At 68.3% G+C, this 56,275-nt stretch carries 57 protein-coding genes and 2 riboswitches (2 of these 59 running past the window's edge); of the genes, 44 read left to right on the top strand and 13 right to left on the bottom strand.

Annotated elements, in window-relative coordinates; genetic code table 11:
• Positions 1–1,178, bottom strand: the 5' end (the start) of a protein-coding gene (locus DAA40_RS06435; RefSeq protein ID WP_106848808.1) for an RNA helicase. The gene continues 1,408 nt to the left of window position 1, outside the view; the window shows 1,178 of its 2,586 coding nt (coding positions 1–1,178); the start codon lies at positions 1,176–1,178; the stop codon falls past the left edge of the window.
• 130 nt (positions 1,179–1,308) lie between these two features.
• Between DAA40_RS06435 and DAA40_RS06430 the strand changes: the two genes are divergently transcribed.
• A complete protein-coding gene (locus DAA40_RS06430) occupies positions 1,309–3,060 on the top strand; it encodes an alkaline phosphatase D family protein (protein ID WP_199849545.1) in 1,752 nt (583 codons plus the stop codon).
• Positions 3,061–3,130: 70 nt separating this feature from the next.
• Positions 3,131–5,083: a M13 family metallopeptidase gene (locus tag DAA40_RS06425; protein WP_106848806.1), complete on the top strand. Its 1,953-nt coding sequence runs from the start codon at positions 3,131–3,133 to the stop codon at positions 5,081–5,083.
• Positions 5,084–5,148: 65 nt separating this feature from the next.
• Here the strand turns inward: DAA40_RS06425 and DAA40_RS06420 are convergent, their stop codons facing one another.
• Positions 5,149–5,538 carry a DUF1801 domain-containing protein gene (locus tag DAA40_RS06420; RefSeq protein WP_199849544.1) on the bottom strand — a complete coding sequence of 130 codons (390 nt, stop codon included), beginning with the start codon at positions 5,536–5,538 and terminating at the stop codon, positions 5,149–5,151.
• 1 nt (position 5,539) lies between these two features.
• Between DAA40_RS06420 and DAA40_RS06415 the strand changes: the two genes are divergently transcribed.
• Both DAA40_RS06415 and DAA40_RS16135 read left to right on the top strand, forming a co-directional pair.
• Positions 5,540–6,325 (top strand): MerR family transcriptional regulator, encoded by a 786-nt coding sequence (locus DAA40_RS06415; RefSeq protein WP_158716277.1) that lies wholly within the window; start codon positions 5,540–5,542, stop codon positions 6,323–6,325.
• Positions 6,322–7,059 carry a hypothetical protein gene (locus DAA40_RS16135; RefSeq protein WP_158716276.1) on the top strand — a complete coding sequence of 246 codons (738 nt, stop codon included), beginning with the start codon at positions 6,322–6,324 and terminating at the stop codon, positions 7,057–7,059. Before DAA40_RS06415 ends, DAA40_RS16135 begins: the two co-directional genes overlap by 4 nt.
• On the opposite strand, the gene DAA40_RS06410 is transcribed toward DAA40_RS16135, so the two are convergent.
• Both DAA40_RS06410 and DAA40_RS06405 read right to left on the bottom strand, forming a co-directional pair.
• Positions 6,960–7,367 (bottom strand): type II toxin-antitoxin system VapC family toxin, encoded by a 408-nt coding sequence (locus DAA40_RS06410; protein WP_199849543.1) that lies wholly within the window; start codon positions 7,365–7,367, stop codon positions 6,960–6,962. The two genes, DAA40_RS16135 and DAA40_RS06410, sit on opposite strands and share 100 nt — an antisense overlap.
• Positions 7,364–7,612 (bottom strand): type II toxin-antitoxin system VapB family antitoxin, encoded by a 249-nt coding sequence (locus tag DAA40_RS06405; RefSeq protein WP_106848803.1) that lies wholly within the window; start codon positions 7,610–7,612, stop codon positions 7,364–7,366. The genes DAA40_RS06410 and DAA40_RS06405 overlap by 4 nt, the downstream gene beginning before the upstream one ends.
• A gap of 224 nt (positions 7,613–7,836) precedes the next feature.
• On the opposite strand from DAA40_RS06405, the gene clpB reads away from it, so the two are divergent.
• A complete protein-coding gene (gene clpB / locus DAA40_RS06400; RefSeq protein WP_106848802.1) occupies positions 7,837–10,416 on the top strand; it encodes an ATP-dependent chaperone ClpB in 2,580 nt (859 codons plus the stop codon).
• Positions 10,417–10,604: 188 nt separating this feature from the next.
• Here clpB and DAA40_RS06395 read toward each other — a convergent pair whose 3' ends face one another.
• A complete protein-coding gene (locus DAA40_RS06395; RefSeq protein WP_106848801.1) occupies positions 10,605–12,413 on the bottom strand; it encodes a sigma-54-dependent Fis family transcriptional regulator in 1,809 nt (602 codons plus the stop codon).
• A 257-nt stretch (positions 12,414–12,670) separates the two neighbouring features.
• Here DAA40_RS06395 and DAA40_RS06390 point away from each other — a divergent pair, with 257 nt between their 5' ends.
• The gene (locus DAA40_RS06390) at positions 12,671–13,570 is read left to right on the top strand and encodes an SMP-30/gluconolactonase/LRE family protein (RefSeq protein WP_106848800.1); all 900 of its coding nucleotides are present in this window, start codon (positions 12,671–12,673) and stop codon (positions 13,568–13,570) included.
• A gap of 60 nt (positions 13,571–13,630) precedes the next feature.
• Here DAA40_RS06390 and DAA40_RS06385 read toward each other — a convergent pair whose 3' ends face one another.
• Complete coding sequence (locus DAA40_RS06385) at positions 13,631–15,244, bottom strand: NAD(P)/FAD-dependent oxidoreductase (RefSeq protein ID WP_199849542.1); 1,614 nt, start codon at positions 15,242–15,244, stop codon at positions 13,631–13,633.
• 313 nt (positions 15,245–15,557) lie between these two features.
• Here DAA40_RS06385 and DAA40_RS16360 point away from each other — a divergent pair, with 313 nt between their 5' ends.
• The 27 genes from DAA40_RS16360 to DAA40_RS06255 all read left to right on the top strand — a co-directional run bounded on the left by DAA40_RS16360 (position 15,558) and on the right by DAA40_RS06255 (position 39,490).
• A complete protein-coding gene (locus tag DAA40_RS16360) occupies positions 15,558–16,316 on the top strand; it encodes a hypothetical protein (RefSeq protein ID WP_199849541.1) in 759 nt (252 codons plus the stop codon).
• A gap of 60 nt (positions 16,317–16,376) precedes the next feature.
• A complete protein-coding gene (locus DAA40_RS06375) occupies positions 16,377–17,360 on the top strand; it encodes a hypothetical protein (protein ID WP_106848798.1) in 984 nt (327 codons plus the stop codon).
• A 3-nt stretch (positions 17,361–17,363) separates the two neighbouring features.
• Positions 17,364–18,137: an SDR family oxidoreductase gene (locus tag DAA40_RS06370; protein WP_199849540.1), complete on the top strand. Its 774-nt coding sequence runs from the start codon at positions 17,364–17,366 to the stop codon at positions 18,135–18,137.
• Between the two features lie 132 nt (positions 18,138–18,269).
• A riboswitch (cyclic di-AMP (ydaO/yuaA leader) is annotated at positions 18,270–18,428 on the top strand.
• An 18-nt stretch (positions 18,429–18,446) separates the two neighbouring features.
• Positions 18,447–19,517 (top strand): NlpC/P60 family protein, encoded by a 1,071-nt coding sequence (locus DAA40_RS06365; protein WP_106848797.1) that lies wholly within the window; start codon positions 18,447–18,449, stop codon positions 19,515–19,517.
• Positions 19,518–19,665: 148 nt separating this feature from the next.
• Positions 19,666–20,370, top strand: coding sequence for a hypothetical protein (locus DAA40_RS06360; RefSeq protein ID WP_106848796.1), 705 nt, complete (start codon positions 19,666–19,668; stop codon positions 20,368–20,370).
• Positions 20,371–20,438: 68 nt separating this feature from the next.
• Positions 20,439–21,038, top strand: a complete 600-nt coding sequence (locus DAA40_RS06355; protein WP_106848795.1) for a fasciclin domain-containing protein — start codon at positions 20,439–20,441, stop codon at positions 21,036–21,038.
• A gap of 145 nt (positions 21,039–21,183) precedes the next feature.
• Positions 21,184–21,591: a YciI family protein gene (locus tag DAA40_RS06350; protein WP_106848794.1), complete on the top strand. Its 408-nt coding sequence runs from the start codon at positions 21,184–21,186 to the stop codon at positions 21,589–21,591.
• 5 nt (positions 21,592–21,596) lie between these two features.
• Entirely contained in the window at positions 21,597–22,115 is a 519-nt protein-coding gene (locus tag DAA40_RS16595) for a sigma factor (protein WP_234356256.1), read from the top strand.
• Positions 22,096–22,743: a DUF6596 domain-containing protein gene (locus tag DAA40_RS16590; RefSeq protein WP_234356255.1), complete on the top strand. Its 648-nt coding sequence runs from the start codon at positions 22,096–22,098 to the stop codon at positions 22,741–22,743. Before DAA40_RS16595 ends, DAA40_RS16590 begins: the two co-directional genes overlap by 20 nt.
• 97 nt (positions 22,744–22,840) lie before the next feature.
• Complete coding sequence (gene pyrE, locus DAA40_RS06340; protein WP_106848793.1) at positions 22,841–23,374, top strand: orotate phosphoribosyltransferase; 534 nt, start codon at positions 22,841–22,843, stop codon at positions 23,372–23,374.
• 82 nt (positions 23,375–23,456) lie between these two features.
• Complete coding sequence (locus DAA40_RS06335) at positions 23,457–24,290, top strand: LemA family protein (protein ID WP_106848792.1); 834 nt, start codon at positions 23,457–23,459, stop codon at positions 24,288–24,290.
• A 152-nt stretch (positions 24,291–24,442) separates the two neighbouring features.
• Positions 24,443–24,700 carry a hypothetical protein gene (locus DAA40_RS06330; RefSeq protein ID WP_106848791.1) on the top strand — a complete coding sequence of 86 codons (258 nt, stop codon included), beginning with the start codon at positions 24,443–24,445 and terminating at the stop codon, positions 24,698–24,700.
• Entirely contained in the window at positions 24,697–26,082 is a 1,386-nt protein-coding gene (locus DAA40_RS06325) for an FAD-binding oxidoreductase (RefSeq protein WP_106849294.1), read from the top strand. The genes DAA40_RS06330 and DAA40_RS06325 overlap by 4 nt, the downstream gene beginning before the upstream one ends.
• 47 nt (positions 26,083–26,129) lie before the next feature.
• Positions 26,130–27,365, top strand: coding sequence for an ammonium transporter (locus DAA40_RS06320; RefSeq protein ID WP_106848790.1), 1,236 nt, complete (start codon positions 26,130–26,132; stop codon positions 27,363–27,365).
• 227 nt (positions 27,366–27,592) lie between these two features.
• Positions 27,593–28,354, top strand: a complete 762-nt coding sequence (locus tag DAA40_RS06315) for a GNAT family N-acetyltransferase (RefSeq protein ID WP_106848789.1) — start codon at positions 27,593–27,595, stop codon at positions 28,352–28,354.
• A gap of 10 nt (positions 28,355–28,364) precedes the next feature.
• A complete protein-coding gene (locus DAA40_RS06310; RefSeq protein WP_106848788.1) occupies positions 28,365–29,339 on the top strand; it encodes a 1-acyl-sn-glycerol-3-phosphate acyltransferase in 975 nt (324 codons plus the stop codon).
• A gap of 129 nt (positions 29,340–29,468) precedes the next feature.
• Positions 29,469–30,500 (top strand): class II fructose-bisphosphate aldolase, encoded by a 1,032-nt coding sequence (gene fbaA, locus DAA40_RS06305; RefSeq protein ID WP_106848787.1) that lies wholly within the window; start codon positions 29,469–29,471, stop codon positions 30,498–30,500.
• Positions 30,501–30,511: 11 nt separating this feature from the next.
• Positions 30,512–31,249, top strand: coding sequence for an SDR family NAD(P)-dependent oxidoreductase (locus DAA40_RS06300; RefSeq protein WP_106848786.1), 738 nt, complete (start codon positions 30,512–30,514; stop codon positions 31,247–31,249).
• A gap of 313 nt (positions 31,250–31,562) precedes the next feature.
• Entirely contained in the window at positions 31,563–31,916 is a 354-nt protein-coding gene (locus tag DAA40_RS06295) for a VOC family protein (protein ID WP_106848785.1), read from the top strand.
• A 25-nt stretch (positions 31,917–31,941) separates the two neighbouring features.
• A complete protein-coding gene (locus DAA40_RS06290) occupies positions 31,942–32,703 on the top strand; it encodes an amino acid permease (RefSeq protein WP_106848784.1) in 762 nt (253 codons plus the stop codon).
• Positions 32,676–33,071: a hypothetical protein gene (locus DAA40_RS06285; RefSeq protein WP_158716275.1), complete on the top strand. Its 396-nt coding sequence runs from the start codon at positions 32,676–32,678 to the stop codon at positions 33,069–33,071. The genes DAA40_RS06290 and DAA40_RS06285 overlap by 28 nt, the downstream gene beginning before the upstream one ends.
• A gap of 45 nt (positions 33,072–33,116) precedes the next feature.
• Positions 33,117–34,448 carry a dipeptidase gene (locus DAA40_RS06280; RefSeq protein ID WP_106848782.1) on the top strand — a complete coding sequence of 444 codons (1,332 nt, stop codon included), beginning with the start codon at positions 33,117–33,119 and terminating at the stop codon, positions 34,446–34,448.
• A 64-nt stretch (positions 34,449–34,512) separates the two neighbouring features.
• On the top strand, positions 34,513–35,289 hold the full coding sequence (locus DAA40_RS06275; protein ID WP_106849293.1) for a (Fe-S)-binding protein: 777 nt from the start codon (positions 34,513–34,515) through the stop codon (positions 35,287–35,289).
• A complete protein-coding gene (locus DAA40_RS06270; RefSeq protein ID WP_106848781.1) occupies positions 35,286–36,827 on the top strand; it encodes a lactate utilization protein B in 1,542 nt (513 codons plus the stop codon). Before DAA40_RS06275 ends, DAA40_RS06270 begins: the two co-directional genes overlap by 4 nt.
• A complete protein-coding gene (locus DAA40_RS06265) occupies positions 36,827–37,474 on the top strand; it encodes an LUD domain-containing protein (protein WP_106848780.1) in 648 nt (215 codons plus the stop codon). The genes DAA40_RS06270 and DAA40_RS06265 overlap by 1 nt, the downstream gene beginning before the upstream one ends.
• A gap of 189 nt (positions 37,475–37,663) precedes the next feature.
• Positions 37,664–38,047, top strand: coding sequence for a PPOX class F420-dependent oxidoreductase (locus DAA40_RS06260; RefSeq protein WP_106848779.1), 384 nt, complete (start codon positions 37,664–37,666; stop codon positions 38,045–38,047).
• 39 nt (positions 38,048–38,086) lie between these two features.
• Complete coding sequence (locus DAA40_RS06255) at positions 38,087–39,490, top strand: MFS transporter (protein ID WP_106848778.1); 1,404 nt, start codon at positions 38,087–38,089, stop codon at positions 39,488–39,490.
• Positions 39,491–39,640: 150 nt separating this feature from the next.
• On the opposite strand, the gene DAA40_RS06250 is transcribed toward DAA40_RS06255, so the two are convergent.
• Together DAA40_RS06250 and DAA40_RS06245 are read right to left on the bottom strand one after the other, a co-directional pair.
• Entirely contained in the window at positions 39,641–40,768 is a 1,128-nt protein-coding gene (locus DAA40_RS06250; protein ID WP_106848777.1) for an acyl-CoA dehydrogenase family protein, read from the bottom strand.
• A 35-nt stretch (positions 40,769–40,803) separates the two neighbouring features.
• Entirely contained in the window at positions 40,804–41,997 is a 1,194-nt protein-coding gene (locus DAA40_RS06245; RefSeq protein WP_106848776.1) for an acyl-CoA dehydrogenase family protein, read from the bottom strand.
• Between the two features lie 176 nt (positions 41,998–42,173).
• Positions 42,174–42,289: riboswitch (SAM riboswitch) on the top strand.
• 413 nt (positions 42,290–42,702) lie between these two features.
• Between DAA40_RS06245 and DAA40_RS06240 the strand changes: the two genes are divergently transcribed.
• The 8 genes from DAA40_RS06240 (at position 42,703) to DAA40_RS06205 (ending at position 49,368) form a co-directional block, all read left to right on the top strand.
• The gene (locus DAA40_RS06240) at positions 42,703–43,263 is read left to right on the top strand and encodes a DUF4242 domain-containing protein (RefSeq protein WP_106848775.1); all 561 of its coding nucleotides are present in this window, start codon (positions 42,703–42,705) and stop codon (positions 43,261–43,263) included.
• 5 nt (positions 43,264–43,268) lie between these two features.
• A complete protein-coding gene (locus DAA40_RS06235; RefSeq protein WP_158716274.1) occupies positions 43,269–44,354 on the top strand; it encodes an acyl-CoA dehydrogenase family protein in 1,086 nt (361 codons plus the stop codon).
• Positions 44,327–45,076, top strand: coding sequence for an ABC transporter ATP-binding protein (locus DAA40_RS06230; RefSeq protein WP_106848773.1), 750 nt, complete (start codon positions 44,327–44,329; stop codon positions 45,074–45,076). Before DAA40_RS06235 ends, DAA40_RS06230 begins: the two co-directional genes overlap by 28 nt.
• Positions 45,069–46,253: an ABC transporter substrate-binding protein gene (locus tag DAA40_RS06225; protein ID WP_106848772.1), complete on the top strand. Its 1,185-nt coding sequence runs from the start codon at positions 45,069–45,071 to the stop codon at positions 46,251–46,253. The genes DAA40_RS06230 and DAA40_RS06225 overlap by 8 nt, the downstream gene beginning before the upstream one ends.
• Complete coding sequence (locus DAA40_RS06220) at positions 46,250–47,134, top strand: ABC transporter permease (RefSeq protein ID WP_106848771.1); 885 nt, start codon at positions 46,250–46,252, stop codon at positions 47,132–47,134. The genes DAA40_RS06225 and DAA40_RS06220 overlap by 4 nt, the downstream gene beginning before the upstream one ends.
• A 187-nt stretch (positions 47,135–47,321) precedes the next feature.
• A complete protein-coding gene (locus tag DAA40_RS06215; RefSeq protein WP_106848770.1) occupies positions 47,322–48,290 on the top strand; it encodes an acyl-ACP desaturase in 969 nt (322 codons plus the stop codon).
• Positions 48,291–48,535: 245 nt separating this feature from the next.
• Positions 48,536–48,841: an HU family DNA-binding protein gene (locus tag DAA40_RS06210; protein ID WP_255413456.1), complete on the top strand. Its 306-nt coding sequence runs from the start codon at positions 48,536–48,538 to the stop codon at positions 48,839–48,841.
• A 113-nt stretch (positions 48,842–48,954) separates the two neighbouring features.
• Entirely contained in the window at positions 48,955–49,368 is a 414-nt protein-coding gene (locus DAA40_RS06205; protein ID WP_106848768.1) for a DUF3151 domain-containing protein, read from the top strand.
• 159 nt (positions 49,369–49,527) lie between these two features.
• Here DAA40_RS06205 and DAA40_RS06200 read toward each other — a convergent pair whose 3' ends face one another.
• Positions 49,528–51,045 (bottom strand): CYTH and CHAD domain-containing protein, encoded by a 1,518-nt coding sequence (locus DAA40_RS06200; RefSeq protein WP_106848767.1) that lies wholly within the window; start codon positions 51,043–51,045, stop codon positions 49,528–49,530.
• Between the two features lie 78 nt (positions 51,046–51,123).
• Positions 51,124–51,879, bottom strand: a complete 756-nt coding sequence (locus DAA40_RS06195) for a hypothetical protein (RefSeq protein WP_106848766.1) — start codon at positions 51,877–51,879, stop codon at positions 51,124–51,126.
• Between the two features lie 121 nt (positions 51,880–52,000).
• Here DAA40_RS06195 and DAA40_RS06190 point away from each other — a divergent pair, with 121 nt between their 5' ends.
• Positions 52,001–53,287: an adenylosuccinate synthase gene (locus tag DAA40_RS06190; protein WP_106848765.1), complete on the top strand. Its 1,287-nt coding sequence runs from the start codon at positions 52,001–52,003 to the stop codon at positions 53,285–53,287.
• A gap of 10 nt (positions 53,288–53,297) precedes the next feature.
• Here DAA40_RS06190 and DAA40_RS06185 read toward each other — a convergent pair whose 3' ends face one another.
• A complete protein-coding gene (locus tag DAA40_RS06185; protein WP_158716273.1) occupies positions 53,298–54,083 on the bottom strand; it encodes an IclR family transcriptional regulator C-terminal domain-containing protein in 786 nt (261 codons plus the stop codon).
• A complete protein-coding gene (gene pcaD / locus DAA40_RS06180; protein WP_106848763.1) occupies positions 54,080–54,850 on the bottom strand; it encodes a 3-oxoadipate enol-lactonase in 771 nt (256 codons plus the stop codon). The genes DAA40_RS06185 and pcaD overlap by 4 nt, the downstream gene beginning before the upstream one ends.
• Before the next feature lie 259 nt (positions 54,851–55,109).
• On the opposite strand from pcaD, the gene DAA40_RS06175 reads away from it, so the two are divergent.
• Entirely contained in the window at positions 55,110–55,316 is a 207-nt protein-coding gene (locus tag DAA40_RS06175; RefSeq protein WP_106848762.1) for a cold-shock protein, read from the top strand.
• A 91-nt stretch (positions 55,317–55,407) separates the two neighbouring features.
• On the opposite strand, the gene DAA40_RS06170 is transcribed toward DAA40_RS06175, so the two are convergent.
• Positions 55,408–56,154 (bottom strand): glycerophosphodiester phosphodiesterase, encoded by a 747-nt coding sequence (locus DAA40_RS06170; protein ID WP_106848761.1) that lies wholly within the window; start codon positions 56,152–56,154, stop codon positions 55,408–55,410.
• Positions 56,155–56,196: 42 nt separating this feature from the next.
• Here DAA40_RS06170 and purD point away from each other — a divergent pair, with 42 nt between their 5' ends.
• Positions 56,197–56,275, top strand: the 5' end (the start) of a protein-coding gene (gene purD / locus DAA40_RS06165) for a phosphoribosylamine--glycine ligase (protein WP_106848760.1). The gene runs 1,190 nt beyond the window's last position; only the first 79 of its 1,269 coding nucleotides appear in the window; it begins with the start codon at positions 56,197–56,199; its stop codon lies beyond the right edge, outside the window.

The following is a 56,275-nucleotide window of genomic DNA, read 5'->3' as shown; positions in this document are numbered from 1 at the left end:
TTCTTCGCCTCGGACTTCGCCTTGGCGCGCTCGTTCTCGATCACGTGCTCGGGCGCCTGGACCACGACGTACCCGACGGTGTCGAAGCCCGCCCGCCCCGCGCGACCGGCGATTTGCTGGAACTCCCGGGTGCGCAGGATCCGCTCGCGCCGTCCGTCGAACTTCGCCAGGGAGGTGAACAGCACCGTCCGGATCGGGACGTTGATGCCGACGCCGAGGGTATCGGTGCCGCAGATGACCTTCAGCAGCCCGGCCTGTGCCAGCTGCTCCACGAGCCGTCGGTACTTCGGCAGCATGCCAGCGTGGTGAACGCCGATACCCGCGCGCAGCAGTCGCGAGAGGGTCTTGCCGAAACCGGCCGAGAATCGAAAGTCGCCGATCTTCTCGGCGATCGCGTCCTTCTCCTCGCGGGTGGTGAGCGTGGTCTGCAGCAGCGAGCGGGCGTGCTCGATCGCGGCAGCCTGGGTGGTGTGGACGACGTACACCGGAGCCTGGTGGGTGGTGACCAGTTCCTCGACCGTCTCGGCGAGTGGCGTGAGAGACCAGCTGAAGCTGAGCGGCACCGGCCTCGGGGCGTCGGCGACGAGGGCGGTCTCCTGGCCGGTGCGGCGAGTGAGGTCGTCGCGGATCTCGGTGACGTCGCCGAGCGTGGCTGACATGAGCAGGAACTGCGCGTTGGAGAGCTCGAGCAGCGGCACCTGCCAGGCCCAGCCGCGCTCGTGGTCCCCGTAGTAGTGGAACTCGTCGGCGACGACGAACCCGACGTCGGCAGACGGGCCTTCACGGAGCGCGATGTGGGCGAGGATCTCGGCGGTGCAGCAGATGATCGGTGCGTCGGGGTTGACCGAGGAGTCGCCGGTCAGCAGCCCGACGTTCTCCGCCCCGAACAGCGCGCAGAGATCGAAGAACTTCTCGTTGACCAGCGCTTTGATCGGCGCCGTGTAGAAGCTGACCCGGTCGCCGGCGAGAGCGTTGAGGATGCCGGCCGCGGCGACCAGCGACTTGCCGGAGCCGGTGGGAGTCGCGAGGACGACGTTCGCGCCACCGAGCAGCTCCAGGATCGCCTCGTCCTGATGGGGATAGAGCTCGATGCCGGACTCGGTCGCCCATTGCAGGAACGCCTCGTACACGTCGTCGGGCCCGGCGTCCGGCCCCAGATGCTGGTCCAGCCGGGACATCCGCCCATCCAATCACGACCCCCATCTGCGCTGCGTTCTGCCTCGCTATAGCGAGGTAAGACCCACCGCAGGTGGGGAGTGATTGCTCGTTCGCTGGGCGCGGAGCCGCCGGATCCGCTAGAACGTACTGGTGTCAACTAGCGCGCACGGGCTCCGCGACGAGCCGATCGTCCTTGGCCCCCTGCTCAGGATGGTTACCACCAGCACGGCCTCGGTCTGGGTGCAGACCGCTCGCGGGGGCGTGGTCACGGTACGCGCTGGCGAGCGCAGATGGAGCGCGCCCACCTTCCGCGTGCTGGAGTTCCACTACGCGCTAGTCGTTTGTGACGGGTTGGAACCGGGCACCTCGGTCGAGTACGAGGTCCTGCTGGACGACGAACGGGTATGGCCCCAGCCGGACTCCGATCTGCCCCCGCCCCGGCTGAGCACGCTGGATCCTGACCGTCCGCTGCGTCTCGCGTTCGGGTCGTGCCGCACCAGCGTGCCGCACGACGCCGCGGGAAACGCCAGCAACGGCGTGGATGCACTGCGCGCCTACGCGCTCGATGCGCTGACGAAGGACCGCGACGAGTGGCCCACGATGATCGCCTTCCTGGGCGACCAGGTGTACGCCGACGAGACCTCCGATGCGATGCGGGAGTTCATCGACCAGCGTCGCGGCTTGGACGAGCCGCCCGGGGAGGAGCTGAAGGACTACACCGAGTACGCCCACCTGTACCGGCTCGCCTGGAGCGACCCGGTCAACCGGTGGCTGCTTGCGAGCGTGCCCAGCGTGATGATCTTCGACGACCACGACGTCCGCGACGACTGGAACACCTCGCGCGACTGGCACCGTGAGATGAACGAGCTCCCATGGTGGCATGACCGCATCGTCGGCGCGCTGTCTTCCTACTGGGTGTACCAGCACTGCGGGAATCTGAGCCCCGACGATCTCGCCGCGGACCAGATCTGGCAGCTGATCGCTGGACACGATCCCGCCGCGGGTGAGTGCGACGTGACCGAGGTGGTGATGTCGCTGGCGGAGCGGGTCGACAAGGATCCGACCGTCTATCGGTGGAGCTACACGGTCGACCTCGCGCCGAACCGGCTGGTGATGATCGACTCGCGGGCGGCGCGGGATCTCGACCCGGACAACCGGCGGATGCTGGACGCCGATGAGATGCGCTGGCTGCAGACGCAGCTGACCGGGGACGTCGAGAACCTCTTCCTCGGTACCTCCTTGCCGTTCCTGCTGCTGCCCGGGATCCACGACCTGGAAGCGCTCAACGAGGCGATGTCCCAAGGTGCGTGGGGACGAGCGGCTGCCTGGCTTGGCGAGCGGGTGCGCCGCGCGGTCGACCTCGAGCACTGGGCAGCCTTCCAGGACTCTTTCCATGAGGTGTACGACGCGGTCGTCGAGGTCGCGACCGGACGGCGCGGCACCCCGCCGCGCACGATCACCTTCCTGTCCGGTGACGTGCACAACTCGTTCGTGGCGTCGCTGCCGGAGGACGCGTTGGGAAGCGGAGCCTCTCGGGTGCTGCAGGCCGTCTGCTCCCCGATCCGCAACCCGTTGCCGCGGTTCATTCGGGCGGGTCACACCCTCGCTGCCCGCAGGCTCGCGGCACCGATGCACTTCATCGTCAAACGCACCAAGAAGGTGACCGAGCCTGAGCATCGATGGAAGATCCTCGGACCGTGGTTCGACAACAACCTGGCGACCGTGATCGTGCAGCCCGACGGTCTGGAGCTCCGGTGGGAGTCGGGCGTCATCGACGACGAGCAGACCCAGACACCGCGCCTCGAACTCGTGTCGCGCGTCATGGTGACCACCGAGGGCGACGACGAGATCTCCGAGAACGTGGGGAGCCCCGAGGCCGGCCTGGAGAGCTCCGGTCGCTGAGCTCCGGTTGTCGAGCTCCGGTTGTCGAGCTCCGGTCGCTGAGCCGCGAGCCATACTAAGGTCGATCGTCGTGAGCACTCTCGATGACGCCCGCGCGGGCATGAACCTCGACATCCGGCCGCAGGACGACCTCTTCGGGCACGTCAACGGACGCTGGCTCGAGGCGACCCAGATCCCGAGCGACCGGTCGAGCTGGGGGCCGTTCGTGGAGCTCGCGGACGCCGCCGAGCAGCAGGTTCACGCCATCGTGGAGGAGCTGGCTGCGTCCGAGCCGGCGAGCCTGACTGAGGACGGCGCGAAGATCGCCGCACTGTACGCCTCGTTCATGGACGTCGAGGCCGTGAACGCCCGCGGGATTGGGCCGCTGGAACCGCAGATCAGGGCGGTCGGCGAGCTCACCGACGTCCGGGAGATGGCGGCCTTTCTCGGCGGCTTCGAGCGGACCGGCGGCTCGGGACTGTTCGGTATGTACATCGACACCGACGACCGTAACTCCGACCGGTACCTCGTCAACATCCTGCAGGGCGGGCTCGGGCTGCCCGACGAGTCCTATTACCGCGACGAGAAGTTCGCCGACGTACGCGACAAGTACCTCGCGCATCTCGCGCGGATGCTCGCCTTCGCCGAGCACGACGATCCCTCGGCCGCGGCCGTGAGCATCCTCGAGGTCGAGACCCGGCTGGCGGCTGGCCATTGGGAGCGGGCCGAGACCCGCGACGTGCAGAAGACCTACAACCTGACCACCTTCGAGGAGCTGACCGCGCTCGCGCCGAGCTTCGACTGGACTGCGTACGTGGGCGCGCTCGGCGGTGACCAGCGCACTCTCGCCGAGGTGTGCGTGCGCCAACCGTCATACCTAAAGCATCTATCGAATGTTCTCGATGACGTGCCGATCGAGAAGTGGCGCGACTGGTTGCTCGTCCGGGTGCTGAGCGCCGCCGCGCCGTACCTCGCGGACGAGATCGTCGAGGCGAACTTCGACTTCTACGGACGCACCCTGAGCGGCACGCCCGAGCTGCGAGCCCGGTGGAAGCGCGCGGTCGGCTTCGTCGAGGGCGCCATCGGCGAGGCGGTCGGGGAGCTGTACGTCGCACGGCACTTCCCGCCGCGGGCAAAGGAGATGATGGACGAGCTGGTCGACAACCTGCTCACGGCGTACCGCACGTCGATCGAGCAGCTGGACTGGATGACGGCCGAGACCAAGCAGCGGGCGCTCGAGAAGCTCGACACCTTCCGGCCGAAGATCGGTTACCCGGATGAGTTCCGCGACTACTCGGCCCTCGAGGTCGGTGACGACCTGCTTGGCAACGCGCATGCGGCGGCCGCGTTCGAGACTGACCGGGAGCTGGCCAAGATCGGGGCCCCGGTTGACCGGGACGAGTGGTTCATGCTGCCGCAGACGGTGAACGCCTACTACAACCCTGGCACCAACGAGATCTGCTTCCCTGCCGGCATCCTGCAGAAGCCATTCTTCTCGCCGGACGCCGATGCAGCTGAGAACTACGGAGGGATCGGCTCGGTGATCGGTCACGAGATCGGGCACGGGTTCGATGACCAGGGCGCGCAGTACGACGGGGCAGGCAACCTCAATGACTGGTGGAGCGCCGCCGACAAGGCGGCCTTCGAGGTCAAGTCCAAGGCGCTGATCGAGCAGTACGACGGGTTCGCGCCGCGCAACCTGCCCGATGAGCGGGTCAACGGCGCGCTCACGGTGGGCGAGAACATCGGGGACCTCGGCGGGCTGACCATCGGCCACAAGGCCTATCAGATCTCTCTGGGTGCGCCGTCCGACGGCATCGCCGACCCCGCGGGCTCGCGCCGGCTGTTCATGAACTGGGCATTCTGCTGGCGAGTCAAGCGTCGACTCGAGCAGGAGCGGCAGTACCTCACCATCGATCCGCACAGCCCGCCGGAGTTCCGCGCCAACATCGTGCGCAACCTGGACGAGTTCCACGAGGCCTTCGGGACGACGTCCGACGACGGCCTCTGGCTCGACCCCGCCGACCGCGTCCGCATCTGGTAGCCAGAGACGGCATGCTGAGAGGGCCGGCCGCGGCGGATCATGCTGCTCCTTGGCAAGAGGTGGGGCTACGGGGCGGCGCTGGCGGCCCACCCCAGCGTCACCAGCTCGCGCAGGACGCAGAGGTCGACCTCCGCCAGCTTGTTGACGTAGAGGCAGGAGACGGCGCGACGGTGCTTACCGAGCTGAGCGAGCAGCTCGTCGGTGCCGGGGTGTCCGAACAGACCATAGAGCGATGTCGATGCACCGCGCGGGCTGAACCCGACGCGCGGCATGTCTCCCTCGCGCCCCGACTCGTAGACATAGTGCAGCTCGCCGTACCCGACGATCGATGGTCCCCACATCACCGCCGGGACGCCGGTGACCCCACCCCGGGTGGCGCCGACCGATGGATCGTCGTCCGCGAACGACCAGCCGTGCTCGGCCATCGCGCAGGCGGCGCGGACGACGACCCGCACCGTGCGGCACTACCACCAGCTCGGGCTGCTGCCCGAGCCTGCGCGTCGGGCCAACGGCTACCGCGAGTACGAGCTGGCCGACCTCGTGCGCATGCTGCGCATCACCTGGCTGAGCAAGGCGGGCGTGCCGCTGGCGACCGTCGGCGACCTGCTCGCCCGCGAGAGCGACCACGGCGACGGGCGCTCTGTCGAGCACGATCTCGCGATCGTCGCCCAGACGATCCAGGCGGAGCGCGACCGGCTGACCCGCCAGCTCAATGCGCTGGAGCAGATCCAGCAGTCGGTCGCGAGCGGACGCCGACTCAGCAGCCTCGCGCCTGCGCTCGCCGATGCCTTCGACAGGGTCGCCGACGCCGCAGCCGCAGAGCTAGTCACCGACTCGGACCCCGCAGACCCGGCGGTGGGCGATCCCGCCGACGACTCGGCGGCCGCGCGGGCCCGCGCCGTTGTCGAGCGTGATCGGGAGATGCTCGAGATCTTGGCGCTGTCGGGGCAGCTGCCCGACGAGGTCACCGCAGCGTACGTAGCGCTCGCCGATGACCCGCAGCAGCTGAGGTCGGCGCTGCGCATCATGAGTGAGTTCGCCGCGCTGGAAGGAAAGCGTCCGCGGGAGGTCGACGGGCGTATCGATGCGCTCGTCGACCTGCTGCTGCAGACCACAGTCGTCAGCCGCCTCATCACGGGGGCCGAGCCGGCCGAGATGCCGCACGACGACGACCTCGCGTTCTTCATGCCCGACCCGGCGCAGCGAGAGGTCGCGCGGCGGCTTATGGAGCGGTCGCGATGAGCGGGCGCCGTCCTGCCTGGCAGAGGCCTGGTTACCTCTTCAAGCGCGCCGTGCTGATGGAGTGGCGCGGGTACAAGAGCATCTGGCGCCAGCTGGCCCGACGTCCGCGCGTTCCCGCGGGAATGCGTGCGCACGACTATCACCGCGCGATCGCTCCGATGCTGACGGTGTTCCTCCTCGTCTGCGCGATCGAGGTAGTCGTCGTCGACATCATGGTCCACCGCTGGCCCGCGGTCCGGCTCCCGCTGCTGCTGTTGGGCATCTGGACGGTCGCGATGATGGCCGGGCAGCTGTGCGGCGTCCTCTCGCGGCCGCACGCCGTCGGCGATGACGGGATCAGGGTGCGCTACGGGCCCGAGATCGACGTGCCGCTGAGCTGGGCGACGATCGACTCGGTCGAGCTGCGGAGCCGTACCCGCCGCGACAAGGAACCCGCCCTCACCACCGCAGAGGGCCGAACGACCTACCACCTGCGCGTCGCCGACCAGACCAATCTCGACATCACGCTCGAGGAGCCGACGACGATCCGGCTGCCGCACGGCACCGAGAGGGTCGACGTCATCGCGGTGTACGCCGACGACCCGAAGGCATTTCTGGCCGACGTCCGCCGTGTCGCCGGCGCTCCGGAATCGCGTCAGGGGGTCGTGAACCCGGCCTTGGTGAAGTCGTCGCCGACGTACACCAGTGGGATCTCGCGGCTGCGTGCGAGCGCATACGAGAAGCAGTCGCCGTAGTTGAGGCCCGCCGGGTTCCGGCCCTTCCCGAATCGCCGCCATCCTTCCATGGCGATGCGCAGCTGCGACTCGTCGAGGGGGACGACGGTTAGGTCGAAGTCGGCGAGGACTCGCTCGAGCGGCGTGCGTCCGTCTGTCAGGGATTCGACCACGATGCCGAGCTCGACTGCGGTCGCCGCGCTGATCAACCGGCTTTCGGCCGCTCGTAGCTGCTCGACGATCCGGTCACGATCCCGCTCGCCCTTCAGGACGGCGATGACGGCCGACGTGTCGACGGCGACGGGCTCAATGCTGCCGGAATCGCTCACGCCGGAAGGCCGTGCTCGTCGTAGCCGATGATCTCGTCGGCGCTGCGGTCGTCGCGGGCGTGCTCGCGAAACTCGATCGATACGCGCTCGATCGAGTGCGCAACGTCAATGGCGGCCTCCCGGCGTATCCGCTCGAGCCGTTCTCGCAGCGCGATCGTCACGGCCTCGGTCAGCGACTCACGGGTGAGCCGCGCGAGCTCGCGGGCGAGCTCGTCGGCCTCCGAGGTCTTGATCGATAGTGCCATGTCTAGAATTCTAACGCAGTTTCTAGAATCGGCGGGGTGGGCGCACCGGGGTTGGGTGTGTTGCGTGCGGTTCACGCCAACAGACAGCTGGTTTCGGCCCAGTGTGGAGATTCAAAGTTGAGCGGAATAGGCTCAACTTTGGACGGCGTTACATCTATGTCGCCGTATTCGGCAAGCACGGGTGCGGCGCCCTGAATGTTCAATGACTTTCGAGGAGACCGCACGTGGACCAGCAGAAGCTCACCACCAAGTCATCAGAAGCGCTCGCTGCTGCCCAGCGGCTGGCGGCCGAGCACGGCAACCCCCAGCTCGAACCGCTGCATCTGTTGGTCGCGCTGATCGAGCCCTCCGACGCCATCGCCCGCCCGTTGCTTGATGCAACCGGCGCCAACCCGCAGTCGGTGCTGACCGATGCGCAGGCGAAGATCGCCCGGCTGCCCAGCGCCAGCGGCGCCACCACCGGAGCGCCACAGGCCAGCCGCACGCTGCTCGACGTCCTGAATGCCGCGACCAAGCTCGCGGGCAGCCTGAACGACGAGTACGTCTCCACCGAGCACCTGCTTGTCGCCATCGCGCAATCCGGGGGCGAGGCCCGTACCAGTCTCACCGACAACGGCGCCACCCCCGATTCGCTGATCAACGCCTTCAAGACCGTCCGCGGCAACCGGCGCGTCACCAGCGCCGACCCCGAGGGCTCCTACCAGGCGCTGCAGAAGTACGCCGACGACCTCACCGAGAAGGCCCGTAGCGGCAAGCTCGACCCGGTCATCGGTCGCGACACCGAGATCCGCCGCGTGATCCAGGTGCTGTCCCGCCGTACGAAGAACAATCCGGTTCTCATCGGCGAGCCCGGCGTCGGCAAGACCGCGATCGTCGAGGGGCTCGCCCAGCGCATCGTCGCCGGCGACGTCCCCGAGTCGCTCAAGGGCAAGCGGCTGATGAGCCTCGACCTCGCCGGCATGGTCGCCGGAGCGAAGTACCGCGGTGAGTTCGAGGAACGGCTCAAGGCCGTGCTGCAGGACATCACCGAGTCCGAGGGCGAAATCATCACCTTCATCGACGAGCTGCACACGATCGTCGGCGCCGGTGCTGGCGGAGACTCCGCGATGGACGCCGGCAACATGATCAAGCCAATGCTCGCCCGCGGTGAGCTGCGCATGGTCGGCGCGACGACGCTCGATGAGTACCGCGAGCGGATCGAGAAGGATCCGGCCCTCGAGCGTCGTTTCCAGCAGGTGCTGGTCGGCGAGCCGAGCGTCGAGGACACCATCGGCATCCTGCGTGGGCTGAAGGATCGCTACGAGGTGCATCACGGCGTCCGCATCCTGGACCAAGCACTGGTTGCTGCCGCGACGCTCTCCGACCGCTACATCACCAGCCGGTTCCTGCCCGACAAGGCCATCGACCTCGTCGACGAGGCGGCGTCCCGGCTGCGCATGGAGATCGACAGCCGCCCGGTCGAGATCGATGAGATCGAGCGCGTCGTACGCCGCCTCGAGATCGAGGAGATGGCGCTGTCCAAGGAGGACGACGCCGCCTCGAAGGCCCGGCTCGAAGCCTTGCGCAAGGACCTTGCCGACAAGCAGGAGCTGCTGAACGAGCTCACCGCCCGCTGGCAGAAGGAGAAGGGCGCGATCGAGGCGACCCGGGGTCTGAAGGAGCAGCTCGACGCGCTGCGCGGCGAGGAGGAGCGCGCCGAGCGCGACGGCGACCTGGCCAAGGCCGCCGAGCTGCGCTACGGACGCATCCCGGCCCTGGAGAAGCAGATCGCCGAGGCGACCGAGGCCGAGCAGTCGGCGGAGGTCATGCTCAAGGAAGAGGTGTCCGCCGACGACATCGCCGAGGTGGTCGCCGCATGGACCGGGATCCCGGCCGGCCGCATGATGGAGGGCGAGACCGCCAAGCTGCTGCGCATGGAGGAGGCGCTCACCCAGCGCGTCATCGGCCAGGAGACCGCGGTCTCCGCGGTGGCGGACGCCGTCCGCCGCGCCCGTGCTGGGATCGCCGACCCGAACCGGCCCACCGGCAGCTTCCTGTTCCTCGGCCCGACCGGCGTCGGCAAGACCGAGCTGGCCAAGGCGCTCGCGGAGTTCCTGTTCGACGACGAGCGGGCGATGGTCCGCATCGACATGTCGGAGTACTCCGAGAAGCACAGCGTCGCGCGGCTGGTCGGTGCGCCTCCCGGCTACGTCGGCTACGACGAGGGCGGACAGCTCACCGAGGCGGTACGTCGTCGCCCGTACACCGTCGTCCTGCTCGACGAGGTTGAGAAGGCCCACCCGGACGTCTTCGATATCCTGCTGCAGGTGCTGGACGACGGGCGCCTGACCGACGGGCAGGGCCGCACGGTCGACTTCCGCAACACGATCCTGATCCTCACCAGCAACCTTGGCTCGCAGGCGATCATGAACGCCGAGCTAAGCGATGCGGAGAAGAAGGACGCCGTCCTGGCGGTGGTGCGCGGACACTTCAAGCCCGAGTTCCTCAACCGCCTCGACGAGGTCGTGGTCTTCAGCAGCCTCGGCACCAGTGAGCTGGGCCGGATCGTCGACATCCAGCTCGACGTCCTCGCCGAGCGGCTGCAGGACCGTCGTCTCGAGCTCGACGTCACACCCGCCGCCCGGGAGTGGCTGGCGCTGGACGGCTTCGACCCGCTGTACGGCGCGCGTCCGCTGCGCCGGCTGATCCAGTCAGCGATCGGAGATCAGCTGGCCAAGCTGCTGCTGTCCGGCGAGGTCGGCGACGGCGACACGGTGCTCGTCGACCGCGGCGACGACGGCCTCACCGTCACCAAGAAACAGTAGCTGCACCCTTGGCTGGCGGTCGCCTTCCGCCGACGGTCGCCGGGAAAGTGGTCGTCGGGAAGGTGGTCGTCGGCCGAAGCGCGGAGCGGAAGCGACGGCGACCTCCATCGCGCCTGGCAGACGCGCCAGCGCGGGATGGCCGTCGGGGGCACGCCGAACTGTGGTTGCGGACCTCGGCCAGCACTCGGCTACGGGCTAATGAAGCGGTCGGTGTCGATGCCGAACTCGCGGACCTTCCGATAGAGCGTCGATCGGGCCACACCCAGCCTCCGCGCTGCGAGGGCCTTATTGCCACGGCACTCGGCGAGGACGGTCAGCAGGGCGTCCAGTTCGGCGCGTTCCAGGACCGAGTGAACCTTCGCCGTAGGCGGCTGACGGTATCCGGTAGGCAGGTGCTGTAGCGCGATGTCTCCGCCGAGGGCGCGGGCAGCCGCGGATTCGATGACCGATCGCAACTCGCGGACGTTCCCCGGCCATGAGCGGGCGCGGAGCGCCTGCAGGACGGCGGGTTGAATTCGCTGGGCTCCGCGGCCCGGCCGGGCGCGCTCGGCAAGGATCTCATTGGCGAGATCCTCGATCTCGTCGTCGCGCAGGGTCAGTGGAGATATGGCGACCCTCCGATCGAATCGGGCCTGCACGCGGGCGATCAGTCCCTCAGCGATCTCCGGGCCGGTAACGATCAACCGCCAGCCCTGCTCGACGGAACGGTCGATCGCAGCCATCAAGTGAGGCATGAGGGCGGGATCCGCACCGGCGACGTTGTGCAGTACGACCGTCGCGCCACGAGCGAGGTGGTGGCGCAACTCGAATCCCCAGTAACGGGCTCTCGACCCTTCGATGAGCCCGAGATCGAGCTCATGGAGCTGACTGTCAGGGCTTGCCCAGACGTCATGTAACCGCCGCGCGGCGTGCCTCTTACCGACGCCTGGCTCGCCCGTGATCAGCGTAGGCCCCGGTTGGTTGGCAACGAGGTCGAGTTCGGCATTGAGCCTGCTGGTGGCCCTGCTTCGCCCAGCGAGCCTTGCCCTCGCTGGCCCGTGCCCGCTGGGCGAGCATTGCGAATTACCTCGACGGCCGGGCACTACGCGAAGCTCTAGGACGACGCCCATTGTGCGGCGGAGGTCAGCCAGTCGACGCGCCTTCGCGAGAACAGTCATGTCGCTGGCCAGCTGCAGCTCGCCCATCACCTCGTCGGACCCGCTGAGTCGCTCGCATGCCCAAGCCCACAGGTAGGCCTGATCGGACGGCTGGAGCAGCCGCGCTGCCGCCGGATTGGTCATCACCATATCGTTGCTGAGAGTGACGACCGCCGAGCCGCCACGGCGTGAGGTACGCAGGAACTCCTCGAGCAATGCGCGTTCGTCGTTGGAGGCCATGTCGTAGAGCTCTTGTTCGATCTCGCGGACCGCGGCCTCAACCAGCGGGGCCATCAATGGGCTGGCGCTGGGTAGGTCGCAGGTAATGTCGAGGATTCCCTCGACACCCCGGCCGACTGGATGGACGATCGGTTTGCCAACGCAGGCGAGGTTCTGCAGCGACTCGCGATAATGCTCTCCACCTTGCACCGCGAACAGCCGCCGTTCCTCTAGTGCGGTGCCGATGCCGTTGGTGCCGCTGCTCTCCTCAGCGAATCCGAACCCTGGGGCCACGTTCGCATCGTCGAGGCGATCGCGCATCCTGTGGCTTCCGACCCGGCGGTCGACGATCCGCGCGGCGCTGTCCGCCAACAGGATCGTCGCGCCCGAATCGGCTAACTGCTCGGCAAGGCGGCTAAGTATGGGCTCCGCGGCCCGGCGCAGGCGGCTGTCCTCGGGCAGGTCGGCGGTGTATGGCAGAGCCGCTGCCCCCGGCGCAACGCCAGTCATCCGGCAGCGGCGCCAGGACTCCTGAATCTCGGTACGGATCATGGCGGTATCTGCGGACGTGTCGACTCCGGACTGGTCAAGAGCGCGATCGCGCGCCGACCAGCGGGCGCGCACCTCGTTGGGAACGGACATCGTTACTCCTGCAACTGCTCCCCTGTGGAGTGAGGTATCACACAGTAGAGAGTGATGTATCGCACAGAATACGACTGCAGCCGTCAGTTGGGGTGTCCGATTGCGCTACACCTGTTCCTTCCGTGGGGTGACGTGTCGCGGAATCGGACGGTCTGCTGGGTCGGAAGAAGGCCAGAGTCTCCGCAAGCGACCAGTGGTCGCCAGCTCGCTCAAGCCGCGGTGGCGGGAGCGGGCCTCACGAGAGGCAGGACGAAAACATGACAGAACGCGAACTGCGCACGGTCGCCGAAGGCCTAACTTATCTGGAGGGGCCTCGCTGGCACGACGGGCAGCTGTACTTCGTCGATTTCTACACCTACGCCGTGTACCGCATTGGCGCTGACGGAGAGGTCGAGAAGGTGCTCGACGTCCCGCAGCAGCCCTCCGGGTTGGGCTGGCTTCCAGACGGGCGCATGCTTGTTGTCTCAATGAAGGATCGCAAGATCCTGCGGGTCGAGGACGACGGGGAAGTCGTCGAGCACGCCGACATCTCCGATCTGTGCCGAGGCCATGCCAACGACATGGTCGTGGCGTCGAATGGCAACGCGTACGTCGGGAACTTCGGGTTCGACCTGATGGGTGGGGCTGACCATGAGCACACCACCCTGGTGCTCGTGCGCCTGGACGGCAGCGCCGAGATCGTCGCTGACGGGTTGGCCTTTCCCAACGGCATGGTGATCACGCCTGACGAGAAGACACTGATAGTGAACGAGTTGTTTGGCAACCGGATCAGCAAGTTCGCCATCAAGGACGACGGCACACTCGGTGACCGACAGGACTTCGCCAACTTCGGCGAGTTGGGTGACGAGGGTGATCTCGCCAAACGGCTCGAGGCAGCGACGATCATCCCCGACGGGCTGACGCTCGATGCCGAGGGCGCGGTGTGGTTCGCCGATACGATCAATCAGCAGGCGGTCCGGATGGCAGAGGGCGGGGAGGTGCTCGAGACGGTCAGCACCGCTCCGCTGGGAGTGTTCGCCGTCGCGTTGGGTGGCCCGGACGGCAGGACGCTGTTCCTGTGTGCGGCCCCGGACTGGGACGAGGGTGCCCGCTCGGCCGCGACCGAGGCTAAGATGCTCGCCACTACGGTCGACGTCCCGCACGCGGGAACTCCGTAACGATCAACGCGTGAGGGGCCGGGCTCATCGTGAGCCCGGCCCCTCCCGCGTCAATGCCGCTTACGAGAACTCGTAGCCGGCGTATCCGTGCTCCTTGCGCTCGCGCCACGCAGCCTTGTATATCTCCAGCCCGCCGCAGTAGTTCAGCATCTGCGCCGGCTTGCCGGGCACGTTCCCACCCCAGTACCAGGAACGCGCCTTCGGGAACAGCGAGGCCTCGAAGATCTCGTCGAGGTGCTTGGTCCACTCGACCTCAGCGTCTCGGGTGTTCTCGAAACGTGTGTACCCCTTGACCTTCACCCACGCCAGGAAGTCGGCGACCATCTCGCCCTGCAGCTCGGCGGACGTCGGGCCGTTGCAGAAGCCTGAAGGGCTCTGCGGCCCGTAGAGGAACATCAGGTTCGGGAAGCCCTCCGATGACAGCCCCTGCACGGTGTCGACCCTCGTCTCCCACTTCTCCGCGAGCTTCTTGCCGCCCACGCCGGTGATGTCGATGGCCATGATGCCGCCGCGGTTGCTGTCGAACCCGGTGGCCAGTACCAGGACGTCGGCCTCGATCTTGCGGCCGCTCTTGGTGATCACACCGTCCGGCACCACCTCGACGATTGGGTCGAAGTTGCTGTCAATGATCTCGACGTTGTCCTGGTCGCAGATCTCGAAGTAGTTCTGCTCGAGGCACGGCCGCTTGACTCCCCACGGGTGCGGCGGCTGCTCTGGCGCGAGCAGCTCGGCCTTCTCCTTGTTTTTCATCCGCGCGTGTACCTTGCGGCGCCAGAAGTCGTAGAAGGTGCGGCCAGCCGCCTCGTCGGTGAGCAGGTCGTGGTAGCTGCCGAGCCAGGGCCTGAACCCTCCTTCCTGGAACATCTGCTCATAGGTCGCCTCCCGCTCCTCGTCGCTGACCTCAAGAGCGCTTTCCGGTAGGAAGTCCATGTCGAAGCCCGCGAACGCGTTCATCCGGATGTCGAAGCGGTTGGGCATGCCCTTGCGCAGCTCGTCGTTGTCCGCTGCGCTGAGCTGGCGCTGCTGCATCGGGATAGCGATGTTCGGGGTGCGCTGGAAGACGGTCACCTGCGTGGCGACCGCCCCCGCCTCCTGGATGGTCTGGACGCCGCTGGCGCCGGTACCCATCACCACGACCTTCTTGCCGGTCATGTCCAGCCCATCCTGCGGCCAGCGGGCGGTGTGGTGGCACTCGCCGGCGAAGGTGTCCATGCCCTTGAGGTTGGGGTAGTACGGCTTGCTGGCGAATCCGGTGGCCAGGATCAGTTGGTTTGCGCGCTGCTGCTTGCCCTCGGAGCTCGTGACCGTCCAGGTACGAGCGTCCTCGTCCCAGGTGGCCGTCTCGGCGAGGGTGCTGAACTCGACGTCCTTGCGCAGTCCGAGCTTGCTGTCGACGTAGTTCAGGTAGTCGCGCACCCCCTCCCAGCCGGGGTAGAGCTCCTTGAAGTCGTAGTCCTTCCAGAGGTCCTTGTACTCGAACTGGTAGACCTGGCCGGTCGAGTCGGTGCGGGCACCGGGGTAGCAGTTCCACCACCAGGTCCCGCCGAAGTCGCCAGCGGAGTCCCACACCTTCACTGAGAAGCCGAGGTCGCGCAGGCGGTCGAGCTCGTACAGGCCAGAGAACCCGCCCCCGACGATGAGCACGTCGAGGACGTCGGTGCGCTGATCAGGCATTGTCGCTGTCATGAGCCACCCCATCGATGTTCGGCACGCCGCCAGTCGGCGTTGAGTGCATCGACGGTAGGAGCTGCGCCGGAGGTCAAGGTGTCCGATTTCGCGTCAGCTACGGCGAGCGGGCGGGTTTGTGACGAGCGGGCGGGGATTAATGTCCTCTCGCTCGTGCCAAGCCCGCTTGTAGAGGGCGAGCCCTCCGGATGCGACCGGACAGAGCTGAGCGGGGCGAGCCGCCCTCTCGTGGGTTCACGTAGGCTGGAACAGACTGCCGCGCGACCACTGCGGCGCTATCCCCTGCGAAAGGTCTCCGCGCGTGAGTGAGCCGACACCGCCAAGCGCGCCGGCTCCAGCCCCACCCGAGCCGGCCGCCGAACGCCCTCCGAAAGAGGCGCCCACCGAGGTCAAGCGGGCGATCACGCTATACACGACGACGGCGGCCTTCCTGGTGTTCATGGGCGTGACCGCGCTGTTCATGATCGGCGAGACCGAGCGCGAGCTGCGCCGCCAGCTGACCGAGATGGACGACGAAGCGCTGACGGCGGCCTTTACCCACGGGATGATTCGGGCGACGGTGATCCCCTCCGGCGTCGTACTGCTGACGGTCGCGATCGGTCCCGGGGTCACTGCCCAGGCGCTGCGTGACCGCAAGTCGTGGGCCCGCCCCGTCGGGTTTACCTTCTCAGGCGTCCTGCTGGCAGTGGCCGCACTCGCGGTGCTGTCCGGCGCGCTCAACATCCAGACCTTGTTCTTCATGGTCGCCGGCCTGGCCGGCATCCTCAACCTGGCCAAGCCGCAGGTTCGCGACTACCTGCAGCCCTGGCCGCGGTCCGGTCGCGGCCCCAGCGGTCAGGGCGGCCCCAGCGGTCAGGGCGGTCCCGGTGGTCCGGGCGGTTTCGGTGGTCCTCAGGGGACTGGCGACTGGCCGCCGGTGCCGAATGCGCCGGGCGGCCCGTGGCAGCAGCCCCCGCCCGATGGTCACCACCCTCCGCCGGCGGTGGGCAGCTCGCCGGTGCGACCACCCGCAGACCAGCAGGCCCCGCCACCGCGCGACGACTCCACCCCGACGAGCTGACCGGCGCCCAGCCGCCGACGCAGCGCCACGCAGCACGCAGAACCAACCAAGGAGCATCCCTTGACCGATCGCGACAATCCCGCCGCGCGCAGTTCCGAGCCCGACGACCGCGATCGGGATCCAGCGCGCGATGAGACCGGGCACGACTCATCTCGCCCGCCCGGCGGCGCCAGCCCGGCCAACGACGACATCCCGCGCGAGCCCTCCAGACAGGAGCTCGACGAGGCGATGAGCGCGGACGCCGACCGGCCCGACGACGCTTACGCCACCGACGTCCGCGGCACCGACGCCGCGGACGACGACCTCCTGGCCGCCCCGCCCGCGCCCGAGGAGGACCTCACGGGCGCGCCGGTGCTGACCAAGCGCCCGCCGTCCAAGCCCGCCGTCATCGCCGGCGGCATCCTGGCCGCGCTCCTGCTCGGCCTGGCGCTCCTGGCCACCACCCAGAGCCCCCGCGAGTTCCTTCCCGAGGTCAACAAGCAGATGGTCGCCGGCGTGGCCAACCTCCTGGAGGAGGAAGACGTCGCCGAGTACACCGACGATGAGGTCGAGGCCGCCCAGCAGGCCTACGCAGACGCCGGCGGCGATCGCAACATGAACGACGAGAACGTCGCCGACGCACTCAACTCCGCCAAGCCCGAGTCGATCACCGCCGCCGAGATCCAGGAGGCGCGCGACAAGCACAACGCCAACTACGCTTCGCTGGAGCAGATGGAAAGCCAGCTGCGCAGCCAGATGATCCTGTTCGCGGTCACCGGTGCCCTGATGGCGCTCGCCACGGTGTTCTACCAGCGTGGCAAGTCCTGGGCCCGTTATATCGGCATGTTCGTGGCGGGCTTCGTCGCGGTCATGTACGTCATGCAAGTCGTCCAGGGCGCGCTGAACATCCCGGGTCTGGTCATCACCGTGGCCTCCGTCGCTGCCTTCTACTTCTTCATGAAGGGCCGGCTCGAGGACCCGCCGCCGGGGATGACGGGCGGCGGGTTCGCCGGCTTCGGCGGCATGTTCGCGCCGCGCGGCCCGCGTAACCGGCCCGCCGAGTAGCCGATGTCGACGGCGATCGTCACCGGCGCGTCGTCCGGTCTGGGCGAGCAGTACGCCGTCCAGCTCGCCGAGCTCGGCTACGACCTCGTGCTGGTCGGCCGCACCGCGAGCGCGCTCGAGAGCGTCGCGGAACGCGTGCGCGAGACCGGCCGGGACGCCGAGGTGATGATCGCCGACCTTGCCGATGCCGCCGACCTCGAGCGGGTGTGCGAGCGGGCGCGTCGCCGGGACGTCGGCATGCTCGTCAACAACGCCGGGGTCGGGACGCCGGGGGAGTTCGTGAGCTCCGAGCCGCGGACCGAGCAGGCAATGCTCGCCCTCAACGTCACCGCCGTCATGCGGCTGTGCCATGCCGCGCTGCCCGGAATGCTGGACCGCGACCGTGGGGCGATCGTCAACGTCTCTTCGGTCGCGGCGTACACCCCCAGTGACACCGGTCCCGGCTACAGCGCCAGCAAGGCGTACGTCGCTGCGCTGACTGAGTCGATCGCGGTCAAGACCCAGGGGACTGGTGTCAAGGCGATGGCGGTCTTCCCCGGGTTCGTGCGCACCGAGTTCCACCAGCGCATCCGGATGGACACCGACTGGATCCCGTCGTGGGCCTGGCTGCGCGCCCAGGACGTCGTCCGTGCGTCCCTGCAGGACCTGGCGATCGGGCGCACCCGCAGCGTGCCGTCCACCCGCTACAAGGTCGCGATGAACCTCGCTCGCGTCGTGCCCCGGCCGCTGCTACGGCGGGTCCTTGCAGCCTCGTCGCGCGTCGTCGACCGGGCCTGAGCCGCCCGCTTGCAGGCGTGTGACGAAGTCCTCGGACGCAACGTCCACACGCAGCCGGACCAGGATTGTCACGAACAGGTCACGAGGGTAGTGTGTTGACGTCCTGCCACCTAGACGGTCGCCCGACCGACGGGTAGGACACCGCCGAGACTCTCGCCCACCGGCCCCGGCTGGCGAGGTGCCGGGGAACCACTCAGGGGGATCCCGGGGGTGAATCCGCTGCCTGCAGCGGTAGGGCAACCTTCCAAGCCCGAACCCGTCAGCTAACCCGGTAGGCGGCTGAGTGGAAGAAGGAGAGCGGCCCCGCCAATGGCGCCCTCGAAGAAGCACCTCCTGGCCGCGTCGGCCGCTACCGCCCTGATCACGCTGCTCGGTGTGGCCGGACCGTCGTACGCCGACCCCGCCTCCGAGTCCAGCTCCAGCGCCCCTGCCAGTAGTTCCGAGACCGCCGCGGACGTCGCCCAGCAGGTCGCTGAAAAGCAGGAAGAGCTCACCCAGGTCAACGAGGAGTACCTCGACGCCAAGCTCGAGCTCGAGAAGCAGAACGCCGCAAAGGCGGACGCCGAGGCCAAGCTCGCCGCCGCCGAGGCCGACCTCGCTACCGCCAAGGACCAGGTCGCGGCGATGGGCGCCGAGCAGTACAAGTCCGGGACGCTGCCTGCGAGCGTCCTGCTGCTGGTCGGCGAGTCGCCGTCCGACTTCATCGACAAGGCCAACGCCAAGCAGCACGTCGATGCCTACAACGACGAGAAGATCCTCACCCTCTCCGACGCCGAGGCCGCCACCCAGGCCGCGAAGGAGCAGATCGACGCCGCGCAGGCCGCCGCCGCGCAGGCCGCCGCGACGATCTCCGAGAAGAAGGCCCAGATCGAGGCCGAGATCCCCAAGCTCGAGGAGAAGCTCGCCACGCTCACCGAGCAGGAGCGCGCCGCGCTCGAGGCCGCCCAGGGTGGCGACACCGAGGAGGCTCAGCAGGCCGCCGCGAACCCGCAGGCTGCTGCCGCCACCGAAGCCGCAGCCCAACCGGCCGCGGCCTCCTCCGGCTCGGCCTCCACGGTCGTGTCCTGGGCGATGTCCCAGCGCGGCAAGCCCTACGTCTGGGGCGGCAGCGGCCCCAACGGCTACGACTGCTCAGGCCTGACGATGATGGCCTACAAGCAGATCGGCATCAGCCTGCCGCACTCGTCGTCCGCTCAGCGCGGCTACGGCACGACCGTCCCGTTCAGCCAGCTGCAGCCCGGCGACTTGGTCTTCGCCCCGGGTCACGTCGCGATCTACATCGGCAACGGTACCGTCGTCCACGCACCGACGTTCGGCTCGCCGGTGCGCACCATGCCGATGGGCTACATGAACTTCACCGTCGCCAAGCGCCTGGTCTGAGACGAACCCCGGTCGGACGCCGGGCAGCCGCGCCACCCTCCGCGCGGACCGGATTGATGCGGTCGGCGTCCTAGCCCGTGCGCGGGAACCGCCTTACGCGGGCGCCGTCAGAAGCAGCAGAACGCACCCGCGACAAACGGAGGAACCCGTGCAGGACCCGGCAGCGGAGAGAGTAGCGCGGCTGGCCGATACCGCACCGCTGAGCACCGGCATCCACGGGTGGACCTGGCTATGGTTCGTGGTCCTCGGGGCGCTGGTGATCATCGGCGTCGTGCTGGAGAAGAAACGCCAGGAGAGGATCCAAAAGTTCGCGGCCGCCCGTTCTCTCACCTACGCCAAGCGCGACGATCGCTGGGTACATCTCGACCTGGGCTACCCGCACGGCAGTGGACGGGCCCACAAGGGACGCCACGCGATGACCGGGGTCCACGAGGGCCGCGCCATCGCGATCTTCGAGCATGAGTGGGTCACCGGTTCGGGCAAGGAACGACGCACCCACACGGTCCGTGTCACCGTCACCGAGCTGCCGCGCTCCTTGCCGCGGCTCGATGTGGGCAAGGAAGGAATCTTCGGTCGCGCTGCGCGACGCATGGGCGCCAAGGACATCGAACTCGAGTCAGACGACTTCAATCGGGAGTACCGCGTCAAGGGCGATCGCCGGTTCGCGTACGACGTCCTGCACCCGCGATTCATGCAGTGGATGCTGCACACCGACGCGCCGGGGTTCGTCATCAACGGCCGGTACATCGGCTACACGGTCGGCGGCAAGATCGACCTCGACCAGGTGGACCGCGACCTCGCCTACCTGGATGCGGTGATCGATCAGCTGCCCAAGTTCGTCATCGGCCGCTGAGCCTCCGTCGTCCCGCGCGTTCGGGCGCCTACCGTGAAGGGACCAGTCAACCTGATCGGAGCCGAGCGATGCCCGCCGTACGACGCGCACTCGTGGTCACAGTGCTCGCCGTCGCGCTGGCCGGGTGCAGTGGTCCGGGAGAGAGTTCGTCGTCCGACCAGACCAGCACGAGCGCGGCCTCGACCACGGCTCCGCCGCCGTCTGGTGCGGGATGCGCGGGAGCCGGCGACCTGGGCGACCTGTCCGAACTCACCTTCGTCGATGCGTTGCAGGCCCTCCCGGTCGCCACTGGTTTCACCGGCTATGCGACTGGCGATCCCGAGCGAGCGAAGAAACTCAACGCGCTCGACGGTGTGACGGCGTTCGTGCCGGTGGACACCGCTTGGCAGGCGCTCGATGAGCCGACTGCGCAGTCGCTCGCCGACCCGGCGGTTCAGCAAGGCGTGGTCGAGTACGCCCTGGTCGCGCAGACGGTGCTGCCGCAGGACATCGTCGCCGGCGAGGCGAAGTCGCTGGCCACGTTCCGAGGTCCGAACGTCACGATGTCGGTCGTCCAAGCGGGGGAGGAGATACGGATCAACAGCGCCGCGAGCGTCGTCTGCTCAGCGATTCCCTTCGACGGCGGATATCTCTACCTCACCGACCGCCTGCTGCTCCCGCCGTCCTGACCCCACCCTTTCACCGCCTGCGGTACGTTCTGCCTCACCATAGCGAGGTGAAACCCACCGCGGGTGGGATGTCGAGATCCCGCGCACTGCGCCGTCCCAGGGGTGAGGCGAGCACGATGGCTTGCACGAACCGGAGGAGAACGTCATGGCGAAGTACCTACTGCTGAAGCACTACCGCGGCGGCAAGCCGGCGGTGAACGACGTACCCATGGACCAGTGGTCCCAGGGCGAGTTCGACGATCACGTGCAGTACATGCGTGAGTTCGAGCAGCGATTGCGCGGCACCGGGGAGTTCGTCTCCGGAGAGGCCCTGTCGATGGACGGCGTGTGGGTACGGTTCGACGGCGCCGGAAGGTCCCCGGTGACCGACGGGCCGTTCGCGGAGACCAAGGACCTCATCGCGGGGTGGATGGTGATCGACGTCGAATCGTACGAGCGCGCGGTCGAGCTGGCCGGCGAGCTCTCGGCGGCCCCGGGCGCCGGGGGAAAGCCGGTGGGCGAGTGGCTCGAGCTGCGTCCGATCATGTCCGAGCCCCCGACCGTCACCGACTGACACCGGTGGACACCACGGGACTGAGGGAGCTCATCCCCGAGGTGATCGGCATCCTCGTCCGGCGCGGCGTCGATTTCGCGTCGGCCGAGGACGCCGTCCAGGCCGCGCTGGTCCGGGCAATCGAGACGTGGGACTCCGATCCGCCGCGCGATGTCAAGGGCTGGTTGATCGCGGTGGCGTGGCGTAGGTTCCTCGACTCGCTCCGTAGCGACAAAGCCCGTCGCGCCCGCGAGGAGCGGATCGAGCTGGAGCGCGAGCCCGAACCGATCTCCGGCCGGGATGACACGCTGTGGCTCTACTTCCTGTGCGCACACCCCGCGCTGACGCCCGCGAGCGCGACCGCGCTCACCTTGCGGGCGGTGGCCGGCCTCACGACGGCTCAGATCGCCGAGGCATATCTCGTGCCCGAGGCCACGATGGCGCAGCGGTTAAGCCGCCCGCGCCAAGCGGCGGTTGCGCGAGGTCCGGCTCGATCAGCCGGGGGACGCGGGCACTGTGCTCAGGGTGCTGTACCTGCTGTTTAACGAGGGTCACTCTGGCGCGGTCGATCTCGCCGCCGAAGCCATCCGGCTGACCCGGCAGCTGGCGCTGCTGGCCGACGAGCCTGAGGTGCACGGGTTGCTCACCCTGATGCTGCTGCACCATGCGCGCCGTCCGGCCCGACGAGATCGGTCGGGCGGGCTCATCCCGCTCGCGAACCAGGACCGGTCGCTCTGGGACACCGGCATGATCGCCGAGGGCATCGAGATACTGCAGGCCGCGCTCGCCCGTGACCGGCTCGGCGAGTACCAGGCACAAGCGGCGATCGCGGCGCTGCACGCGGACGCACCGGCCGCCGAGCAGACCGACTGGGTCCAGATCGTCGAGTGGTACGACGAGCTGCTCGCCCTCACCGGCTCGCCGGTCGTCGCGTTGAACCGGGCGGTCGCGGTCGGGGAGGCCGACGGTGCCCGCGCCGGGCTGGCGGCGCTCGCCGGGCTCGACCCGAAGCTGCCGCGGTACGCCGCCGCGTCCGCGTACCTGCACGAGAAGGCGGGCGATCACGCCACAGCCGCGCAACTGTACGCCGAGGCGGCCGCACTGGCGACGTCGTCCGCTGAGCGCGATTATCTCGCCCGCCGTGCCGCTGATCTCCGAGCAGCGTCGTTCTGATCCCAGATGCGGTGGGTTCTGCCTCGTTGTAGCGCGGTGAAACCCACCGCAGGTGGTCGGATAGGTTGAAGCGGACCGTTCGAACTGGGAGAGACACGTGGCTGATCGTGACCGTCTGCTGCAGCTGATCAACGAGATCGCCGTCGTTCGCGGCAAGGTGGTGCTCTCCAGCGGCAAGGAGGCCGACTGGTACGTCGACCTACGGCGCATCTCGCTGCACCATGAGGCGGCGCCGCTGGTTGGCAAGGTGCTGCTGGAGGCCACCAGCGACCTCGAGTACGACGTGGTCGGCGGTCTGACGCTCGGCGCCGATCCGGTGGCTACCGCGATGCTGCACGCCGCGGCGGCCCAGGGCCGGGCGCTGGATGCGTGCGTCGTCCGCAAGGAGCAGAAGAAGCACGGCATGCAGCGCCGCGTCGAAGGACCAGGGGTCGAGGGACGACGGGTGCTGGCGGTCGACGACACCTCGACCACCGGAGGCTCGGTGCTGCAGGCGGTCGAGGCGCTGCGGGAGGCCGGTGCCGAGGTCGTCGGCGTGGCGCTCATCGTCGACCGCGGAGCGCGGCCCGCCATCGAGGACGCCGGCTTGCAGCTGCGCTCGGCGTACACCATGGACCACCTCTCAGTCTGAATCGAACCCGCCGCATGATGCCCGCGCCGCGAGGCCGGTCGACTACGGTGGAAGCACCTGACCCGAGCAAGGAGGCTCCGACGTGAGCACTGGTGTCATCATCCTGATCGTCGTCCTGGCTATCCTGGCCATCGCGGCGGTCGCCGTCGTGGCGATGTACAACCGCTTCGTCTCGCAACGCAATCTGGTTGCCGAGTCGTGGCGCCAGATCGATGTCGAGCTCAAGCGGCGTTATGACCTGATCCCGAACCTGATCGAGACCGTGAAGGCCTTCGCCTCGCACGAGCGCCAGGTGTTCGAGTCGGTCGTGCAGGCGCGCGCCAACGCCGTCCAGGTGCATGACACGCCCGGGCGCACACCCGAGGCGCAGGCCCACGCCGAGAAGCAGCTGTCCGGCTCACTGGGGCGGCTGTTCGCGCTGGCGGAGAACTACCCGACGCTGCAGTCGAACCAGAACTTCCTCAACCTCCAGCATGAGATGACCGACACCGAGGACCGCATCGCCGCCGGACGCCGGTTCTACAACGGCAACGTGCGCGCGCTGAACACCCGCGTCGACTCCTTCCCCTCGAACATCATCGCCAACATCTTCGGGTTCAAGAAGGAGCAGTACTTCGAGCTCGACGACATCGGCGCGCGGGACGCCGTCCGCGCCGACTTCTCCACGCTGACCGGCAGCGGCCCGTCCGACCGGGACGTCTACCGGCAGCCCGGCCCGGAGGGCGCCTTCGTTCCCGGCCGCGCGACCGCCCAGCCGGAGCTTCCCCAGTCGCAGCCGCAGGTGCGGCAGCAGTGGGAGACCCCGCAATCCGACCCCCAGCAGGCCGGCGGCCAGTGGGGCGCGGGCCAGCCCGACGGCAGTCAGCTCGGCGGACCCCAGCAGGGGCCGCCGCCGACGCAGCCACCCACCCGCTAGCGAAACGACTCTTCACAACACAACCGTCCGCGACAGGACGGTTGTGTTGTTCTGTTTCCGGGCGCCATTGCCCGAAAGTGGCGCAGCATAACGGTTCGGGCGGACGTCGAACGGTCCAGCACCGGGGCAGGGCCCGCGGTTAGGGTAGGCGCATGTCCCTCGACATCAACACTGTGCAGACGGTGTCGCTGATCGTCATCGGCGTGCTGGTGCTGCTGGCGATCCTGTTCGCCGCGATCATCACCAAGATGATCACGAAGCTCGTCATGATCGCCGCGGTGCTGGTGCTCGCCGGACTGGTCTGGTGGCAGCGCGACCAGCTCACAGAGTGCGCGCAGACCTGCCAGTGCACTTTCTTCGGCCAGGAGGTCATCTTGCCCGAGTCCGAGTTCACCCAGTGCGCGCAATGAGTTTCGACATCCAGGCCGCGCTGGCCGACCTGAAGCGGGATCTGCCAGACGACGTCCTCGTCACCGATCCCGACGTGACCGTCGCCTACTCGCGCGACATGGCGATGCTGGCACCGAGCGAGCAACCGGCCGCGGTGGTGCACGCCCGCGACACCGACGACGTCGTGACGGTCATCAAGACGGCGGCGCGGTACGGCGTTCCGGTGCATCCGAGGGGGGCCGGCAGCGGCCTTGCGGGGTCATCGAACGCCACGATGGACTCGATCGTGCTGTCGCTGGCGAAGATGAACCAGATCCTCGAGATCAACCATCTCGACCGCTATGCCCGTGTTCAGCCCGGTGTGGTCAACCTCGACTTCCGCAAGGCGCTCGAGCCGTACGGGCTGTTCTACCCGCCGGATCCCAGCTCGTACGACTGGTGCACGCTCGGCGGCAACCTCTCCACCAACGCCGGTGGGTTGTGCTGCGTGAAGTACGGCGTTACCACCGACTTCGTCATGGGTCTGGAGGTCGTCCTGGCGAACGGCGAGGTGCTGCGTACCGGACGCCGCACCGTCAAGGGGGTCGCGGGTTACGACCTGGCGCGGGTGTTCGTCGGCGCCGAGGGCACGCTGGGCGTCATCACCGAGGCGACGCTCATGCTGCGCCCTTTGCCGGAGCCGCCGGCCACGCTCGTCGCTTCGTTTGCCGACCTCTTCCACGCCGGAGCCGCCGTCCAGGCGATGATCGACGACGGACTCGTGCCCTCCCTCCTGGAGATAATGGACGGCACCGCTCTGATGGCCGTCGAGAAGGCGCACCGAATGGGTCTGGATCTGTCGACCAAGGCGCTGCTGCTGGCGCAGTCCGACAGCGGGGGCGAGCGGGCCGAGCGTGAGATGGCCGCGATCGAGAAGCACTGCCGAGACGCCGGAGCAACCGAGCTGCACCGCACGGACGACGCCGAGGAGGGCGCGATGCTGCTGTTCGCGCGCCGGCAGGCGCTGCCTGCGCTCGAGGCATATAAGGGCGGCTCCCTCGTGGACGATGTCGCCGTACCGCGCTCGCGGATGGCCGAGTTCCTCGTCGGCTGCGAGCAGATCGGTCTCGACACCGACACGATGATCGGCACCTGCGGGCATGCCGGCGACGGCAACATGCACCCGACGATCTGCTTCACCCCCGGTGACGACGCCGAGTACGAGCGCGCCAAGGACGCCTTCGGACGCATCCTCGACCTCGGCCTCTCGATGGGCGGGACCATCACCGGGGAGCATGGCGTCGGCTCGATCAAGCAGGGCTTCCTCGCCAAGGAGATCGGCGAGCTCGGGCTGCGGGTGCATCGCCAGATCAAGGACGCGCTCGATCCGCAGGGAATCCTCAACCCCGGCAAGCTCTTCTGACGCACCCGCCGGAGGTCCGATGAATCCGCTGCGCTCACGTCCGCGGCATGTTCGGCTCGGGCGGGCAGTTCAACCCGATGTACGATCCGTCGTGGCCGCTGGCTGCGGCTCCAGATCTAAGGCGCCGCGCATCCCCTACATATGCGCAATCCCGGCACCAAGGACCCAGTTCGCGACTTCAGCTGCTATTCGCCGGCATCACCGTGGCGCTCATCTGTGGCTCGGTCTCGGACCGGATGAAGTTCGGGGCCTGGATGTGGTTCGCAGGCCTCTGGGCGCTGCTGGTCTACTTCCCCGTCGCGCACTGGGTGTTCGCCTTCGACAGCGCAGACGGCACGGTCATCGGCGGCTGGATCGCCAACAAGCTGCAGGCGATCGACTTCGCTGGTGGAACCGCGGTCCACATCAACGCAGGCGTCGCAGGACTGGCTCTTGCGATCGTGCTCGGCAAGCGCCTCGGGTTCCCACGCCAACCCCGTCCGCACAACCTTCCATTGACGGCGCTCGGTGCCGGGATCCTGTTCTTCGGATGGTTCGGGTTCAACGGCGGCTCTGCCCTGGCCGCAGGACATACCGCCGGCGTGGCCGTCTACAACACGTGCGTCGCAGCATGCGCGGGTGTGCTCGGCTGGCTGGTGATCGAGAAGGTTCGCGAGGGCCGGGCCACCCTTCTCGGTGCGATGTCGGGCCTGATCGCCGGCCTGGTCTCCATCACCCCGGCGGCCGGTGCGGTGAGCCCGCTCGGCGCTCTCGTCGTCGGCCTCATCCCGGGCGTCGTCTGCTTCTTCGCGATCTCGCTCAAGCACCGCTTCGGCTACGACGACGCCCTTGACGTCGTCGGCATCCATCTCGTCGGTGGCCTGATCGGCATGCTGCTGATCGGCTTCCTCGCCGACCCGGCGGCACCCAATGGCGGAACCGGTCTGTTCTACGGTGGTGGCCTGGACCTGCTGGGCCGCCAGGCGATTGCGGCCACCGTCGTCATCGCCTACTGCTTCGTGGTCTCCTTCGTCATCGCCACGGTGCTCAGCCGGACCATCGGGATCCGTGTCGATGAGCAGACGGAGATCGAGGGAATCGACATCGTGATGCACGGCGAGACTGCTTATGTGACCGATTCGCCCAGCACCGCGGTCTCGCAGTCGATCGCCCGCTCCGACGCCGCCGAGGAGGCGATGAGCTCGCACGACCGGATCTCCGCGCTGCTCGCAGCCAAGGGGCCGGCCAACCCTCCCGCTGCGGAAACGATCGAAGGACCGGCACAAGGGAGTGCCTCGGAATAGAGCCGGGGAACCTTCGACCGCCCGCCGGCCCCACCGACCTGGACCCGCTCTCCCTCGCTCGCGAGTCCAGGTCGGTGGTCGTCCGGCCGATCGGCGAATACATCGATACAGATCTATCTGCGTTCCAGAGATTCGATCTTTGTGAATTACAGCGATTCGTCAAAGCGTCATGCGCACGTAACCGTCAGGTCGGCTGAAGCAGGAGGTCTGGGCCGCATCCTTACCGCATGGCAACCTCGCTTCGGGTAGCAAGCCCCGCGCAGACCGCTGCACCGCAGACCACCTACTCCCTGCAGATCGTTCCTCCCGGACCCGAGGCCGAGCTCGCGCTGCGGCTGCGCTATCGCGTGTTCGCCGAGGAGATGGGTGCGCAGATCACCCCCACCGGCGGCCGCGACGTCGACGAGTGGGATGCCCACTGTGACCACCTCATGGTGCGCGACGATCACACCGGGGACGTGGTCGGCACCTACCGGATCTTCCCGCCGACCGCGGCCGCGAAGCTGGGCCGCTCCTACTCCTCGACGGAGTTCGACCTCGACAACCTACGTGGCATCGCCCCCGCGCTGGTGGAGGTCGGGCGCTCCTGCGTGGACCCCGCCCACCGCAACGGCGCCGTCGTGAGCCTGCTGTGGTCGGGGCTGGCTCGCTACATGCTGCTGTCCGGGCACCGCTATCTCGGCGGCTGCGCGTCCATCTACCTGAACGAGGGCAAGGGCAACGCCGCCTCGATCGTGCGCCAGGCGCTCGCCCGGCACGCCGGCCCGGCCGAGCTTGCTGTCACACCGCACACCGCCTGGCAGTACGAGCGCTACCCGGACCCGCTGCGCACCAAGATGCCGCCTCTGCTGCGGGCCTACCTCAAGCTCGGTGCGCGCGTCCTCGGCGAGCCATCGTACGATCCCGAGTTCAACACCGCGGACCTGTACATCCTGCTCGACATGCAGACCGTCGACCCCCGCGTCGTCGCGCGATTCACCGGACAGTAGGAGACCCGCCATGCCGCGCTTCGAGTCCTGCCCCCACCTCTGCGCACGTCAGGGGATCACTCGACGCCACGAGGCCGGGCTCGCGCTCATGGCGCGCCGGGTCCTCGCCATCCTGCAGGTGCTCATCGTCGGCATGTGCGGGATCGCGCTGCGCAGCACGACCGATCGCCTGCGGCGACGCCGCAGGACGCCCGCCTACGTCGCGCGCACCTACCGGCGGCTCATCGAGGCCTGCGGCATCGAGCTCGACATCGTCGGCGTACGACGCACCTTCGCCGACCGCGGCGAGCCGGTGCTGGTCGTGGGCAATCACGTCTCCTGGCTGGATGTCATGGCGTACGGCGCGGTACAGCCGGTGACGATGGTCTCGAAGAAGGAGATCGGCCAGTGGCCGCTCATCGGGGACGTCGCCAAGGCGGCCGGCACGATCTTCATCGACCGCGAGAACTACCGAGCGGTCGACGAGGTGCGCAAGGAGGTGGGCCGCCGTATGCGTGCCGGAGAGGTCGTCGCAACCTTCCCCGAGGCGACGACAACGTGCGGGCGGGGCATGGCACCCCTCTTTCCCGCGATGTTCCAAGCCGCGATCGACGTCGGCGTGCCGGTCCAGCCTGTCGCCTTCTCCTGGCTCGACCGGAACGGCGAGATCACGACGGCCGGGGCGTACGTCGGCGAGCAACCGTTGCTCGACTCGATCAAGGCAATCATCAGTCAGCGCGGACTGACACTTCGGATCGAGATCCTGCCGCGGATCATGCCCAAGCACGTCCGTCCCATCGACGACCGCAAGGCGTTGCGGACCGCCGCCGCCGAGTCGATCGCCACGGCTCTCGACCAGACGGTCGGCGAGTGGGAGGCCCACCTGCGACCGGCCACCTGCCAGGCGGCGCGCATCGAGCTGCCGGTGCTCAGCGACCCGCTCGCGGAGCTGGAGAGCCTGCCGCCGGTCGAGAAGCCGGCCGTACGCAAGGCAGGAGCGGCCTAGGGCGTCACCGGGCCCCGGCGACCGCTGGGTCGGGTGGGCAGAGCCACGGACGGGCGTGCTGACTCCCGGGGCCGGGCGCAATAGGGTGAGGGTAGCGGACAGAGTCGTCTACCCCGTCAAGGAGAACCCATGCCTATCGCTACTCCCGAGGTCTACGCGCAGATGCTCGATCGCGCCAAGAAGGAGGGGTTCGCCTACCCCGCCATCAACTGCACCTCCTCTGAGACCATCAACGCCGCCATCAAGGGCTTTGCCGACGCAGGGTCCGACGGCATCGTGCAGTTCTCCACCGGCGGCGCCGAGTTCGGCTCCGGCCTGGGCGTGAAGGACATGGTGACCGGCGCGGTCGCGCTTGCCGAGTTCGCGCACGTGGTCGCCGAGAAGTACGGCGTCAACATCGCGCTGCACACCGACCACTGCCCGAAGGACAAGCTCGACACCTACGTCCGCCCGCTGCTGAAGATCAGCCAGGACCGCGTCGCGAACGGCCAGAACCCGCTGTTCCAGTCGCACATGTGGGACGGCTCCGCCGTGCCGCTCGAGGAGAACCTGGAGATCGCCAAGGACCTGCTTGCCGAGTGCAAGAAGGCCAACATCATCCTCGAGGTCGAGGTGGGTGTCGTCGGTGGTGAGGAGGACGGCGTCGAGAACGCGATCAACGACAAGCTCTACACCACCAACGATGATTTCCTGAAGACCCTCGAGGCGCTCGGCTCCGGTGAGAACGGCCGCTACCTGCTGGCCGCGACCTTCGGTAACGTCCACGGCGTCTACAAGCCCGGCAACGTGAAGCTGCGGCCCGAAGTGCTGCGTGAAGGCCAGAAGGCGGCGGCAGAGAAGCTCGGCGGCGGCAACGACAAGCCGTTCGACCTGGTCTTCCACGGTGGCTCGGGTTCCGAGGAGCAGGACATCAAGGACGCCGTCTCGTACGGCGTCGTGAAGATGAACGTCGATACCGACACCCAGTACGCCTTCTCCCGCCCGATCGTGACCCACATGTTCCAGAACTACGATGGCGTCCTGAAGGTCGACGGGGAGGTCGGCAACAAGAAGGTGTACGACCCGCGTTCGTACATGAAGAAGGCTGAGGCCGCGATGAGTGAGCGCGTCGTGCAGGCCTGCGCCGATCTCGGCTCCACCGGTACCTCGGTCTCGAAGTAAGGAATCGCAGCATGGGCAACGTCAAGTTCGACTTCACCAACCGCTCGGTCATCGTGACCGGCGCTGCGCGCGGAATCGGCCTGGAGGTGGCGCGTTTCTTCCAGGACGCCGGCGCCCGCACGTACATGTGCGACTTCGACGCCGACGAGCTGAAGAAGGCCGCCGACGAGATCGGCGCCCACGGCTTCCCAGTCGACGTGAGCAGCACCGAACAGGTCGAGGCGCTGGTGGGCCAGGTCGTCGAGGAGACCGGCAGCATCGACGTCATCGTCAACAACGCTGGCATTCTGCGCGACACCGTCGTGTGGAAGATGACCGACGAGCAGTGGGACCAGGTGCTGTCGGTGCACGCCGGTGGCACCTTCCGCTTCACCCGCGCGGCGGTCCCACACTTCCGCAAGCAGGAGTACGGCCGCATCATCAACGTCACGTCGTACACCGGCCTGCACGGCAACACCGGCCAGGCCAACTACGCGACGGCGAAGGCCGGCATCGTCGGGTTCACCAAGACGACCGCCAAGGAGCTCGCTCGCTTCGGCGTCACGGTCAACGCGATCTCGCCCAACGCCAAGACCCGCATGGTCGCCTCCATCCCGGAGGACAAGCTCGGTGAGATCGCCGCCGGGATCCCGATCGGCCGGTTCGCCGAGCCGGAGGAGATCGCCGCGGCCATCGGATTCCTCGCCTCGGAGGAGGCCGGGTACATCACCGGAACTGTGCTGCCGGTCGACGGTGGCCTGGCCATGTAATTAACGGTCCGCGCCGCCGCCGGCGGCTGGGACGACGAAGGCCCCGCGCATCACGTGCGGGGCCTTCGTACGTCGTGGGCCGGGTGACTACGCCTTGGTTTCGTTGCGGAAGTTGACGTCACACTCCTGCCCCAGGAGGGCTTGTTGGCCACGCGCGGGGTTGTGGGCTGCGGGAGGGGTCGTGGGCTGCGGGAGGGCTTTTATCCCCGCTTGCACCGGGAAAGCCCGCTCGCGGCGTCCGGGCCCTCCGGCGTGAAAGGGTCCGGCGTAGGGTCCGTGAAGGGACACCACCGAGTAGAAGGAGAACCCCGTCATGAGCGACTACGACGTCCGGCAGGTCCTGCTGAGCACCGACGACCTGGATGCCTCAATCGCGTTCTACACCGAGACCCTGGGCATGAAGCTGAAGTTCCGCGACGGCGCCCACTACGCGGCGATAGACGGCGGATCGGTGACGATCGCGCTCGCGACCGCGGTCGATCATCCGATCCCGGGGCAGGTCGTCGTCGGCATCAAGACCTCGGACGTCGACGCCGCGGCCAAGGCGATCGTCGATTCCGGGGGCGCGGTCGTGAAGGACCCGTACGACGACGCGCACGAGCGCCGCGCCGTGGTCTACGACAACAAGGGCAACGGGCTGGTCTTCTACAGCCCGCTGAGCCGCTGAACTGGCAGATTCGTAGGGTGGGCATATGGACACCCAGACCGTCAGGGACGCCGTGGCTCGCGTCCTGCCGCAGACCATCGAGGATCTCAAGGCGCTCGTGGCGATCGAGTCGATCAGCTCCCTTTCCACCCATGACGACCGGGTCCGGGACTCGGCCCAGGAGGTGGCCCGGCTGTTGAGGGAGGCCGGCTGTCAGGACGCGCAGATTGTGGAGGCGGGCGGCAAGCCCGCGGTCATCGCGCGCTTCGCGGCTCCTGAAGGAAAGCCGACTGTCTGTCTCTACGCCCATCTCAAGAAGAGGCTTTCTGCCCTCGACCTCACCGTGTTCGGCGTCGGCGTCGTGATCGGTGCCGGGATCTTCACCGTCGCCGGCCGCGCGGCGGGCACGCAGGCCGGCCCTGCGGTCGTGATCTCGTTCCTCATCGCCGCGGCGTGCTGCGGATTTGCCGCGCTCTGCTATGCCGAGTTCGCTTCCACCATTCCCGTCAGCGGATCGGCGTACACGTTCTCCTACGCGAGCCTGGGCGAGCTGGTCGCATGGATCATCGGCTGGGACCTGCTGCTGGAGCTCCGGCTGGGAGCCGGCGTCGTGGCCCAGGGCTGGTCGGCATACCTGCAGATATTCCTCGGCCCGATCGGGATCGAGCTGCCGAAGTCGATCTCCGCCGGGTCGAGCTGGGCCGGACGTACGTGCTCGGCATCCACCACCTCGCGCATGCCGCCCGCAACCTGCAGCAGCGACGAGACCTCGTCATCGGCATGGCATCGCCAGCCGAGTGGGAGCTAGTGGAACGGCTCGCGCCGCTCACCGGTGCTGAACCGGTGCCCGAGGCGAAGCGGGCAGCCTTTCGGACCAGCCACGACAAGTTCGCCGATGCAGGGCTCACCGCGGTCCGCTCCCAGACGGTCGCCGCTGACCGCGTGCACGAGCTGCCGGTGAGCATCGAGGCGGTCGCCGGCGATGTCCGCCGCTCGGCCGACGGCGAGTTCTTCATCGTGCAGGCCGAGGTGCGGCAGGTGCTCGTGCGAGAGGACCTCGTCGTGCCCGGCACCGACCACGTCGATCTCACCCGCTGGCAGCCCCTCCTGTACAACTTCCGGCACTATTTCGGGCAGGCGCGAGACCTCGGCAAGACCTTCCGCGCCGAGTACTGATCGCGGCGCTCGTCAGGCTCTCGCCGGGGTCGTATGGTGGGGCGCATGGACCTTCAGCAGATCAAGGACGCCGTCGCAGATGTCCTGCCCGCGACCATCGAGGACCTCGTCAAGCTCGTCGCGATCGACTCGATCAGCTCCTCCGCCGAGCATGAGCACAAGGTGCGCGAGTCCGCCGAGGAGGTCGCTCGCCTGCTGCGCGAGGCCGGCGCGCAGGGCGCCGAGATCGTCGAGGCCGGCGGCAAGCCCGCCGTCATCGCGCACTTTCCCGCCCCGGAGGGCAAGCCGACGGTGTGTCTGTACGCGCATCACGATGTCCAGCCCACGGGCGACCCCGATCAGTGGACCTCCGAGCCCTTCGAGGCCACCGAGCGCGACGGCCGGCTGTTCGGCCGCGGCACCGCCGACGACAAGGGCGGGTTCGCCGCCCACCTCGCGGCGCTGCGCGCCTTCGGCGGCAAGCCGCCCGTCGGCGTCACCCTGTTCATCGAGGGTGAGGAGGAGATCGGCTCACCCTCGCTACGCGCCCTGATCGAGCAGCACTCCGATGCCCTTCGCGCGGACGTGTTCGTCATCCTCGACTCCGGGAACTGGGAGGTCGGGACGCCGGCGCTCACCACGACACTGCGCGGTCTGGCCGACTGCACCGTCGAGGTGCGGACCCTCGATCACGCACTGCACTCGGGGATGTACGGCGGGGTCGTTCCCGACGCGCTGACGACGCTGTGCCGGTTGCTGGCCACCTTGCACGACGCCGAGGGCAATGTCGCCGTCGAGGGCTTGCACTCGGCGACCGCCGCCGATCTCGACTATCCCGAAGATCGCCTGCGTGCCGAGACCGGGTTGCTGGAGGGCGTCGAGTGGATCGGCGATGGCAGTGCCGTCGACCGGATGTGGACCAAGCCTGCGGTGAGCGTGCTGGCCATCGACGCGCCTGCGGTCGCGGATGCTTCCAACACCCTCCTTCCCGTTGCCCGGGCAAAGGTCAGCCTGCGCGTCGCCCCCGGCGATGATGCCGATCGCGCGCTGCAGTGCTTGCGCAAGCACCTCGAGACGCACGCGCCGTGGGGTGCGCAGGTGAGCGTCGTCGACGGCGAGACCGGTCAGCCCGGGATCGTCTCCGTCGAGGGTGCGATCTGCGAGAAGGCGATCGAGGCGATCGGCCAGGCCTTCGGCACGGAGCCCGTGCAGATCGGAATGGGCGGCTCGATCCCCATGATCGCTGACTTCCAGAGCGCCTTCCCGGACGCCGTCGTCCTCGTTACGGCGGTCGGCGATCCCGACAGCCGTCAGCACGGCATCGACGAGTCGCTGCACCTCGGCGACTTCGCCAAGGCCGCGACGGCTGAGGCGCTGCTTCTGGCCAAGCTCGCCTGATTCACCGGCTGCGCGAGCGGGTAAGCACGTGAGCGCCGATCGGCAATCTAAGGAGACGATGCGCATGACCTCCACCGAGACGTCAACGCTGCCGGGCACGGGGGTGACGGTCGCGCTGTTCGCCACGTGCGTGTGCGACACGATGTTCCCGCAGACGCCCATTGCGACCGTGCAGCTGCTCGAAAGGCTCGGCTGCACCGTCGAGTTCCCTCGCGAGCAGACCTGCTGCGGCCAGATCTTCACCAACACCGGCTACTACGACGAGGCGCTGCCGAGCGTGCGCACCTACGCGAAGGCCTTCGGCGACTACGACTACATCGTGGGGCCCTCGGGCAGCTGCGTCGGCGCGGTCCGCGACCAGCACCCGATGCTCGCGTCGTACGCCAAGGACAGCGGGCTGGAGAAGCAGGCGACCTCGCTCGCGAAGCGAACGCTCGAGCTCAGCGAGTTCATCGTCGACGTCCTGGGCGTCGTCGACGTAGGCGCGTACTTCCCGCACCGCGTCACCTACCACCCGACCTGCCACTCGCTGCGGATCACCCGCGTCGGAGACCGGCCGCAGCAGCTGCTGAACGCCGTCCGCGGCATCGAGGTCGTGCCGCTGCCGGACGCCGAGCAGTGCTGCGGCTTCGGGGGCACCTTCGCGATGAAGAACGCCGACGTGAGCGTCGCGATGACCTTCGACAAGGTCGCCAACGCGAGGTCCACCGGGGCCGAATATCTGGTCGCGGGTGACAACTCGTGCCTGATGAGCATCGGCGGCGTCCTCGAGCGTGACCGCGCCGGCATCAAGCCGATCCATCTGGCCGAGATCCTCAACTCCCAGGAGCATCAGCTATGACCGCAGAGACTCCGCGCGTCGACGACGCACACCTGCGCCGTGACGAGAACGGGCGGCTGACCCCGGAGCCGCCGGCCGGTGACTTCCGTGACTCGCCGCCCTTCCCGGTGGCCGCGAAGCGTGAGCTGGCGAACGTCCAGCAGCGTCGCAACCTGCACCACGCCACGCACACCATTCGCAAGAAGCGAGCGAATGCGGTCGAGGAGCTACCCAACTGGCAGCAGATGCGCCGCGCCGGCGGCCAGCTGAAGAACCGCGTGCTTCGCCACCTGCCGCACTATCTCGAGCAGCTCGAGGAGTCGCTGACCGCGAACGGCGCGACGGTGCACTGGGCGCGCGACGGCGAGGAGGCCAACCGGATCGTCGTCGACCTGGTGCGCGAGGCCCAGGCCGAGGAGGTCGTGAAGGTCAAGTCGATGCTGACCCAGGAGATCGGCACCAACGAGGCGCTCGAGCAGGCGAGCATCGCGGCCTGGGAGACCGATCTTGCCGAGCTGATCGTGCAGCTCGGTCACGACCGGCCGAGCCACATCCTGGTGCCGGCGATCCATCGCAATCGCAGCGAGGTCCGCGACATCTTCCGCAAGGAGATGGGGCAGTACGGCATGGCTGCCCCCGACGACCTCGACGCGCAGCCGCCGCACCTGGCTGCCGCCGCCCGCGCGCACCTGCGCGAGAAGTTCCTGCGCTCGACCGTCGGCATCTCCGGCGGCAACTTCGCGATCGCCGAGACCGGGCAGCTGGTCGTCGTCGAGTCCGAGGGCAACGGGCGCATGTGCCTGACCCTGCCCGAGACGCTCATCAGCCTCGTCGGCATCGAGAAGGTGATCCCGCGCTTTGAGGATCTCGAGGTCTTCATGCAGTTGCTGCCACGCAGCTCGACCGCCGAGCGGATGAACCCGTACAGCTCGATCTGGTCGGGCGCTGCACCCGGCGACGGGCCGCATAATGTGCACGTCGTCCTCGTCGACAACGGCCGTACCCAGGTGCTCGAGGACCCCAAGGGTCGCGACGCGCTGCGCTGCATCCGGTGCTCGGCATGCCTGAACGTGTGCCCGGTCTACGAGCAGGTCGGCGGGCACGCGTACGGCGGGGTCTATCCCGGGCCGATCGGTGCGATCCTCAACCCGCAGCTGCGCGGTCTCGACTCCAAGGTCGACCGCGCGCTGCCGTTCGCGTCGTCGCTGTGCCACGCGTGCAGCGATGTGTGCCCGGTCGAGATCCCGATCGCCGACCTGCTGGTGCACATGCGCCACAAGGTGGTCGAGGCGAAGCGCGAGGACGGCGGCGTCCTGCCCCATGCCGAACCGGCGATCATGAAGGCCGGCGGCTGGGTCATGGGCGACCATCGCCGGCTCAAGGCCGTGCAGGCCGGGTCGAAGGCGACCGGCGGGGTGCTCGGGCGGGTGACCGATCACTTCGGCCCTCTGCCCTGGCCGCTGTCGAAGTGGACCAACGCGCGCGACGTGCCCATGCCGCCCGGGAAGACCTTCCGCGACTGGTGGGACAACGAGCACGAGAAGAAGGACGAGTCGTGATGAGCGCGCGCGAGGAGATCCTGCGCCGGGCGCGAGCCGCGCTCGCCGATGTCGATGCAAGCTCGCCCGAGTCCGACGTGCCGGTCGAGTGGACCTACGGGCAGCCGGTGGACGTCGGCGATGTCCTGGAGACCTTCATCGACCGGCTCGAGGACTACAAGGCGACTGTGAACCGCTGCGGCCCCGACGAGATCCCGGCCGCGATCGCCGCGGGGCTGGAGGCGACCGGCGCGAAGACGGTCATCGTGCCGACCGGTGTCGACGATTCGTGGCTCGCCCAGACCAGCGCCGAGATCATCCGCGAGGACTCGGACGCGCCGTACTCGCCCGCACAGCTCAACGAGATCGATGCCGTCGTCTCGGCGTGCGCCGTCGCCGCGTCCATGACCGGCACGATTATCCTCGACCACGGACCCGACCAGGGACGCCGGGCGCTCTCTCTCGTGCCCGACCGGCACATCTGCGTCGTCCGCGTCGACCAGGTGGTCAGCGGCGTACCGGAGGCCGTCGCGCGGCTGCGCGACTCCGTCGCGGCCAAGCGTCCGCAGACCTGGATCAGCGGCCCCAGCGCCACCAGCGATATCGAGCTCGAGCGGGTCGAGGGCGTGCACGGACCGCGCCAGCTGTACGTCGTTATCGCCGGCTAGCCGCCGGCGTCCTATCCAGCCACCCGCCGGCTGACGACAGCTCGCAAGAGGGGTTCTCACTCGCAAGAGGGGATTAATCTCCTCTTGCGAAGGCTAACTCCGCTGGCGAGCGTCTCGCGCGGTCCCAGCCGCGCCTGGTCCGCAGCCAGTGTTGCGTTGGAGTGCACTCGAAGTCGTAGGTTCGGCGGCATGATTCCCGACAGCCACGAGGACCTGCTCACCCGCGCTCTGTACAGCCACTTCGCCTCGCTGCGCAAGGACGGCTCGGTACAGGTCAACCCGACCTGGCATCTCTACGAGGACGGCGTCCTGCTCTTCACGACGTCCACCGCCCGCGCGAAGTATCACAACGTGCGACGCAACCCTCGCGTCGCCATCTCGGTGAACGATCCCGATCAGCCGTACCGCTATCTCGAGGTGCGCGGCGAGATCACCGAGATCCGGCCGGACACCAGCGGCGCGTTCTTCGACCGCCTCGCCCAGCGGTACGGGCTGCCATATGAGCCGCCGGTAGCCGACGCGGCGGACCGGGTCGTCCTGGTCATGCGGCCGGAGCACACGACCACCCAGTAGCAGGGACGGCGCCGGACCGCTCGCGCGCATACTCGTGGGGTGCCCGATACCGAGCTGCTGAGCCGCGCCTCCCGTGAGGGCCGGCTCACCCTTCTCGCGGTGACGCTGGGCTCGGGAATCAGCATCCTGGACGGAACCATCGTCAACGTCGCGCTCAAGGCGATGCGCGAGGATCTGCACGCTGATCTCGATGTGCTGCAGTGGGTGGTCAACGGCTATCTGCTCGCTCTCGCCTCGCTCGTGCTCGTCGGCGGCGCGGTGGGCGACCGCCTCGGACGACGCCGCGTGTATGTCGGCGGGATGCTGCTCTTCGCGATCGGCTCGGCGCTGTGCGCGCTGTCCGCGACCGCTCCGCAGCTCATCGCCTTCCGGGTGGTGCAGGGGCTGGGCGCGGCGCTCGCGATGCCGGGGGCACTGTCGATCATCCGGGCGAGCTTCCGCGAGGAGGACCGCGCGTCGGCGATCGGCACGTGGGCAGGCATGTCGGGCGTGGCTGCAGCCATCGGGCCGTTCGTCGGCGGCTGGCTGATCGAGCACGCCGGATGGCCGTCCATCTTCTGGATCAACATTCCGCTGTGCCTGATCGTCGTCCTGCTGTGCCTGCGGTACGCGCCCGAGTCACGCAACCCGCAGGCCGCCCGCGGCTTCGACGTGGCCGGGGCCGTGCTGTCGGTGGTGGTCCTCGGCGCGCTGACCTTCGCGCTCACCTCGGCGGGCGGCGGCGGTCCGGCGTTCTGGGGCAGTCCCGTACTGTGCGCCGTGGCTGCGGTCGCGTTCGTGTGGCGCCAGCTGCGCGCTGCTCATCCGCTGGTGCCTCCGGCGCTGTTCGGCGACCGGGTGTTCACGGCGGCCAACCTCATGACCCTGCTGGTGTACGGCTCCTTCGGAGCCGCCATGTTCGTGCTCGCCCTGCAGCTGCAGATCAGCCTCGGGTGGTCTGCACTGAATGCCGGTCTCGCGACGCTGCCCGTCACGATCGCGCTGATGCTGCTGTCCTCGCGAGCCTCTGCGCTGTCCGACCGCATCGGACCGCGGATCCCCATGGCACTCGGGCCCATCACGTGCGCGGCCGGTCTGCTGCTGCTCATGCCGGTCGCCCGCGGAACGAGCTACTGGAGCGGCGTACTGCCCGGGGTCACCGTCTTCGCACTCGGTCTGGCTCTGCTCGTCGCGCCGCTGACCTCGACGGTCGTCGCCGCCGCACCGGACGAGTACGCCGGTACGGCGAGCGGGGTCAACAATGCCGTGGCGCGGGCGGGCTCGCTGCTCGCGGTCGCGGCGCTCCCGGCGATCGTGGGTCTCTCCGGGCGCGAGTACGCCGATCCGGCAGCGATGACCGCGGCTCACCTTGACGCGATGCTGCTGTGCGCCGCGATGCTCGCCCTCGGCGGCATCGTGAGCTGGTGGGGCCTGCGGCCCGCCCCCTCTCGCAAGAGGGCTTGAGGCTCACAAGAGGGGATTAATCCCCTCCTGCGAGGGCTAACCCCACTTGTGAATGCCAGAGCGCCCACGACGGTCCGCAACGTCCGACGCAAATGACTGTGCCGGGACTCCCCAGAGGGAATCCCGGCACGGTCGAAAGGGTGGTGCTGACTAGACCTCGGCGCTGGGCTTGATCAAGCCGCCCGATTCGGCTAGCTCCTCGACGAGCGCGTCGCTGTCGTTGAAGGTCCGCATGATGACCGTCAGACGCTTGGCGTAGTGGCCGATCGGATACTCCATCGTCATGCCGATGCCGCCGTGCATCTGAATGGCCTCCTGCGAGATGTGCTGCGCGCACTTATCGATCTCGATCTTGGCGGCGGTGATGTCGCGGTGGCTGTTCTCTCCGTAGCTGCTCGCGGCCAGGCGCGCGAACAGCGCCATGGACTTGGCCAGTTCCAGCGAGACGTACATGTCGGCCGCCCGGTGCTGCAGCGCCTGGTTGATGCCGATGGGCTTGCCGAACTGCACGCGGGTGTGCAGGTACTCGCCGGTCATCTTCAGCGCGGTCTCCATCGCGCCGACAGCCTCGGAGCACAGCCCCGCGGTGGCGACGTCGACGACCTTCTGGATGGTCTGCTTCGCATCGCCCGAGCCCAGCCGCTGAGCGGGGGCGTCCTTCAGCAGCACGTTCGCGGCACCCAGACCGTCGGCCTGCTTCAACGGCATCAGTGTCACGCCCTCGCCCTGGGCGTCGACCACGAACAGGCCGACCTCGCCGTCGACCGATGCCGAGACGATCAGCTTGTCTGCCGAGTCACCACCCAGGACGCCGGACTTCTCGCCGGAGACGGTGTACGAGTCGCCCGAGCCGGACGCAGTCGTGGTGGGGGAGGTGAGGTCGTAGCGCTGGCCGGGCTCCTGCGCCGCGAACGCCAGCTTGAGCGAGCCCTCGGCGATGCCGCCCAGGAGCTCGGACTTCTGCTCATCGGTGCCGGCCTCATTGACCAGGCCGCCGCCCAGCAGCACGGTCGAGACGTACGGCTCGAGCACGAGAGCCTTGCCAAACTCCTCCAGGACCACGGCGACCTCGCCGAAGCCCATGTCTGCGCCGCCGTACTCCTCGGCGAAGGGAAGCGCCAACGCGCCGAGCTCGGCGTACCGGCCCCACATGTCGTCGCTGTAACCCGGCTCCGAGGCGAGAATCGCATCGCGCTTCTCGGCGTCGTAGCGTTCCTTCATCATGCGGCCGACCGTCGAGGCGAGCTCGCGCTGCTCATCAGTGAGTTCGAGATCCACTTTGAATACTCCTAGTGTCTGTGTCGTCGGTCGGCTCAGAGGCCGAGAATGGCCTTGGAGATGATGCCGCGCTGCACCTCGGACGAACCGCCGTAGATGGTGACCTTGCGGTAGTTGAAGTAGGTCGGCAGCGCGTCGACGGCGCCCTGCGGAACCGGCGAGAAGCCCTCCGGAGTGTCGTAGTCGTCGCGGAAGTACAGCCCATCCGGGCCGAGAACGTCGACGAGCAGCTCGGTGATCTCCTGCTGCAGCTTCGAGCCGACGAGCTTGAGCACCGACGAACGCGGATCGGGCTTGCCCGAGCCGGCAGTCTGCGTCGACAGGATGCGCATCTGGGTCATCTCCAGCGCCTGCAGCTCGACCTCGACCTTGGTCAGGCGCGCCGCGAACAACGGATCCTCGAGGAGGGTGCCCTTCTTGGTACGGGTGTTGCGAGCGAACTCCTTCAGGCGGGCGATGCGGGTCTTGGAGACGCCGACCCGCGCAATGCCCGTGCGCTCGTTGCCCAGGAGGAACTTCGCATAGGTCCAGCCCATGTTCTCCTCGCCGACGAGATTCTCGACGGGGACCTCGACGTTGTCGAAGAACACCTCGTTGACCTCGTGACCGCCGTCGATCAACTGGATCGGGCGGACCGTCACCCCAGGGGACTTCATATCGATCAGCAGGAACGAGATGCCCTGTTGCTTCTTCACCTCGGGGTTGGTGCGCACGAGCATGAAGATCCAGTCGCCGTACTGGCCGAGCGTGGTCCAGGTCTTCTGGCCGTTGACGATGTAGTGGTCACCGTCGCGGACCGCGGTCGTCTTCAGCGAAGCGAGGTCCGAACCGGCGTCCGGCTCGGAGAAGCCCTGCGACCACCAGATGTCCAGGTTCGCGGTCTTCGGCAGGAAGCGCTCCTTGATCTCCTGCGAGCCGAAGGTCGCGATGACCGGGCCGACCATCGAGGTGTTGAAGGCGAGCGGGGCAGGGACGTTGGCCAGCTCCATCTCCTGCAGCCAGATGTGCCGCTGCACGGGGGTCCAGTCCTGACCGCCCCACTCGACCGGCCAGTTGGGGACCGCATAGCCGTGCTTGTTCAGGATCTGCTGGGTGGTGACGATCGGTTCCTTGCTGTCGATCTCACCCCGGGCGTTCATCTCACGGATCTCCTTGGGGATCTCCGTGCGATAGAACTCGCGCATCTGCTCGGCGAACTCGCGCTCTTCCTTGCTGTACAGCTGGTCCATGGATTGGCTCCTGAGTCTGGACGTCGTCCTGGTTGTGGGGCGCCCGCCGACGAGGGGCCGATCGTGCGCGCTCCTGACCGAATCGTATTCGGTTTGATCGCTGCCGTCGCCCCCGGGTGAGCCAATCCACGCCTGGCCACGTTGCGGGCGGCGACGTTGTGAGTACTATTGCTGCGGGTCAAGAGCTCCAGCGTCAAGCCCCGGCTCGCTGGACGGCAACCCTCGCGATGCGGTGGGGTGCCCCGGGTGACGACCTGGTCGGGCACGATGACGTGCCCGGCAAGCGCAGCGCCCGCGAGGGCAGAAGGAGTCAGACGTGGCGACGACGTTCTACGCCGTACGACGCTTCACCATTGACTACGGCCGGCTCCGCACCACCTGTTCCTGACCCGCGCGTCTGACGGTCCCGGCAGTCGCTCTACGTCCGCTCGACGTCCGTCGATCGCAGGCTGAGCCGCTGCACGTTCGTCGACGCTGGCCGTAGGCCGGTAGGGACGGCGGTGTTCGTCGGCGTTCGGCCCGCGCCCCGTCGAGGACCTGCGCGGCACCGCCCGTGGTTCCGTCAACTGGCACCCGGCGGCGTCTCCGCGCGCCAGCGGGGCTGGTCCCGACGACCGTCCGGAATCCCGCCGCGCACCAACTCGCACCCCTGTTAGACAACCGGCGTACGCCGGTCATCACCGCACCCCTGAAATGGAGGAACGCATGTCCGAATCCGTTCTTGCCCTCGTCGAGATCGTCCCCGCCACCGCGTCGAAGGACGCTGCCGCCGCGCTCATCGAGCAGGCGTCAACCCGTGCCGCCGCCGCCGGAGCCGAGCTGATCGAGGCCGAGGTCACCGCCCCGGCCGACCGCGTCTTCCTGGTCTTCGAGACCGCCGACCTCACCGCTCTCGGCAGCGCCGTCCTCGGCCTGGACGACGTCACCGAGGTCGAAGGGCCCGATCAGGTGCGCCTGGTCGGTGCTGATCTCGAGGACATCAAGGCCGCCCGCCCCGAGGCCGGGTACCTGGTCGAGTGGGACATCCCGGCGCACATCGACATGGACACCTACCTCAGCCGCAAGAAGGAGAAGTCCCCGCTGTACGCCGAGATCCCCGAGGTCTCCTTCCTGCGCACCTACGTTCGCGAAGACGTCGCCAAGTGCCTGTGCCTCTACAATGCCCCCGACGAGGACGCCGTCGTCCGGGCGCGGGAGATCGTCTCGACCCCGATCGACCGGCTGCACGCCCTCGACGTCGCTCCGGTCCCCGGGGGTGCCGGATGAGCGCCGTGACGACGCAGTCCGACATCGGGCTCGTCCGCGCCGCCGCCGATGACCTGCGCGCCCGCGTGGCGGAGTCGGTACGGGCGATCGACTCCGGGGCGACGTCGACGACCGATCTGCTGCGCGAGCTCGGTGAGCGTCACCTGCTCGACCTCGGTGTCGACACGGTCGGCGACCCGCATGAGGCCGCATCGCAAATCGACGGGAGTTCCGAGCTGATCGCGCTCCTGGCCGAGGAGTGCATGAGCAGCGCGTTCAGCCTGTGGGCGCACCGCATGGTGCTGGACTACTTCGCCCGCGGCAACCGCACCGCACTGAACTCCGAGACCTGGACGCTGCTGCGCCGCGGTGAGCGCATCGGCTCGACCGCCATGGCATCGGGCATGAAGGCGCTGGCGGGAATCGAGCCGCTCGGCATCACCGGCCACGTCGAAGGCGACGAGCTGGTCATCGACGGGCAGATCCGCTGGGCATCGAACCTGGTGGACGGCGCGGTCGTGGTGATCCCCGTCGTGCTCGATGACGAACGGCGCATCATCACGTGGTTCCGGGTGGGCGCCCCTGGCGTCACGGTCAACTACGTCGACGGCCTGCTCGCGCTCAACGCAACCGCATCGGCGTCCGTCCGCCTGGAGGGCGCGCGGATCCCGTTGGACGCCGTGCTCAGCTGGGACTTCACCGCCACGGCACGCGCCTTCCGGCCGACCTTCTTGACGCTGCAGTCCGCCTTCTGCATCGGGATCGCGCGACGCGCGCTGACCGAGTCCGAGGCGCTGGTGACCCGCGCGGGCAACGAGGGGCTGCAACAGCGCTACCTCGACGCCCGTTCTGCCCTCGATGAGGTCGCGGACCGCTGGACTCGGCTCGGGTCTGACCTGTCGGCGAGCCCGTTGGTCGAGTTCGTCCGGCTGCGCCTGGACGCCAGCCTGATCGCCGGTGAGGCAACCCGCCTGGAGGCGGCCCTCGCCGGTGGCCGCGGCTATGTCGCCTCGAGCGGGACCGCACGCCGGTTCCGCGAGGCGGCCTTCCTGCCCGTGCAGTCTCCGTCGGAAGGACAGCTCCGATGGGAGCTCACGTCGCTCGCCTCGTAGGGGTCGAGGTCCGTCTCGGCGGTGAGAAGGTGCTGGACGGCGTCGACCTGACGGTCGAGCGTGGCCGGCAGGTCGCGGTTCTAGGCCGCAGTGGCGCCGGCAAGTCGACGCTGCTGCGGGTGCTGGACGGTGAGATCACGCCGAGCGAGGGCATTGTCGAGCTCACCGCTTCCTCGGGAGAGCAACGACAGGCCGTCGTGTACCAGCAAGCCTTGCTGCTGGACTGGTTGACGGTCCGGGAGAACGTCGCGCTGGGTCTTGGTTTCCAGCGAAACCGGGGAATCGAGCCCGGCCGAATCGACATGCTCCTCGAGCTCCTGGAAATCGCCCACCTCGCCGATCGCTATCCGGACCAGCTTTCCGGCGGCCAGGCGCAGCGGGTCTCGCTGGGGCGGGCGCTCGCCGTCCGGCCGGAGCTGTTGCTGCTTGACGAGCCCTTCAGCGCGCTCGATCCCGCGACTCGCGGGACCCTGCAGGGCTGGCTACGCGAGGAGACGAGACGCGAGGGGCTGACCTCCGTGCTGGTCACCCACGACATCGACGAGGCGCTGCGGCTCTCCGACGAGATCGTGCTGCTCGAGTCCGGACGAGTGCTGCGCCGATGGGACGTCGATCCAGGCAGCCGCGACGAGCAACGTGCAGAGATCCGCGCCGCGTTCGCCGTCGACGACGGAGCCACCAGCGACGCCGATTCGACCGAGGAGGCGCTGACTCATGTCTAAGGGCCGCCCCTCGAGCTACTCGCGGCGGACGGCGCTGCGCCTCGGCGGGCGCATCGCTGCGACGGGCGTGGTCGGTGGCCTGGCGGCCAAGGGCATCTGGGATGCCACCGCCCCCGCGACCGCGTCCGGAGACGAGCAGGCCTCCGCGGTCCGCATCGGCTACCTGCCGATCACCGACGCGTCGGCGCTGCTGGTCGCACACGAGAAGGGATTCCTTGCAGAGCAAGGAATCAGCTCTGCCGATCCGGTGATGTTCCGCAGCTGGGAGGCGCTCGCCCAGGCACTCGCGATCGGGGAGATCGACGTCGCGCACGTGCTGATGCCGCTCGCGGTTCAGCTCCGGCTCGACAAGCGGATTCCGCTCAAGGTCATCGGCTGGGGGCACGTGAATGGCTCCGCCTTGACCGTCGCCAATCAGATCGGCGGCATCGCGGAGCTGGCCGGCAGCACGGTCGCGATCCCCTACTGGTGGTCGATCCACAACGTGGTGCTGCAGCGGCTACTGATCGCCAACGGCCTCACGGCGGTGATCCGCGGGGCGCCGGCCGCCTCGAAGGGAACGGTGCAGCTCGCGGTCATGGCTCCCGCCGACATGGTGCCGGCGCTGGCCGGTGGCCAGGTCAGCGGATTCGTCGTGGCGGACCCGTTCAGTGCGGTCGCCGAGGCGAAGGGCGTCGGTAAGGTCGCGCGGTTCCTTGGCGACGTGTGGAAGGAGCATGCATGCTGCGCCGTGGTCCTCCGCGAGGATCTCATCGACTCGGCTCCTGAGAAGGCGCAGGCCGTGGCCACCGCGGTGGTCAAGGCCCAGGGATGGATCGAACAGAATCGCCCCGGGATGGGCGCGCTGCTCGGTGACGGAAAGTACCTGCCGCAGCCCGCGACCGCGGTGCAGCGGGTCTTCAGCCGAGAGGCCACGGAGTACGCCGGAGTCACCCGGCATGCAGCCTGGCATGGCGAGCGCATCGGGTTCTCCGCCCTGCCGCTGGCCAGCTACACCTCGGCTCTGGTCCAGGCGATGCGGGACACTCAGATCGACGGAGACTCCGCGTTCGTGCAGGGGGTGAGCGGCGAAGAGGTGCATCAGCAGCTCGTCGACGACCGATATGTCCGCCAAGCCCTCGGCGGGGGCGCGATTCCCGCCGACAAGCTGAGTCGACAGGAGCTGATCGAGCCATGAGCGTCGACCACGCACGCGACCTGGACCGCACGTCGCGTACTGCAGTCTCCGCCGATCCGGCTGAGCCGACCGATCGCGGTGCGCTACGGTCGGCCGCTTCCCGAGGGGGGCGAGACGACCAGAGCGGTTGGTATGCGCTGCTGGGTGCGGTCGCGGCGGTCGCGACCTGGTACCTGCTGACCGACCTGCTGCTGGCCCACCGCCCGCTCATGCACGAGTTCTCGCCGACCCGTACCTGGTCCGGCGTGGTCGAGCTCTGGGAGACAGGTGTCCTGGTGGACGACGCCTCGGCGTCGGTCATGCGGCTCGTCGTCGGTCTCGCGATCGCCATTCTGGTTGGAATCGTGGCGGGCGTGCTGATCGGCTCGGTGAGCTGGCTCGAGCGCACGACGCGGCCGGTCGTGGGCTTCTTGCGGATGGTCTCACCGCTCTCGTGGGCCCCGTTGGTGATCGTGCTCGTCGGCATCGGCGACCTCCCGGTCATCGCGCTGGTGGCGCTGACGACCGTGTGGCCGGTCATGTTGGCTGCCCTTGCCGGCGTCCGCGCGGTCAACCCCGGGCACCTGGCCGTGGCCCGCACGCTCGGCGCCACCCGATGGGAGACGCTGCGCAGCGTCATCGCGCCATCTCTTCGGCCGCATCTGCTCACCGGCGTGCGCGCGGCGGTCGCCCTCGGGTGGGTGGTGCTCGTTCCGGCGGAGATGCTCGGCGTCACCAGCGGACTGGGCTATCAGATCCTCAACGCCAAGGACCAGCTCGCGTACCACCACATCACTGCGCTGATCGTCGTGATCGGCGTGATCGGTCTGGCGATCGACGTCGTTGCCCGTTGGGCGCTGCGCACGCCGCGCGAACGACGCGCCGAGGCCGGAGTTCCGTAGCAAACCTGTCCACCCGGTCTTCGCGGTCGAGACCGGAAGGAGGCACAGCAGTGGAAGCCGTGATCAGCGCTGCGTGAGGTCTGCGCGAGGCTCTCGAATTGCCGTCCGATACCAGCCGGTAGCCGAGGAACCTACGTTAGCGTAGGTTTCTCGGCCAACCAGCGATCGGAGAATCGGCGTGAACCGAATGGAAGACCCGAAGGGACTGCTGCACGCACTCGAGCCAGTCGTCGAGGAGAACTTGAACCGGCATCTGCGGGCTGCCAAGGACTGGAATCCCCACGACTTCATCCCGTGGGACGACGGCCGCAACTTCGCCTTCCTCGGCGGTGAGGACTACGACCCCGAGCAGTCGAAGCTCGACCCTGTCGCTCAGATCGCGATGATCACCAACCTGCTTACCGAGGACAACCTGCCCTCGTATCACTACGAGATCGCCACCTCGTTCGGTCGCGATGGTGCCTGGGGCCAGTGGGTTGGTCGGTGGACCGCGGAGGAGGCGCGCCACGGCACGGCGATGCGCGACTATCTCGTCGTCACCCGGGGCGTCGATCCGGTGGAGCTGGAGCTGGAGCGGATGGCGCACATGACCGCCGGATACGACTCCGGCGACAAGTCGCCGCTGCAGACGATCGCGTACGTCTCCTTCCAGGAGCTGGCCACCCGTGTCTCGCACCGTAATACCGGCAGAGCGACCGACGACCCGATCTGCGACCAGCTGCTCTCGCGCGTCTCCACCGACGAGAACCTGCACATGGTCTTCTACCGCAACCTCGTCGAGGCGGCCTTCGAGCTGTTTCCGGACGAGGCAATGCAGGCGGTCGCACACGAGGTGATGAGCTTCCAGATGCCCGGCGCGACGATGGCCGGCTTCGCGCGCAAGTCGGTCGCCATCGCCAAGGCCGGGATCTACGACCTCCGTCAGCACCGCGACGAGGTGATCGCACCGGTGCTACGCAAGTGGAAGGTCTTCGAGCGTGCCGATCTCACCGCCGAGGGTGAGCAGGCCCGGGAGCAGCTGGCGGCGTTCATGCAGCGTCTGGACGAGCAGGCCGAGCGATTCGAGCAGCAGCGCGAGCGAGCGTTCGAGCGGGCGCGGGCCAAGACCGACGGCCCAGGACAGATCGGCCTCACGCACACCGTCGCCGGCCGCTGACTCGTCACCTGCCGCGGCGCTGACGGCCGTGGCATGACGCTGTTGCGTGGTATCGCCGCCAGGGCCCGTAGTACTATTCGGTCACCTCCCCAGGTCGCGGTAGACGAGGAAGCTGTCGCGCCCTGGGGAGCTGTTATGTGGGCCTCATCCCGGTGCCGCTCGGACAGTGACGAGACACACGGGAAGGCGAAAATCCGCGAGAATCCGCCGCTGCGCGGCGCGGACCGGCTACGGTTGCGCAGGTATTGCCACTACTTTCTGAGGTGAAACACATGAACAAAGACGAGCTCGTTGGCAAGGTCGCTTCGGAGACCGGCCTGACCCAGGCCGATGCCGATCGCGCCATCAAGGCCCTCGCGACCGCCATCCGTGGCGCCGTCGCCGATGGCGCCAAGGTTCAGATTCCTGGCCTGGGCACCTTCGAGCCCCGCGAGCGTTCGGCCCGCACCGGCCGCAACCCGCAGACGGGCGAGGAGATCCAGATCGCCGCGACGACCGTGCCCGGCTTCAAGGCCGCGACCGCGTTCAAGAACGACGTCGCAGGCAAGTAGCGAGATAGCTCAGTAGTAACCGGAGAGGGCTTCACGAGCCCAGGGGCTTCGCGCCGCCTGGGATCGTGAAGCCCTCTTCGCGTCTGCGGTGACCACCTGAGAGGATCGAGCGCATGCCCATCGGTGAAGATCTCATGGCCCAGCCACCCGCGACCCGTCTTCCGGAGAATCCCGGGGCGGAGGAGATGCGCGGTTCGGGCGCCGACCCACGCGCGGTCGCCGCGGCCCATCCGACGGATTCGGCGGCCTGGGCCGACCTCGCCGCCGCGGCGCTCGCGGACGGCGACCCCGTCGCGGCCTACGCCTACGCCCGTACCGGCTACCACCGGGGTCTGGACGCCCTCCGCCGCAACGGCTGGAAGGGCTGGGGCAGTGTGCCGTGGTCGCACGTCCCCAACCGCGGCGTGCTGCGCTGCTTCCACCACCTGGCGCAGGCTGCTGCCGCTATCGGCGAGACCGACGAGGTCGAGCGGCTTACGCAACTGATCGACGACTCCGACCCGGAGGCGCGAGCCCACCTCAACTAGTACTGGTGGCGTGTCCCGGAGATAGCTGCCGATTTGTGGGCCACTGTTCCGGAAACGCCCGGCGTGGCGCGCAGATTCAGTACATCGCGTGAGAAACGAGCGTCCTGCTACGTCTCCGTCTGCTACGCGGTCGTCGACGAGCGCGTGGGCTGGCGCCCGCTAGATCTTCTTCCATGCGTCGAACCGCAGCTCGTTGAGCGTGTCGAGTGCCTGGGTGAGCTCCTCACGAGACACGGAGGCGTGCGCCTGCTCCTGAGCGTGCATCCGACCGTAGGTGAAGGTGTCCTCGCCGCGCGCATGCGCCTTCTCGGCTAGCGCAGCGATCACGCCCGCCGTGATCACGCTGTCGTTGTGGTCCCCGAGGATCTCGGTGATCGCCGCCGACGCCTTCGCCAGCTTCTTGGCGTCCTTGCCGATCACCGCGTGCGCCGAATCCATGCCGTAGCGCAGCCGCTTGGCCGACTTGCGGACCTCGTGCAGCGCGTGCTCGTGCTCCGCCTGGTCCTCGATCTCGTTCGCCTCGTGCACCGCGCCGCGCACTCGCTTCCAGTCGCGGTCGAAGACTCCGCGCAGTGCCTTCGCGGGCTCGGTGCCGCCGGCGGGCTCCCAATCGAGCACCAGAGCGTCGAGGGCATCCAGGAGTGCGTAGTAGCGGCCGGAGCTCATGAACTTCATCGCGTCCGCGTGAGCCTCGTCGTAGCGGGCGGTCAACTCGTCGTTGATCCGTTCGCGGACCGGTCCCAGCACCGTCTCCGGTGGCTGAGCATCCAGCAAGGCATTCAGCCGGGCGAGCATCACCTCGCTGTCGCGCGCGCCGCCGAGGGAGTCCGCCAGCGCCTTCAGCTCGCCGCGGAGCTCCGCCGAGCGTTCCCGTCCCACGATGTCGCGATAGGACGACAGCACCGAGCGCAGCCGACGGGCGGCCACCCGCATCTGGTGGACGGCGTCCGGCTCGTGCAGGCGCGCGCCCGCGTCGTGATCCTTCAGCCGCCCGATCTCCTGCCAGAGATACTCGCGGGCCACGTCGGCCACCGTCGGCTTCTTGCCGGGCGGCGCCGGCTGCGGAGGCCCGTCGGGCACCAGGTGGGCCAACGCGCGAGCGAGCTTCGACGGGCCGACGTCCGCGGACGCACCCCGTTCGATCAGCAGCGGCTCGATCGCGTCCAGCAGCGCCGGGTCCGCGGCGTGCAGCTCGACCTCCCACTCGCGCCAGGCGATCTCGTCGAGGCCGTCGATGTCCGGCTTGCTCTCGACCCGGTCGTCACAAACCTCGGCGAGCAGGCCGCCACTGGGGTCGAGCAGCTCGTGCACCGTTCGCCTGGTGGTGAGCCGGACGACTGGCCGCAGCGCACGGCCGCGCAGCAGCGGATGAAGCCGGACGAGGAACGCATCGGGGACGTCGTCGGAGTCGGTCAGGGGAGAGTGCAGCTCATGCCGGTAGCCCTGCGCAGGAAGCTTCAGATGCCAGCCCTCGTCGATGCCGCCGACCCGCTTGCGCAACGTGACGTGCGCGCCAATCAGCGTGAGGTCGTCGGTGTCGAAGTACTGGGCCTGGAGAGTCGTCGCGCGGCGCCGGCGTACCCGATCGACGGCCGGAAGCGCGTCCAGCTTCGGGACCGCGTTGCGGGCAGGTGCGGCGTACTTGCGCTCGATCTCGATCGTCTCGGAAATGCTCACCCGCCTATTCTGTTCGATAGCGCGGCTGTCGGCACCCTTTGGGCCCGTTCGTTCAAAAATCGATGCGTTTCGATTCGGCTATCCGCCTCGGATCCGCGACCACCACCGGCCGGTGGGACGAGGCGCGATCGTCTCGCTCATGGGGATCTGAGCCCCGCGCAGGAGCCAGCGCTGGCGGTCGTCGAGATACCACGTCCGGCCCTTGACCGCGACGGGCCCGCGGCCGTCGACTCTCATCGGGACCTCGTCGCAGGCGATCTGGACCGCCCGGCCGGCGCTGCTCGTGCTTCGCTTGCGGCCGCTGGTCGGCCGCACCGTGGCTCGCAGGACGTCGGCCTCGCGGTAGTCGACACGCACGTCGATCCGGCCGATGATCCCGTCGGCGATCAGCTGGTCGTCGTGATAGGCCTGGGCGCCGAAGCCACGCCCGCGCTCGGGCCCCATGACTGCCTCGACCAGCAGCACGCCGCCGATGTCGTTGCGGGCCAGCGGCAGCGCGACCGGGTCGGCGACGAGCACCTGCTCCGCGGTCGTCGGCAAGGCCAGCAGCTCCACCAGGTCAAGGGTCGCCTCGGCCGATGCGCGGTCCGCGGGCACCCCCGGCAGGAAGCCGACCGGAGTGTCGCTCACGCGGCCCGCCCGCTTGAGCGCCTCCACGACTGTGCTGAGCGTGGCGGTCGAGCCGGAGACGACGACGCCCTCGGCATCCACCTGCTTAATGAGACTGCGGAGCTCGTCACGTGGGGGAGCGTCCTCCCAACGCACCGGGCGAGCCGGCACCAGCTCGGACCAGTCGGTCACGGTGGCAGTGGAATCCTCGACGATGGTGAGCATCGGGCAGACGGTCCTCTCGTACCCGGTTCGCGCGGCGAGCTGGCAGCCGCGCTGTCGTAGGCTGTACGACGGTGGTTTGGGCACTAGCCACCGTAAATCAATGCTGAGGTGAGGTAAGCGAATGCCGGCAATCGCGCTGATCGGCGCCCAGTGGGGTGACGAGGGCAAGGGCAAAGCGACCGACCTGCTGGGTAGCAGTGTCACGCACGTCGTCCGCTACCAGGGCGGCAACAACGCCGGGCACACCGTGGTCACGCCGGACGGCCAGAAGTACGCCCTGCACCTCATCCCGTCGGGGATCCTCACGCCCAACTGCACGCCGGTCATCGCCAACGGCGTGGTCGTCGACCCACACGTACTGGTCGACGAGATGCAGGGCCTCGCCGAGCGCGGTGTCGACGTGAACCGGATCAAGCTGTCGGCCGACGCGCACCTGATCATGCCGTACCACATCGCCATCGACAAAGTCTCCGAGCGCTACCTCGGCAAGGCGAAGATCGGCACCACCGGCCGCGGCATCGGGCCCTGCTACCAGGACAAGATCGCCCGCATCGGCGTCCGCGTGCAAGACCTGCTCGACCCGAGCATCCTGACCCAGAAGGTGGAGTCGGCGCTCGAGCTGAAGAACCAGATCCTCACCAAGATCTACAACCGCAAGGCGCTCGACCCGCAGCAGGTCGTCGATGAGACCCTCGAGGTCGGGGCGCAGCTCCAGCCGCTGATCGCCGACACCCGGCTGTTGCTGAACGAGGCGCACGAGCGTGGCGAGTGGATCCTGCTCGAGGGCTCGCAGGGCACGCTGCTGGACGTCGACCACGGCACCTACCCCTACGTCACGTCGTCCTCGCCGACCTCCGGCGGCGCGGCGGCCGGCTCGGGGCTCGGCCCGCGCGCCATCGAGCGCAGCATCGGCATCCTGAAGGCCTACACGACCCGCGTCGGATCCGGCCCATTCCCCACCGAGCTGTTTGACGACAAGGGCGAGTACCTCCGTAAGCAGGGCGGCGAGGTCGGCGTCACCACCGGCCGGGATCGCCGCTGCGGCTGGTTCGACGCCGTAATCGCGCGGTACGCCGCCCGCGTCAACAGCCTCACGGACTTCTTCCTCACCAAGCTCGACGTGCTGTCTTCGCTGGAGACCGTGCCGATCTGCGTCGCCTACGAGGTCGACGGCAAGCGCCTCGACGAGATGCCGATGACCCAGACCGACTTTCACCATGCGAAGCCGGTCTACGAGGAGATGCCCGGCTGGTTCGAGGACATCACGCACTGCCGCACCTTCGACGAGCTGCCGGAGAACGCACAACGCTACGTTCGGCGCCTCGAGGAGCTCTCCGGCGCCCGAATCTCCGCGATCGGCGTGGGGCCGGGCCGTGAGGAGAACGTCCTCGTTCACGAGCTGGTCTGAGCGGCCCGGGTCAACGACGGCTGCTGAGCGTCCTCGTGTAGTCGGCCTCGATGCGGTGCGCCGTGTGCTGCAGCTGCGGTAGATAGTTCTCCACCAGCTCGGCCGGCGACACCCGCCGGGAACGCACCGAGATCACCATCGCCGCCGGGTGCTGGTTGATCCCGGCGTACACCGGCAGCGCCACCGACTGCACGCCGTCCTGGAACTCGTTGTCGACGATCGTGTAGCCGGCTCGACGCGCCCGGCGCACCTCTTCGAGAACGGCGGCGAGGTCGCGCTGAGTGGACTCGGTGAGCTGAGGGACGTCTTTGCCTCGGGTGAGCGCCGCCAGCTCGTCCTCGGGAAGCTGAGCCAGCAGCACGCGGCCCGACGCGCTCGCGAGCGCCGGAATCCGCTGACCGACCCGCACGAAATTGTCGGCGGCGCGGCCGGGCTCGCACTCGGCCACGACGACGCCGTCGAGCTCGTCCAGTACGACCAGCCCGACGTCCTCGCCGATGCTCGAGGCCAGCGCGCGCATGTGTGGCTCGGCGATGTCGGGCATGGTGAGCATCGACAGGTAGGAACGGCCGATCTGCAGCACCGTCGGACGCAGGGAGAAACGGTCGCCGTCCCGCTCGACATAGCCGAGCTCGGTCAGAGTCAGCAGGAAGCGGCGGGCGGTCGCGCGGGTCAGGCCGGCGTTGCGCGCCACCTCGCTGAGCGTCTGTCGGCGGCGTTCCGCGGTGAAGCTGGCGATGACGTCGAGGCCCTTGGCGAGGGACTGGACGAAGTCGCGGGAGCGCTCGCCGCTCACCTCGCACCACGAAGGTGCGCGGCCAGTAACCCTCCCACCTGGTCGGGATGGGCGACGTTCGGCAGATGGGCCGCGTCGTCGACGACCTCCAGCCGGCAGCCGGGGATGGCATCGGCGATGACCTGCATCGTCTCGGGGCTGGTCGACGGGTCGTCGGCGCCGGCGATCGCGAGCGTAGGCGCGGTGATCTGAGCGATGGCCTCGCGCAGGTCGTAACCGGCCAGCGCCTCGCAGCAGCCGGCGTACCCCTCGTCCGGGGTCGCCGCGACCATCTCGCGCCACTGGGCGACCTCGCTGGGGCGCTCCTGGCGGAAGCGTTCGGTGAACCACCGGGTCATGGCCATGTCAGCGACCGACTGCGTGCCCTGCTCGCGCACCGTCTGCGCGCGCTCGGCCCAGCCCGCCGGATCGGGGAAGTACGCGGCGGTGGCCAGCAAGGCCAGCCTGTCGACACGCTCGGGATGGAAGGCGGCCAGCCACTGGCCGACCGCGCCACCGAGCGACAGCCCGGCGTACGACGCGCGCTGGATCCCCAGATGGTCCATGAGCTCCAGCACCGCGCCGGCGAGCAGCTCCATCGAGTAGGGGCCCTGCGGCACCTGGGACTGCCCGTGCCCGAGATGGTCGAAACGGATGACGCGGAACTCGCCTAGGTGCTCGAGCCCGGGTGTCCACATCTCCCGGGTCGTGCCCAGCGAGCTACCCATGAGCACTGGCGGGCCGTCAGGGGCGCCGTCCTCGGACCAGGCGAGCTGCAGGTCAGCCATCGTTCCTCCAGGTGGGGCTCATCTGCTGACATGTTGTGTATCCAGCGTACTGAGCGGGGCTGTGACCTCGGGCACCGCAGTGGCACTCGGCCGCTCCCGACGGTAGCGTTTTTCCTGGTTGTTGAGGTTTCGGTTTTGTTGTTTCAGCGGTAACCCCTGGCGGGTGCGCTGTTCTTCTGCAGAACGTACACAAGCATCACCAGCTGTATCAGGGGCCCGAAAGGCGGGCCCCAAACGTACGAAGGAAGACAGGATTTTCATGGCTACTGGCACCGTCAAGTGGTTCAACGCCGACAAGGGCTTCGGTTTCATCCAGCCCGACGACGGCACGGCCGACGTGTTCGCCCACTTCAGCGCTATCAACTCGAGCGGTTACCGTTCGCTGAACGACAATGACAAGGTCGAGTACGACGTCGAGCAGGGCCCCAAGGGTCTGCAGGCCTCGAACATCACCGTGATCAACTAGTTCACGCCTCGCCCCTTCCGGAGGGCGCATTCGCGGCGTACTTCAGCGCAGATCCTCGTGGTCTCGTGCCGAGGTACGCCGCGAGTCCTTTTCAGGAAAGCCATCGGGCGAGGGCCGCCGGGCGGTTGGTGATGATTCCGTCGATGCCCATGTCGCTGAGCCACCGCCAGTCGGCCGGCTCGTCGACGGTCCACGGTGTGCTCGAGACGCCGTGCGCGTGCAGCCGCTCGAGTTCGGCCTGCCGGCCATGCCACAGCCTGAAGTCGGGGTTGTAGGCGATCGCGCCGTACGCCGCGCAGGTCGCGACCGGGTCCTCATCCCAGTCCACGGTGAGCAGGCCGAGCGGACGATCGGGACGCATCCGGTGCAGCCGGGCCAGCTCGTCACGCTCGAAGGACTGCAGCAGCACCCGATCATCGGCGTCCGACGCCTCGACCACCTCGAGGACGGCGGCGAGCTGCCGGTCGGTGTGCGGGCCCTTGATCTCCAGCAGCACGCGTCCGTCACCCGGCAGCGCTCCCAGCAGAGCCTGGAGGGTGGGCACCGGCGTGCCGGAGAATCGCGGATCGAGCCAGGATCCGGCGTCCGCCGCACGGACCTGCTCGTACGGCGCCAGACGAACCGGGCCGGTGAGATCCGTCGTCCGGTCGAGGTCGTCGTCGTGCAGCAGCACCGGGACGCCGTCCGCCGTGGGTTGGACGTCGGTCTCGAGCCAGCGAGCCGATCGCCAGCCGAGCTCGAAGGCAGGCATCGTGTTCTCCGGTGCGTCGGCGCTCGCGCCTCGGTGGGCGATCACCAGGGGAGGGCTGCCGGCGGCGCGCAGCAAGGGATGGCTCATGCCCCCAGTGTCCCCGGCGTGACCGTCAGTAGGGTTGGTCGCGTGAAGGTTCTCATCATCGGATCGGGTGCCCGTGAGCACGCGATCGTCACCGCTCTGCTGCGCGACGACAGCGTGACCG

Source organism: Blastococcus sp. Marseille-P5729, assembly GCF_900292035.1.
Taxonomy (GTDB): domain Bacteria; phylum Actinomycetota; class Actinomycetes; order Mycobacteriales; family Antricoccaceae; genus Cumulibacter.
The sequence above is the reverse complement of the archived record's forward strand: the minus strand, read 5'-3'. Positions and strand labels throughout refer to the sequence as shown.

Bases quoted from the DNA above. Each gene is read 5' to 3' on its own strand.
- DAA40_RS16135 (WP_158716276.1), top strand. From the start codon at position 6,322: ATGAGCGGGCGCCGTCCTGCCTGGCAGAGGCCTGGTTACCTCTTCAAG.
- DAA40_RS06405 (WP_106848803.1), bottom strand. From the start codon at position 7,612: ATGGCACTATCGATCAAGACCTCGGAGGCCGACGAGCTCGCCCGCGAG.
- DAA40_RS06395 (WP_106848801.1), bottom strand. From the start codon at position 12,413: ATGTCCGTTCCCAACGAGGTGCGCGCCCGCTGGTCGGCGCGCGATCGC.
- DAA40_RS06390 (WP_106848800.1), top strand. From the start codon at position 12,671: ATGACAGAACGCGAACTGCGCACGGTCGCCGAAGGCCTAACTTATCTG.
- DAA40_RS06385 (WP_199849542.1), bottom strand. From the start codon at position 15,244: ATGCCTGATCAGCGCACCGACGTCCTCGACGTGCTCATCGTCGGGGGC.
- DAA40_RS06370 (WP_199849540.1), top strand. From the start codon at position 17,364: ATGTCGACGGCGATCGTCACCGGCGCGTCGTCCGGTCTGGGCGAGCAG.
- DAA40_RS06365 (WP_106848797.1), top strand. From the start codon at position 18,447: ATGGCGCCCTCGAAGAAGCACCTCCTGGCCGCGTCGGCCGCTACCGCC.
- DAA40_RS06355 (WP_106848795.1), top strand. From the start codon at position 20,439: ATGCCCGCCGTACGACGCGCACTCGTGGTCACAGTGCTCGCCGTCGCG.
- DAA40_RS06350 (WP_106848794.1), top strand. From the start codon at position 21,184: ATGGCGAAGTACCTACTGCTGAAGCACTACCGCGGCGGCAAGCCGGCG.
- DAA40_RS06330 (WP_106848791.1), top strand. From the start codon at position 24,443: ATGTCCCTCGACATCAACACTGTGCAGACGGTGTCGCTGATCGTCATC.
- DAA40_RS06325 (WP_106849294.1), top strand. From the start codon at position 24,697: ATGAGTTTCGACATCCAGGCCGCGCTGGCCGACCTGAAGCGGGATCTG.
- DAA40_RS06320 (WP_106848790.1), top strand. From the start codon at position 26,130: ATGTTCGGCTCGGGCGGGCAGTTCAACCCGATGTACGATCCGTCGTGG.
- DAA40_RS06315 (WP_106848789.1), top strand. From the start codon at position 27,593: ATGGCAACCTCGCTTCGGGTAGCAAGCCCCGCGCAGACCGCTGCACCG.
- DAA40_RS06310 (WP_106848788.1), top strand. From the start codon at position 28,365: ATGCCGCGCTTCGAGTCCTGCCCCCACCTCTGCGCACGTCAGGGGATC.
- fbaA (WP_106848787.1), top strand. From the start codon at position 29,469: ATGCCTATCGCTACTCCCGAGGTCTACGCGCAGATGCTCGATCGCGCC.
- DAA40_RS06300 (WP_106848786.1), top strand. From the start codon at position 30,512: ATGGGCAACGTCAAGTTCGACTTCACCAACCGCTCGGTCATCGTGACC.
- DAA40_RS06295 (WP_106848785.1), top strand. From the start codon at position 31,563: ATGAGCGACTACGACGTCCGGCAGGTCCTGCTGAGCACCGACGACCTG.
- DAA40_RS06290 (WP_106848784.1), top strand. From the start codon at position 31,942: ATGGACACCCAGACCGTCAGGGACGCCGTGGCTCGCGTCCTGCCGCAG.
- DAA40_RS06285 (WP_158716275.1), top strand. From the start codon at position 32,676: ATGGCATCGCCAGCCGAGTGGGAGCTAGTGGAACGGCTCGCGCCGCTC.
- DAA40_RS06280 (WP_106848782.1), top strand. From the start codon at position 33,117: ATGGACCTTCAGCAGATCAAGGACGCCGTCGCAGATGTCCTGCCCGCG.
- DAA40_RS06275 (WP_106849293.1), top strand. From the start codon at position 34,513: ATGACCTCCACCGAGACGTCAACGCTGCCGGGCACGGGGGTGACGGTC.
- DAA40_RS06270 (WP_106848781.1), top strand. From the start codon at position 35,286: ATGACCGCAGAGACTCCGCGCGTCGACGACGCACACCTGCGCCGTGAC.
- DAA40_RS06265 (WP_106848780.1), top strand. From the start codon at position 36,827: ATGAGCGCGCGCGAGGAGATCCTGCGCCGGGCGCGAGCCGCGCTCGCC.
- DAA40_RS06260 (WP_106848779.1), top strand. From the start codon at position 37,664: ATGATTCCCGACAGCCACGAGGACCTGCTCACCCGCGCTCTGTACAGC.
- DAA40_RS06245 (WP_106848776.1), bottom strand. From the start codon at position 41,997: ATGGACCAGCTGTACAGCAAGGAAGAGCGCGAGTTCGCCGAGCAGATG.
- DAA40_RS06240 (WP_106848775.1), top strand. From the start codon at position 42,703: ATGTCCGAATCCGTTCTTGCCCTCGTCGAGATCGTCCCCGCCACCGCG.
- DAA40_RS06230 (WP_106848773.1), top strand. From the start codon at position 44,327: ATGGGAGCTCACGTCGCTCGCCTCGTAGGGGTCGAGGTCCGTCTCGGC.
- DAA40_RS06225 (WP_106848772.1), top strand. From the start codon at position 45,069: ATGTCTAAGGGCCGCCCCTCGAGCTACTCGCGGCGGACGGCGCTGCGC.
- DAA40_RS06220 (WP_106848771.1), top strand. From the start codon at position 46,250: ATGAGCGTCGACCACGCACGCGACCTGGACCGCACGTCGCGTACTGCA.
- DAA40_RS06215 (WP_106848770.1), top strand. From the start codon at position 47,322: ATGGAAGACCCGAAGGGACTGCTGCACGCACTCGAGCCAGTCGTCGAG.
- DAA40_RS06205 (WP_106848768.1), top strand. From the start codon at position 48,955: ATGCCCATCGGTGAAGATCTCATGGCCCAGCCACCCGCGACCCGTCTT.
- DAA40_RS06195 (WP_106848766.1), bottom strand. From the start codon at position 51,879: ATGCTCACCATCGTCGAGGATTCCACTGCCACCGTGACCGACTGGTCC.
- DAA40_RS06190 (WP_106848765.1), top strand. From the start codon at position 52,001: ATGCCGGCAATCGCGCTGATCGGCGCCCAGTGGGGTGACGAGGGCAAG.
- pcaD (WP_106848763.1), bottom strand. From the start codon at position 54,850: ATGGCTGACCTGCAGCTCGCCTGGTCCGAGGACGGCGCCCCTGACGGC.
- DAA40_RS06175 (WP_106848762.1), top strand. From the start codon at position 55,110: ATGGCTACTGGCACCGTCAAGTGGTTCAACGCCGACAAGGGCTTCGGT.
- DAA40_RS06170 (WP_106848761.1), bottom strand. From the start codon at position 56,154: ATGAGCCATCCCTTGCTGCGCGCCGCCGGCAGCCCTCCCCTGGTGATC.